Here is a 57,671-nt window from a genome sequence, read left to right as displayed (position 1 = left end):
GCGCGAAATCTGGCTCCGAACCTGTTGGCAGAGGATGGCAGCATAGGTATCCGGGTGACCAATGAAGATTTTTCCAGACGACTTTGTCAGCAATTCCGTAAGGCGGTTGTTTCTACTTCCGCCAATATCAGCGGAGAGCCGGGGGCAGCCAACTTTAATGAGATCAGCGACGAAGTCAAGGCGGCGGTTGATTATATTGTCGGTTTCCGGCAGGATGATATGAGCCGTCCCAAGCCCTCGAGTATTATAAAGTTAGACAAAGGCGGAGTGATCAAGATAATTCGTGAATAAATGAAGAGAGAGGAGAAACTGAGCTTGTTACAGCGTTGCATCAGATGGCGGGAAGCCAATATCAAGGAAAAGCAGTTTATCCTTATATTAAGTTTCCTGGTCGGAATCTTCACTGCGATTGCTGCCTTATTTTTGAAGTTCCTTATTCATCAGATACAAAATTTCCTGACTGACAACTTTAATGCGACATCAGCCAACTACTTGTATTTGGTATATCCGGTAATCGGTATTTTTCTGGCCGGATGGTTTGTGCGCAATATTGTGAAGGATGACATCAGCCATGGAGTTACCAAGATTCTATATGCGATATCGCGTCGTCAAGGACGCATCAAACGGCATAATATCTGGTCGTCTACGATTGCCAGTGCTATCACGATCGGCTTCGGTGGATCGGTTGGAGCGGAGGCCCCGATTGTTTTAACAGGATCTGCCATCGGTTCCAATCTGGGAAGTGTTTTCAAGATGGAACACCGTACGCTGATGTTGCTAGTCGGTTGTGGTGCGGCAGGTGCAATTGCAGGTATCTTTAAGGCTCCGATTGCCGGACTTGTATTTACGTTGGAAGTACTGATGATCGACCTCACGATGTCATCTCTGCTTCCTTTGCTGATTTCCGCCGTAACGGCGGCAACCGTTTCTTATATCACGACCGGGACAGAAGCCATGTTCAAATTCAACCTCGACCAGGCTTTCGAACTGGAACGTATCCCTTATGTGATTCTGCTGGGTATTTTCTGCGGATTGATTTCTCTCTATTTCACACGGGCAATGAACTCTATAGAAGGGGTATTTGGGAAACTCAAGAACCCCTACCAGAAACTAGCTTTTGGTGGTGTGATGCTAAGTGTGCTGATCTTCCTTTTCCCTCCGCTCTATGGCGAAGGTTATGATACGATCAATCTTTTGTTGAACGGAACTTCAGCAGCGGAATGGGATACGGTCATGAACAACTCTATGTTCTACGGCTATAGTAATCTGTTGCAGGTTTATCTGATGCTGATTATTTTACTGAAAGTGTTTGCTTCCAGTGCGACGAACGGTGGCGGTGGTTGCGGTGGTATTTTCGCACCTTCGCTTTATCTGGGCTGTATTGCCGGATTCGTATTTTCCCATTTCAGTAATGACTTTGCCTTTTCTGCTTATCTGCCCGAAAAGAATTTCGCATTGATGGGAATGGCGGGTGTTATGAGTGGAGTCATGCATGCTCCGTTGACAGGTGTATTCCTGATTGCCGAACTGACCGGAGGTTATGACCTGTTTCTTCCCTTGATGATTGTATCTGTCAGTTCCTATCTGACGATTATTGCTTTCGAGCCTCATAGTATCTATTCGATGCGTCTGGCCAAGAGAGGGCAGCTCCTCACACATCATAAGGATAAGGCGGTCTTGACCTTGATGAAAATGGAGAATGTGGTGGAAAAAGACTTCGTGGTAGTGCATCCGGAAATGGATTTGGGCGAGTTGGTGAAAGCCATTGCCGCTTCCCATCGTAACGTGTTTCCGGTGACGGATAAAAAGACCGGTGAATTGTTGGGAATTGTCCTGCTCGATGATATCCGCAACATCATGTTCCGGCAAGAACTTTATCATCGCTTTACTGTTAATAAATTAATGACATCTGCTCCTGCCAAGATATTCGATACGGATGGAATGGAGCAAGTGATGCAGACATTTGATGATACCAAAGCATGGAATCTTCCGGTTGTCGATGAGGAAGGGCGCTATCAGGGATTTGTCTCCAAATCGAAGATATTTAACTCGTACCGTCAGGTATTGGTACATTTTTCCGAAGATTAACCGCAGGTGTACATTTTCAAGTATGGATGATACGGATTAAGCTTGTTGCTCTATGTAACTTCTGACTACCGTGAAATCCGCGTCATCCGTGCCTAAATAATATACTAAAGATGATGAAGAAAGAAGATTTAAGAATCGTTTATATGGGTACTCCCGATTTTGCGGTGGAGGCCCTGCGTCAATTGGTAGAGGGCGGCTATAACGTGGTAGGCGTGATAACGATGCCCGATAAGCCAGCCGGACGCGGACATAAAATTCAATATTCTCCTGTCAAGCAGTATGCTCTCGAACAGAACTTACCGTTGCTCCAGCCGGAGAAACTGAAAGATGAGGCTTTTGTGCAGGCCCTTCGTGACTGGAAAGCGGATCTTCAGATTGTGGTTGCTTTTCGTATGTTGCCGGAGGTGGTCTGGAATATGCCGCGGTTGGGTACTTTCAACCTGCACGCTTCGTTGCTTCCTCAGTATCGGGGTGCTGCTCCTATCAATTGGGCGGTTATCAACGGTGATACGGAGACTGGTATCACTACCTTCTTCCTGCAACATGAGATTGATACCGGAAAAGTGATTCAGCAGGTACGTGTACCTATTGCAGATACGGATAATGTGGAAGTGGTGCATGATAAACTGATGGTGCTTGGTGGAAAACTGGTACTTGAAACCGTAGATGCTATATTGAATGATACAGTGAAGCCGATTGCTCAGGAAGATATGGCAGTGGTAGGAGAACTTCGCCCTGCTCCAAAGATTTTTAAAGAGACTTGTCGGATTGACTGGCATTCTCCGGTGAAGAGGGTCTATGATTTCATTCGTGGACTGTCGCCTTATCCTGCTGCATGGAGTGAATTAGTCAGTCCGGAAGGAGAAGCGGTAGTAATGAAGATTTTTGAGAGCGAGAAGATTTATGAGGCACATCAGCTGGCTGTCGGAACAGTTGTGACAGATGGCAAGAAATATATAAAGGTGGCTGTGCCCGATGGATTTGTTTCTGTTCTATCTTTGCAGCTTCCCGGCAAGAAACGTCTGAAGACCGATGAATTGCTTCGTGGATTCCGCTTGTCGGATGGATATAAAATGAATTGATAGAATGAACTGACCACGGTCAAGCTAACTTAGAACTTAAAACAATAGAATGATGAAACCGATTATTTCTCCTTCCATCCTTTCTGCCGACTTTGGGTATTTGGCGAGAGACCTTGAAATGATAAACCGCAGTGAAGCGGAGTGGGTGCATATTGATATAATGGATGGGGTATTTGTTCCTAATATTTCATTTGGCTTTCCGGTGCTGAAGTATGTGGCGAAGCTGACTGACAAACCGTTGGATGTACATCTGATGATTGTCAACCCGGAGAAGTTCATTCCCGAGGTAAAGGCATTGGGGGCACATACGATGAATGTCCATTATGAGGCTTGTACTCATCTGCACCGGGTGATTCAGCTAATTAAAGAAGCCGGAATGCAGCCGGCCGTAACTATAAACCCGGCAACTCCTGTTGCTTTACTTCAGGATATTATTCAGGATGTATATATGGTGCTTGTTATGAGCGTAAATCCAGGATTTGGCGGACAAAAGTTCATTGAACATTCTGTAGAGAAAGTCCGTGAACTGCGTGCCTTGATAGAACGAACAGGTTCGAAAGCATTGATTGAAGTAGATGGTGGAGTGAATCTGGAAACTGGTGCCCGCCTGGTGGAAGCAGGGGCAGATGTACTGGTAGCCGGTAATGCAGTCTTTGGAGCACCGGACCCGGAAGAAATGATTCGTCAGTTACACAGGCTGTAACGAATACATTGAATACTGCCTGTTTACATCAGTATCCTTATATACGCCTGGTTATCCCGTGGATAGCAGGCGTTTTTTGTGGAGATTGGTTCTTTGATCAATCGGCGGAGCTACTTTGGAGCATTCTGGCCTTTTGTCTCTTTACCGGTCTGTCCATTGCTTTTTATTACTTGGAGCGTTATTCTCTCCGGTGGTGTTTCGGAGTTTCTGTCTTTGCTCTTTGTTTCGCAGGAGGATGGGGAAGTATCAGCTGGCAATTAAAACAAACGGTGTATGACTTTCCGGAAAAGGAAACTGTCTATCGGGTACAGTTAACGGATACTCCTGAAGCGAAAGAACGAACTTTGCTTTGTAGGGTATGGCTTGAAGGACAGCATGATTCATCATACGTATGTCCGATAGGACGGAAGGCGATTCTTTACTTACAGAAAGATTCATTGGTCACTCAATTGAAGGTGGGAGATGAGCTGTTTGTATCTGTCCGTATTTCTTCACCTGTCAATGGGGGGAATTTCGATGAATTTGACTATGTCCGGTATTTGATGCGGCATGGTATTAGTGGAACGGGCTATGTACCCTCCGGAAAGTGGGTGCGGGTGTCGTCATCCGCTGCGGCTTCTTCTCATGCTTCCGGTTTTCTTCATTTCATTCAATATACTGCCATTTCTTATCGGGAAAAGGTGATCGACCTTTATCGAAAGCTGGGATTTGAAGGAGATGAGTTGGCTGTACTCTCTGCGCTGACTGTAGGAGAAAAAGCCGATTTGAGCGAATCTATCCGTGAAAGCTATTCTGTATCCGGTGCCAGTCATATTTTAGCTTTATCCGGTTTGCACATCGGACTTTTATATGCTTTGTTCTTTCTTCTTCTGAAACCTCTTGTACGGAGGTGGCGGGGCATCCGATATTTCCGTTCCGTGCTGCTTCTTGTCTTATTGTGGTCTTTTGCCTTTTTTACGGGACTGTCTCCATCTGTAGTCCGTTCAGTAAGTATGTTTTCAATTTTGACAATTGCTGATCTGTTTGGGGGGCGGTCATTGTCTTTGAATACACTGGCTGCTACTGCATGGGTAATGTTGCTTGGTAATCCGGCCTGGTTATTCGATATTGGTTTTCAATTATCTTTTCTCGCGGTGCTTTCTATTTTGTTGCTTCAGAAGCCTGTCGGTCGGCTGTTACCTGTGAAGAACCGAATAGGAAAATATGTATGGGGATTGATGAGCGTATCCATAGCGGCGCAAATAGGGACCGCCCCACTTGTGCTGCTTTATTTTTCCCGCTTTTCCACTCATTTCCTGCTGACTAATTTAGTGGTTATTCCTTTGGTAACCCTGACTTTATATACTGCCGTCTTTATGCTTTGTCTGACTCCGTTGCCTGCCGTTCAGTACCTTGTGGCAGAAGTAGCCAGATTCTTATTGAAAGCGCTGAATGGTTTTGTCCGATGGATTGAACAATTGCCTTATGCCTCTTTGGATGGTATCTGGGTTTATCAGTTGGAAGTACTGGGCATCTATATATTCTTTCTACTCTTCTTTTATTATTCAAAGACCCGGAGATTCCGGAACTTAGTCATTTGTCTTTCTTTCCTGTTGTGTCTGGGTATCTGTCACACAGTAATGTATGGGTATGACCGTCCTCATTCAAGCCTTGTATTTTATAATGTCCGTGGTTGTCCGGTGGTGCATTGCATCGGAGAGGACAGGCGCTCTTGGTTGAGCTATGCTGATACTTTGTCAGATAAGCATCGATTGCAGATGGTAGCTGCTAATTATTGGAGTCGTCATCAACTCCTGCCTCCGGTAGAAATTACGGCTGATTGTCAGGGAGTTGATTTCTCCCGTCATCAGCAGATCGTGTTTTATCACGGTTGTCGCATTTGCATGGTGACTGACAATCGTTGGCGAAACAAATCTGCCGTTTCACCGTTATCTATTAATTACATGTACTTGTGCAAAGGTTATAGTGGTCGTCTGGAAGAACTGACCAGACTTTTTTCTCCATCCTTTATCCTATTGGATGCTTCCCTCTCAGATGATCGCAAACGGCTCTTCCGGGAGGAATGTGAGAGGCTGGGTTTACATTTTCTCTCTTTGTCCGAAGAAGGTTCTGTGCGGTTTTTGCTCTAAGTACAAAGAATTATCGTACATTTGCAACTCGAAAAAGAATATGGTATGTTGACTAAAGTAATCGAACAGGCTAAAATCGACCATTTTACAAAATGGTTTGAACGCGCTGACAAAATAGTAATCGTTTCTCATGTATCGCCCGACGGCGATGCTATCGGCTCTTCACTAGGGCTTTATCACTTTCTCGATTCACAAGAGAAAACAGTAAATGTAATTGTTCCTAACGCTTTCCCCGATTTCCTGCGTTGGATGCCGGGAAGTAAGGATATCCTTTTATATGATCGTTATAAAGACTTTGCGGACAAACTGATTGCCGAAGCTGATGTGATCTGCTGTCTGGATTTTAATGCCTTAAAACGTATTGATGACATGGCAGATGCTGTTGCTGCTTCTCCCGCGCGCAAAGTGATGATCGACCATCATCTTTATCCCGAAGAATTCTGTAAGATCACCATGTCTTATCCTAAGATATCTTCCACTTCAGAATTGATATTTCGTCTGATTTGCCGTATGGGGTACTTTAGTGATATCTCAAAGGAAGGCGCAGAATGTATCTATACTGGTATGATGACGGATACAGGTGGTTTTACCTACAATTCCAACAATCGCGAGATCTATTTTATCATCAGCGAACTCCTTTCAAAAGGGATTGATAAAGACGATATCTATCGCAAAGTGTACAATACTTATTCGGAGAGCAGATTGCGTCTGATGGGGTATGTGTTGTCAAATATGGTGGTTTACTCAGATTACAATGCCGCATTGATATCGCTGACAAAGGAAGAACAAAGTAAGTTTGACTATATAAAAGGTGATAGTGAGGGTTTTGTGAATATTCCCCTCACAATCAAAAACGTTTGTTTCTCCTGTTTCTTGCGGGAAGATACAGAGAAGCCGATGATCAAGATTTCTCTTCGTTCAGTCGGTACTTTCCCATGCAATCAGCTCGCTGCCGAATTCTTTAATGGGGGTGGTCATTTGAACGCTTCGGGCGGTGAATTTTTCGGAACGATAGAGGAGGCGAAAGCCGTTTTCGAACAGGCACTGGAGAAATATAAACCTTTGTTGACAGCCAAAAGCTAAGAATGGAAGGTTAAAAGTAGACAGAGAAAGGTTAAAAGTTACCAACTTTCAACTTTCCCCTTTCATCTTTCAATGAATTTGAGATACATTTGTGCAGAATATAGCTAAATAACAGATAATGAAGAAACTTGTATTTTTATTTCTCTCTTTGTTGGCAGCCGGAGGTATATTCCAGGCGTGCGACGATTCAAAGACTTACGCTGAAATGTTGGAGGACGAAAAGAATGCGGTGAATAAATTCATCAAGGATAAAGGAATCCGGATCATTTCACAGGACGAATTTGAGAAGAATGATACTGTCACCAATTTGGACCGGAATGAATATGTAGCCCTTTCCGATGGTGTATATATGCAGATTGTAGATCGTGGAAGTGCTGAAAACAAAACGGATACTTTTGCAAACAACAATGAGATTTGTGTTCGTTATATCGAGGAAGATATAATGACACGTGACACTACTTGTTTCAATGTTTTTCTGGAAGAGTGGGGAGATGCAAATCAGCTTTATACGAATCCTGCTGTATTCCGTTATGTAGCTGAAGGCAGCTATGTGTATGGTACTTTCATTCAGATGGACTATTACTGGGCAAGCTACTACCAGTCAACAGCCGTACCTGCAGGCTGGTTGCTGGCGTTACCGTTTGTGCGCAACTATGCTCACGTACGTTTGATCGTTCCTTCCAAGGTAGGACATTCGTCAGCGCAACAATACGTCAATCCATACTATTATGATATTTGGACATTCAGCAAAGCACTGAATTAAAACACCAATATAAATCTTAGTTAAAAACCTATGACTCTAATCAAATCTATCTCTGGAATCCGCGGAACTATTGGCGGAATAGCGGGTGAGGGACTAAATCCGCTTGATATTGTAAAATTCACCTCGGCTTATGCTACTTTGATTCGTAAGACCTGCAAAGCGCAAAGCAACAAGATTGTAGTGGGACGCGACGCTCGCATCTCTGGTGAAATGGTAAAAAACGTAGTTGTTGGTACATTGATGGGAATGGGATGGGACGTTGTAGACATTGATCTGGCTTCCACTCCGACTACAGAATTAGCTGTGACGATGGAAGGTGCCTGTGGCGGTATCATCTTGACAGCCTCTCATAATCCCAAACAGTGGAATGCACTGAAACTACTCAACGAACACGGCGAATTTCTGAATGCGGAAGAAGGTAACGAAGTGCTTCGCATTGCTGAGGCTGAAGAATTCGATTATGCCGATGTAGACCACCTGGGCTCTTATCGCAAAGATCTGACTTACAATCAAAAACATATTGACAGTGTGCTGGCTCTCGATTTGGTGGATGTAGAAGCGATCAAGAAAGCTGATTTTCGTGTAGCTATCGACTGTGTGAACTCTGTAGGAGGTATTATCCTTCCGGAACTTTTAGAACGTCTGGGCGTGAAGCATGTAGAGAAACTCTATTGCGAACCCACTGGAAATTTCCAGCACAATCCTGAACCGCTTGAAAAGAACTTGGGTGATATCATGAACCTGATGAAAGGTGGAAAAGCCGATGTTGCTTTTGTGGTAGATCCGGATGTTGACCGTCTGGCTATGATTTGCGAGAACGGTGTCATGTATGGTGAAGAATATACATTGGTGACTGTAGCCGATTATGTATTGAAGCATACTCCGGGTAATACGGTCTCTAATTTGAGTTCTACCCGTGCGTTGCGCGATGTAACTCGCAAATATGGAATGGAATATAGCGCTTCAGCTGTAGGAGAAGTAAATGTAGTAACCAAGATGAAAGCTACAAATGCCGTAATCGGTGGTGAAGGAAACGGTGGAGTAATCTATCCGGCCAGCCATTACGGACGTGATGCTTTGGTAGGTATCGCTTTATTCCTCAGCCATCTGGCTCATGAAGGAAAGAAAGTGAGCGAACTTCGCGCTACTTATCCTCCTTACTTCATCGCCAAGAACCGTGTAGATCTGACTCCGGAGATTGATGTAGATGCTATTCTGGCTAAAGTAAAGGAAATCTATAAGAACGAAGAAATCAATGATATCGACGGTGTAAAGATTGACTTTGCGGATAAATGGGTACATTTGCGTAAGAGTAATACGGAACCGATTATTCGTGTGTATAGCGAGGCTTCCACAATGGAGGCTGCTGAGGAGATCGGACAGAAGATTATGGATGTAATCAATGAACTAGCCAAGTAGACAACGATTTATTTGTTGTGAAGATATAGAGAAGGGAGAACTTATTTATAAGTTCTCCTTTTTTTATGGTCTCCTGTTCCGTTTTAACTGTTAATATAGGAGTTGTCTTGGCGAAGACAGAAGAAAGTTTTGGAAATCTGCGACTGAAAATATACCTTTGTCACATTATACATCTGTTTAGTTATCAATATGCTATGAAAAAATACTTACTCCTGATCTTTGTTATATTGATTCATTCATTTGCTGTCTTGGCTGATAATGTAAAGGATACTTATCTTTTCCGTAAGGTGGATTATCAGTTAGGGTTATCTAATAGTGCTGTATTGTCCCTTTTTCAAGATAATGAGGGGTTGATGTGGTTTGGTACTTACGATGGTGTAAACTGTTACGACGGGAAAAGTATGGAAGTCTTTCGTTCGGACTTTTCGGAACAAAAGACTTTGAGCAATAATGTCATTCATTCTATCCAGCAGGCTGACAGTAGTTGCTTGTGGATTACCACTCATTTAGGTGCCAACCGTTTCTCCAAAGATTCGCGTCAAGTGATTTGTAACTATGAGTTCGGCGGTGATTTTGTAATTCACTCCAATCCGAAGGGGAATACCTGGGCTTTGGGGTATGGATGGATTTCCTATTATAATACCCATCATCGTCGTTTTGTCAATGTGCCGATGCCGGACATTCATATGCTGAAGGTAGATACCCGTGCTTTTGTGACGGATGAGGGCGAGTTATATCTTTTCCCTTATCAGAGCGGCGATCTTTACCGTTTTTCTTTGAGTTCTTTTGATCAGGATACGTTGAGTACCCGGCTTGATGTCACTCCTTCCCGTTTCCACTCGAAAACGATAGAATACGTCTGTTACCAGAACGGCGTATTCTGCTTCTATGATTCCGATAAGGATTTATTTGTATATGATATCTCCAGAAAGTCGAAGATATATATACGTAACATTGGCGATATGGTGCGGAAGTATGGGACAATTTCCGGTATTGTACCTTTCCATGAAGATATTATGGTTGCTTTCCAGACAAATGGGCTGATACGTCTGCGCATGTCACAGAAATATGCCGAAGAAGTAGTTAATCGTAATATACGGATTTTTGCCATCTATAATGATCCCCGACAGGGAGTATTGTGGATAGGGTCTGACGGACAAGGAGCAATTATGTATTCAAGGAAATACTCCATTGCTACCAATGTGATGCTGAATAGTCTGTCACCGAATCTGAGTCGGCAGGTAAGATCTGTTTTGACCGATAAGTATGGAGGGCTTTGGTTTGGCACCAAAGGGGACGGGCTGTTGCACATCCGGAATTATCGCGATGGTGTACAGGTTGCCAATGCAGAAATTTATTCACCTGATGGCAAGCAGAATGTGTCTTCTTATGTCAAACTGGACCGGGAATTTCAAGTGTATGCCATGACGGAAAGCCGTTATATGAATGGATTTTGGATAGGTACTGGTTCATCATCGGGGCTATGTTATTATTCTTTTGACGATGGACGATTGCATGAACTTACGTTGGAAAAGACACAGGAGATAGATGAGGTACATTCTATATTTGAAGCGAATGATACTACATTATATGTAGCTTCATCAGGAAGTGGCTTTTGTAAAGTGATACTTGATAAAGGTAAACCGGGAGATATTCGGATAAAGTCGAGCAAGCATTATCGTTTCTTCTATGAGCAGCAGGAACTCAATCTTTTTTATAGTATGGTATCCGAAGGTGACTCCTTATTGTGGCTAGGCAGTCGGCAGCGGGGATTGATACGCTTCAACAGAGAGACGGATGAGTATCAGATTTACTCATTGAATGAAATGTTGCATAAGTCGGTTGATGATATTCTCTGTCTGCATTGGTATAAAAAAGATCAATTATATGTAGGTACTACCTCCGGTTTGGTGCGTGTCACCTTTAGAGGACGCAAGCTTGAAGCGGACTATATCGGACGCGAACATGGATTGCTTAATGACATGATTCATAGTATTCTCGAAGATGATAACGGATTACTCTGGCTGGGGACTAACCGGGGGCTTATCAAGTTCAATCCGGATAATTCATTCTCGCATGCTTATTATTATAGTGGCGGCATACAGATCGGAGAGTTCAGTGATGATGCCTATTATCATTGTCCCTATACCGGTAACCTTTTCTTCGGAGGAATCGATGGATTGCTTTATTTGGATAAGAAAGTTTCTGCGGTCCCCGAATATTATCCGGAAATATTGTTGCGTAAGTTAGTGATTGAGAAGACATCTGTCAATCTGCAGGACCACTATTTGCCCGACAGGAAAGGTCTGGAAATGAAAGGTGCGAAGGTGTCTTTCTCCCTTTTCTTTGTGGTGCCCGATTATGCCAGTGGCGGTGACGTGGAATACTCATACATACTTGAGGGATATGACAAGGATTGGGGAGCTTTCAGCAGTGTCAACGAAGCATCCTATTTTAATGTTCCCTCCGGGCACTATCTCTTTAAGGTACGATACAAGAAAGATGTATTTGCTACGGAATACAAAACCTTTTCCATTCCGGTTTACATTCTGCCGCCCTGGTATCTGACGGTGTATGCATATATTATTTATTTGCTGCTGGGGCTTGTATTGACGATCTATGTGATTCACTTGTTCCGCAAGTATTTCCGTCACGAACGGGTGTTGCAGGAATTACTGGAAACGGAGCACCGTAACACTTCTCTGGTGGCAGACAGTTATAAAGAACGTGAAGTACTCGACAATTGTACTCTTATTTATCAGGCATGCGACCGGTTGAATGACAAGAGTCTTTCACCGGTTGAGCATACTGCGAAAGTAAATCAGATTCGTGAATCCGTCATGGCATTGCTTTTTGGCGTTGGTGTCGGAGATGAGTGCTTCCGCCTGTTGTCCTCGTTGCAATTTTCTGTTACGGGCCGGCTGTATATGTTGAAATTGGCGGAAGAAGTACATCGTGTACTGGAAAAGGAAGGTTACCATATGTCTCTCATTCGTCTGGATATCCCGGACAGTTTTACTTTTCCTGCCTATAAAAACGCATTACGCTGTATTCTTTATTTTAGTTACCTCTATATAGCCAGCCGGAACGGGGCGGAAGTGTCTCTGACCGCAAAAGAGGAAGATAACAGAATGCTGCTGTCGTTTTTTTCCTCCGACCATACGGTAAAGGGATTGTATGATGTACTATCCGATCAGGAACCTTTGCCCGTAAAAGGAAAAGATTCGGATGACCAGTTCCGTATCAGGACGATGCAGCGTTTCGTCTTTTCGGCATTGAAACAGCAAAACTGCACTCTCTTTTATGCCACTGATGCAGAGCAGGTGAACAGGCTGACCATTACTTTTGATCCGGCTGCTATCGCAGAGCAGAACGAAACTCGTCAAACGGTTTTATTACTGGAAGACAGAGAGGAGATGATTTGGCTGATAAGCGGACTACTATCCGATGAGTATGAAGTACGTCCGGTGAGAAGTATACAAGCGGCATTTGATGAGATGCATACTTCAGCTCCGGCATTGTTTCTGGTAGATATGCTGATGTATACCGATGCGGAGAGCACTTTCATGAAATACATCAATAAGAATCGTTCAATGCTTTCAAAGACTGCATTTATTCCGATGCTGACCTGGAAAGTCAGTACGTCTATGCAACGCGAACTGATTTTGTGGGCAGATTCCTATCTTGTCCTTCCTTATGACATACCCTTCCTGAAAGAAACTATTCATAAAACATTCTATGGGAAGCGGGAAGCCAGACAGGTATATCTGGAAGAGCTGGAGGGCTGGAGCAATTCCATTGTCTGTACTACTGCTGAGCAAGCAGATTTTGTTCGGAAATTCCTGCAGGTGGTAGAGCAGAATCTGGATCGCGAAGATTTGGGATCTACTTTTGTAGCGGAGCAGATGTTGATGAGTCCCCGTCAGTTTTACCGTAAACTGAAGGAGATATCGGGAATGTCTCCAAGTGATCTGATTAAAGACTATCGGATGGAAAAGGCTGCCAGGTTATTGCGTGATGAAGCGTTGTCGATACAGGAAGTCATTGCTGATGTCGGTATTTCCAGCCGTGCTTATTTCTATAAGGAATTTACCCGTAAGTTTGGCATGACTCCGAAAGTGTACAGAGAAAAAACTCTGGAGAATGACGGACGTAAGGGCCGGGAATGAGGAATAAGACCGGACCGGCAGTCGGGTACAGGCTGTCGGTAAAGACTCAATTCTATGCTGGACTATGCTGTTTGTCATGGAAAACGCCCTTGTACTCTCTTTTTCAAAAGGACTATCTATATTGTTGATATATAGAGTGCTATGCTGTACTCTGTTTTACCATTTGTACTTTAAACAGACATTCTTTTTCCTCCCTGCTTTTTGGCGTACAGGAGTATTCGGTTTCCTCGTCTATTCCTTTAATTTGCATCAACGTGATAAACGTATTTGATAACCTTATTAATTAATTAAAAACAAGTAGTATGAATTTGTTTGAAATGAAAAAACATCGCATCAGGTCATTATGGCTACTGCTATTGTTACTTACGTGTAGCGTAACAGTATGGGCGCAAGGAAGTTCCGTCACAGGCCGTGTCTCTGATGAAAAAGGAGAACTGCTCATAGGGGTGAGTGTTCAGGAAAAAGGTACAACGAATGGTACCATTACCGATATGAACGGTCAGTATACCTTGAAGCTTTCAACAGGGAATCCTATTCTGCTCATATCTTATATAGGATATAAGCCGCAAGAGGTAAAGGTAGCAAAGCAAAAAATCGTAGATGTCGTTTTGGTGGAAGATGTGTCGTCACTGGATGAAGTGGTAGTAGTGGGTTACGGCAATCAGCGTAAAGTATCCGTGGTAGGCGCTCAGTCTACGATGGATGTGAAAGACATTAAGATGCCTGCTGCAAGTCTGTCTTCTGCTATTTCCGGACGCATTGCCGGGGTGGTTGCCGTTCAGCGTAGCGGCGAACCCGGTCACGATGAATCGGATATCTGGATTCGTGGTTTATCTTCCTTGCTCGGACAGAGTTCCAGTCCCCTTGTGCTCGTTGATGGGGTAGAACGTAGTTTCAACAATATCGACCCTGAAGATATCGAATCGTTTACAGTGCTGAAAGACGCTTCCGCAACTGCAGTATATGGTGTACGTGGTGCCAACGGAGTCGTGATTGTGAAAACCAAACCCGGTAAAGTAGGCAAACCGCAGTTTAGTGTGGACTATTACGAAAGTTTTACCCGTCTGACCAAGAAGGTAGATATGGCAGATGCCTACACTTACATGGATGCACGTAACGAGGCGCAGATGAATACAAGCGGTACACTTAAATACTCGGCTGCTTATATCGAAGCGACAAAGAAGTCCAACGGTTTATTGCCGAATGACAATCCCCGTTTGTATAATCCTTACCTGTATCCGGCCATCGACTGGGCAGATAACCTGTTCAACGACTGGGGACACAACCGTCGCGGGAATATTAATATCCGTGGGGGGGTGCCTAATGCAAACTACTATGCTTCATTGAGTTACTATGGAGAAACCGGTATGACCCGCAACTTCAAGCTGGAGAACTACAATACTCAGATGAAGTACGACCGTTATAACTTCACCTCCAACCTGAATCTGAAGCCGACTTCCAAAACGATGGTTGATCTGGGTTTTTCCGGATATCTGGGACAGGGACATTATCCGCAGAGCAGTACCAGCTCACTGTACGCAGCCTGTATGGATGTGAATCCGGTTATTTATCCTTTGTTGCTGCCCAACGGTACCGTGTCCGGTATCAACTCACAGCAAAAGTTCAACCCTTACGGTCTGCTGGCTCGCGGAGGTTATTATGATGAATTTTCCAGCCAGTTAAATTCTAATATCCGCGTGAAGCAGGACTTGGATTTCTGGAAGTGGAGCAAAGGACTTTCCGCTTCTGCCATGGTAGCTTTCGATACTTACAATTCACGTAAGAGAAAGTATAACCGGAATGAACCGATGTACACCTTTGCCGGTAAAACGGACGAAAACGGAATCTGGATAGAAGACACCTTGTTTGATGAAGAAACAGGCGATTACCTCTACTCGGTGCTGAAAGAAGCGGATGGTAGCCTGTCACTTCAGACACCGGAGCAATGGAGCAGCCGCACGGTGTATACAGAAGCATCCTTGAACTATGACCGTAGTTTCGGTGCTCATCGGGTAGGAGGTCTGTTGCTTTACAATCAGAAAGTGTATTGGGATTTGAATGCGACGGATGTCATTGGCGGTATGCCTTACAAGCAACGCGGTTTTGCCGGACGTGCCACTTATTCATGGAACGACCGTTACTTCGCAGAATTCAATCTCGGTATCAATGGTTCGGAGAACTTCAGTCCGGGCAAGCGTTATGGTGTCTTCCCTGCTTTTGGTCTGGGATGGGCAGTCTCCAATGAATCTTTCTGGAATCCGGTCCGCAAATACATTTCCTTCCTCAAATTCCGCTATACGGACGGATGGGTCGGCAGTGATACCGCAACAGGCAGACGCTTCATGTATCAGGGGGTGTTCACCGGTCTGACAGGAACCATGTTCGGAACCAATTATACAAGTGCCAACGGTTATGGAGAAGAAAAGTATGGTGTAAATGTCACTTGGTCTAAATCCAGAAAGCAAGACTTGGGTATCGATATCAAGTTCCTGAATGATAATCTGTCCTTTGTAGTCGACTTTTTCAAGGAACGTCGCGACAACATCTTCCTGCAACGCAGTACAATCCCCAGCTACGCCGGATGGATCGAAAACCCTTATGCTAATCTGGGTGTCGTAGAAAATAAAGGTATAGAGCTGGCGATGGACTATACACAACGGCTGGGTAAGAAGACATTCCTTACGGTACGTGGCAATCTGACTTTCAATAAAGACAAGATTATAGAGAACGACGAACCGCCGGTAGACTATCCTTGGATGGAGACACGCGGTACGAATGTAAATGCGACTTGGGGATTCATAGCCGACGGACTCTTTACCAGTCAGGCGGAGATTGAAGACCATGCCACCCAGTTCGGAACCGTACATGTAGGCGATATCAAATACCGGGACTTGAACGGAGACGGTGTGATTGACAACTATGACAAGACGGTCATCGGACGCGGTGATGTCCCCAGAATCTATTACGGATTCGGTGCCGACCTACAGATCGGAGACTTTTCTATCAGCGCCCTGTTTCAGGGAACCGGACAGGCCGACCGCTATCTGGACGGCATTTGTATCAAGCCTTTCTGGGATGACGAAGGCCGTGACAATGTCTTTGCCAACATCCACGACCGCTGGAGTCCCGACGATCCGACCAATCAGGATGTGTTCTATCCGCGCATGTATGTCGGCAGTGACGCCAACACGAACAATGTTCAGAAAAGTTCGTGGTGGGTGAAAGACGTCAGCTTCCTGCGTCTGAAGCAACTGAACATATCCTACAATATACCGAAAAAGCTGCTGGACAGATGTTTCCTCAAAAGTGCAAGCGTCTACCTCATGGGTACGAATCTGCTTACCTTCTCTAACTTCAAGCTGTGGGACCCGGAACTGAATACGAGCAACGGAACAGCTTATCCGAATGTATCCAGCTATTCGGTCGGAGTCAAGTTTAGTTTTTAACCCTAAAGTCAAATAATCGTTATGAAGAATAGAATAAAACAATACCTGTTGGCTGCATCGATGTGTGTCGGACTGACTGCTTGCAGTGATTTCTTTGAACCGATTCCCGGTGTACAGTTTGGACTGGACGAAACGTTTGCCTCCAAGCAAAGGACGGAAGAATATCTGAACAATGTATACAGCTACGTGCGTGAAGTGACAGATGCCATTCATCCGAACACCTACGGAGGTATCTTTACGGAAGCATCGTTGGACGGAGCAAACCGCTGGAACAAAACGTATGCGGAATGGACCAACGGCTCCTTTAACTCCGCTTCAGCTCAGGCAAGTGAATACTTCTCAAAGTACTATCAGGCAATAGCCAAAGCAAGTACGTTCATCCAGAACGTAGATAAATGTACAGAAGCCGCCGCCTCTACACGTGGAAAGTGGAAATCGGAAGCACGTGCATTGCGGGCATACTATTATTTTGAATTGCTGCGCCTTTACGGTCCCATTCCGTTGATTGGCGAAGATCCCATTCCTTTGGACGCTTCCTTGGAAGAACTGATTAAAGAACGTAATTCGGTAGATGAATGCGTAAACTTCATTGCTACGGAATTGCAGAGCGCCATTGATTCCGGCGATTTGCTCCAGAGAGCCGGAAAGGCAAACCTGGGACGTATGGATGTCGCCACTTGTATGGCACTCAAGGCAAAGCTGTACCTCTATTGGGCAAGTCCGCTTTTCAACGGAAATACGGATCAGGCGTCAGTCAAGAATAAAGACGGCAAACAACTTTTCCCTCAGACCGAAGATAACTCCAAATGGGCTCAGGCACGCGATGCATATGAACGGTTTATGACCTTCGCAACCGGACAGGGATACAAGCTGACCGAGGTCTATACGAATGGAAAACTGGACCCTTATGCTTCGTGCAGGGCTGCGGGCGAGTTTTTCACCACAACCTGGGAAGCTGTTGATGAACTGATTTTTGTGAAGCTGAGAGATTTGTACGACTATACCTACTGGGTATGTCCTAAGTTTACCGACTTCCAGGATACTGACGTGACTGGCGGCGGTGGCTATTATACAACACAGGAAACGGTAGACCTGTTCTTTACGAAAGACGGACTGACCATCGAAGAAGATCCCAGCTATGACAAATTCGAGGGCATACCGGGCGCCAACAACTTCACATCCGGAAGATATTATGACCCCAATAACCCTTCCCGTCTTTACTTTGACGCCGATAAGTCCAAAGTGCTGAAACAGTGGAAAGACCGTGAACCGCGCTTTTATGTGAATATTACCTATAGCGGCTCTATCTGGCTGAACGAAGGTAAGTACAATGAGGAAATGCGCACAGACTTCACCAACGGTGCAAACGGAACCTGCGGCAAGTCCAAAGCCTCCGGCGACTGTCCGGATTCGGGATACTTGATCCGTCGGGGTGCGAAAGCCTCCAACAACAACGGTTCGAAACACTTCTCTCCGGTACTTCGTCTGGCAGATATGTATTTGGGATATGCCGAAGCACTTTGTATGTGCAGCGATCTCGACAATGCCCTGACTTATCTGAATAAAATCCGGGTCCGTGCAGGCATTCCCGAATATACGTTTACCGCAACAGCCGGTAAGATAACCTGTCCGAAGACACAGACCGACCTGCTGAACCGTATCCGCCGCGAACGTCTGGTTGAACTAGTCTTCGAATGGAACCGCTATTTCGATGTGCGTCGCTGGAAAGTGGCGGAAGGACAGAATGATCCCGAACATTGGATCTATCCGGCATATCACACCGGAGGCGAAGGAGGCAAAGTATACGGTATGAATATGGACAAGGATTATCCGGCATTCTTCGAAAGGACCTCTTTTGAGACTCGTGTAGCATTTACGAAAAAGCAATATTTCATGCCGATACCTTATGATGACCTCCGTCGTATCCCGTTGCTGGTACAAAACCTGGGATGGTAATACGATATTTGAACAATAACGCTTAAACAAGAAGATTATGAAACATTGGAAAGATATAGCTTTCGGGTTGTTTGTCTCACTGACACTGGCTGCCTGCTACGGTGAGGAAGACAGCTTCGCAACTCCTGACATCTATAAAGATTATCAGCCTGTACTGAAAGACGGGAATACCGTAGCCGGATATGCGGCTGCTCCTCTCAAAGAGGCGAAATATGATGAGGTGCTGAATGAACTTTACCTCACGTGGGACGGCAGTAACTCCGGTTGGGAAAAGAGAGATGAATATGTGGGAGTGGAAGTAGAATTCAACTCCCTGCTCTCCGGCAAAAAGATAAAGCGCGTCATGATACCGAATGTCGGTGATTTTGGCAACTTGACTGTGAAAAGGCGGGACTATGGCAACGAGCCGACCACTCTGCGTCTGAGTAAATATCGTACAGTAGTGGTTACAGACCGTTACGGTGTAGAGGAACTTCGTTTCCGCTCTATCTACAAAGATGCCGACGGGGCCCGGCAGACAAGTGACTGGACGAATCTGAGCGATCAGGCGGATAAGTATGAACTTCAAGTGGATATGAACTATGTTGCCTGGCAGTATTTTAAAACCAGCCAGGCGGCACAAGTTCAGATTTCCTTTGAGAGTGATTCGGAGATACGTCCCGTTTCTGCATTGTATAATCTGATAGGTAACGGAGACGAGGCTGCTACTCAGGAAGAGTTCCGGAAATGGTATTATATGGATTGTGCGGCTATGTCATTCGACCCCTATAATCTGGCTTTCGACCCTTACAGCAAACTGCGTGTTTTTATCAAGAAAGACCAGACCGGAGGAGCGTATGCGATAGATTACCCCACCCATAACGAAGGAAGAGGTATTGTTTATCCGGCTTCGGAAAGCAATCCGAACGATGCGTGGTGGAAATTGCCGGACATGCAGCATGTGTTTATGCACGAGATGGGGCACTGCGTGCAGTGGATGCCCAAACAAGGGAAATACATCATGGAAGGTGTGCAGGATTGTGACCGGCAGGGGTATCAGGAAGGATGGCCGGACGCTGTGAAAGTAGCGAGCAAAGGATATATTCTGGCTACGCAAAAAGAAGAGTATCAGGCCGCTATCGCCAAGTCTTACCGGAATCCGCAGAGTGATAAATACTTTGTCTGGCAGGTTGACTACAATACTTCCGGTGCTTTTATGAGCTGGCTGCGTCTTTATAATGGCGACTTCGTGCGTATGTTGCCGTGGACGGTGCTGATGGACGAACTGACCAACCAGTGGAGCCTGGAGGATGCGGTGAAGTATATCCTGAAGGAGAGCTACCCGGACCTTACGATGGAAGAACTCTGGAACGAATACAAGACAGAGGTGGAAGTGTTCCTGCAAAATAACTAATAGAGCAACCTTTAAAAAACAACTATGATGAAGAAAGTATTATTTGCATTAGCTGTGCTGTGCACGGGCTTTTGGAGTTGCAATACCTTGGATTTGAATGACGTGGGCTACGGAGATGGTGACCGTCTGAAGGCTTCCTCCGTTAAAGAAATATTGTATGGCACAGCCGATGGCTGTTGGAAAGCTGACTATCAGGGGCACGAGTTTTACTTCCAGTTTCATGAAGACGGAACAGTAACACTGGATTCGGACTTTCTGGAGATGGCGGTAGAAGGAAAAACATCATTCTCTGCCAAAGGTAAGGAAGTGGCACTGGATATTGAGAATTGCGATGTCCATCTGCAAAACCTGGGAAGTGAATTTGTAGATACCAAGTTTGTCGTATCAGAGATTCCGGCAGAAGGAGAGGCACCGCAGCTGAACTTATACGGTGAATCTACCGGCAATACCATTGAACTGCAGCCGACTACACAGGCATACATCGATGGCAAAGTCGCTTCAAAAGCGGACTTTACCGAACTCTTCGAGAAAAACTTATTGGATAATCAGTCCATCTGTGACGCTTCCGGCAATTTTATCGGTTATTATGGCCTGGTACTGAATGGTGTCAACGATCTTTCTGTCAAAGTAATAACGATTGAAAACAAAGATGGAAACGATGCGAACGGCCATACGCAATACTATGAATCGAAATTGACGAAAGAAGGGCAAATCTTCAAACTGGATACGCCGGTGGAACAGATTAAATCGGTGAACGGAGCCACTTATGCCTTCAAAGCCATTGACTGCACCGGTGATGCGGTGGCGGTAGACGGTATGTCAAATGTAACCCTGACCTCCAACAAGGGAGCGGTCAATGACTTCGACTATGTGACTTCCGGAGGAAAATTTACACTCGGAAAAGCGCAGGATCACGGTGCCGCTTGCGATGAAATATGGGCGGGAACAGGCGGACAGGCTACAAGCTCCGGCGGAACAATCGCCGATATAAATGCCATGAGTTATGACTACGGATGGAATGGAAGTCCGAAACAAAGACCGCTCGTTATCTGGACATGGTGGTTTGCAAACCTCGCTTTCCCGAGCAGTGAAGAAGGAGCAAGCATCCTGATGAATAATTCCGATAAAGACCGTGTCCTATTTAAGAACATATCCGGCAGCGGACAGACCTGTGGCGGCGGTACTCTTAATGCGACGGAAGTGGCCGAGATAAATGCCTACTGTAAAGACCTTATAGATACTTGGTTCAATGAGAAAGGACTTTTTGTCGTTCGTCACGACCGTCAGAGTGCAGGAGATAAATTCTACATCTATCTTTTGTGTCCCGATACGGAAGCCACTTCGAAAGGTGGAATGTGGATGAAGTATCAGAGAGACTGAGAATGAATGTGGATAAGATAGTATAAGCTGATGATGCTGATGTACTTAACTAATTAATAATTAATAAATGAATAGATGATGAAAAGACTGTTTTTACTGATGATCCTAAGTGTAACTTCGGTGTTATGCTTGAATGCTCAAACCAAGTCGTTGCACCAGCTGCAACAGGAATTCGTTGATTTACGCTGTGGTATGTTCATTCATTTCAACATGCCGACCTTCTTTAATGAGGACTGGCCGGACCCGGATGCTGCTCCCGAGCTTTTCAACCCTGTCAGGATGGACTGCAAACAATGGGCAAAAGCGGCAAAATCAGCTAACATGACCTACGGATGTCTGACAACGAAACATCATAGCGGTTTCTGTATATGGGATACTAAAACGACAGATTATAGCGTAATGAGCAGCCCCTTCAAGCGTGACGTGGTAAAAGAATACGCCGACGCATTCCGTGCCGAAGGGATGAAAGTGATGCTCTATTATTCGATCCTCGATACGCATGCCCGGCTGCGTCCCAAGTGTATAACTCCGCAGCATATCGAAATGATCAAGGAGCAACTTCGCGAACTGTTGACCAACTATGGTGAAATAACAGCTTTGATTATTGACGGTTGGGATGCCCCGTGGTCACGTATCTCTTACGATGACGTACCTTTTGAAGATATTTATCGTCTGGTCAAATCAATCCAGCCTAACTGTCTGGTGATGGATCTGAATGCAGCGAAATATCCTGCCGAGGCTTTGTTTTACACGGACATCAAGTCTTACGAACAAGGAGCCGGACAGCATATCTCGAAAGATACCAACCGTCTGCCTGCCTTGTCTTGCCTGCCGTTACAGCAGAACTGGTTCTGGAAAGAAAGTTTCCCGACTACCCCTGTGAAGTCTCCGGCACAAATGGTCAATGACAACATCATCCCGATGGGCAAATCCTACTGTAACTTTATCCTGAACGTGGCTCCCAACAGAGACGGCTTGATGGATGCCAACGCATTGAGAGCTCTGAAGGAAATAGGTAAACTGTGGAAGAACGATGGTCGTGTGGCAACGGTTCCTGAAGCGGATGCTCCTATTATCTCTTCCAATATTGCCAAATATCAGCCTGCCGAAGGTACATGGAGCAGTGACTATGCTATCATGGACTTTGCCAATGACGATGATTTCGGGACTTGCTGGAATTCTAATTCTGAAGTGAAGGTGCCCTGGTATTCAGTGACTTTCGAGCGCGAGAAACCTTTCAATATGGTGGTTATTACGGATCGTAACAATGACCGTTTGCAGGAATACCGTCTGGAATACCGTACGGGTGGTACATGGAACCTTCTTTACGAGGGTAAGGCTCCTACCGGTCTGCGTGTGAAAATCCACCGTTTCGATACGGTTTGGGGGGATGCGGTACGAATGACTGTCTTAAATTCTAATGGTACTACTTCCATTGCAGAGTTCGGAGTATATTGTGAGAGAAGATGATGAATTTATCTTAGAGTTAAATCATTGAATTTATATAAAATCACCATCAGGTAAAGTCGTGCTTTTTGATGGTGATTTTATTTCATCCAACTCTTTATCGTACGTCTATATTTCCCTTTTTGTGGGACTTGCGTGTAGAATAATATTTGGATTTAGGCCAAACATTTGTATCAGCTTTCTAATGGTCGATCCGATGGCTTTTGTTACTTTTCTTGCTTATTAATGTTTCATTTATATTATATTTAGTATATTTGTTCCCGTTTCATTTAATAAGACATGAACAATAATACTTGCTATTAATATAATGAGAAGATGTCTGATATTATGCCTTTTTACATTTATTAGTTCGTTGGTCTGTTGGGCTGATGCGGGTAAAGATGCTTATCTTTTTCGGAAAGTCGATTATCAACAAGGGCTTTCTAATAGTGCTGTGCTTTGCCTCTACCAGGATAAAGCAGGGTTGATGTGGTTTGGCACTTATGATGGCGTGAATTGTTATGATGGGAAAGGTATCGAGGTCTTTCGTTCTGATTTCTCAATGAAAAAGACGTTGAGTAACAATGTCATTCATTCTATTCAGCAGGCAGATAGCAGTTGTTTGTGGATTACTACACATTTGGGAGTTAATCGTTTCTCGCAAGATTCGCGTCAGGTAGTGGGATATTATGATTTTACAGATGATTATTATCTGCATTCCAATCCGAAAGGAGATACTTGGGTAGTAAGCAATGAAGGAATCTTTTATTATAATACTTATCATAAAAAGTTTGTCCATTTCAAAAATATAGAGACTCCTGTCGAGAATATGGATCACCGTGCTTTTGTCACGGATGATGGTGTCTTATGGACTTTTCCACGGAATACAGGTAGTCTGATTCAATGTTCATTAGATGGCTTCGACCTGGATACATTGTCTGTCCATCCTACTGTTTCATCTTCTGATTTTCATGCAAAACCTATCGATAATGTATTTTATCAGAATGGCATTCTCTGTTTTGTGGATGCAGAGCGGGATCTTTATGTATATGATATTTCCAGAAGATCTAAAATCTATATTCGTAACCTTTCTTCGTTGGTGCAACGATATGGGAAAGTTGTGGGAATTGTTCCTTTTTATGAAGACATTATAATTGCTTTTCAAACCAATGGTTTAGTACGTTTACGCACCTCGAAAAAATATGAAGAAGAAGTGGTGGACCGTAATGTACGTATATATGATATTTTCCGCGATCCTCATCAGAATATTCTTTGGGTAGCTTCTGATGGGCAGGGAGCTGTCATGTATGCTAAGAAGTACTCGATAGCCACTAATCTGATGCTTAGCAAACTATCATCCAATCTAAGTCGACAGGTACGTTCTGTCATGACAGATAAATATGGCGGATTATGGTTTGGCACGAAAGGAGATGGACTTTTACATGTACATGACTATGAAGGTGGTATGGATGCTTCTGCTACTACAGTTTACTCTCCAGTAGGCAGGCAGGATGCTTCATCTTATACCCGTTGGAATAGAGAGTTTCAAGCATACTCATTAAAACAAAGCCGTTATATGGATGGCTTTTGGGTAGGATCGGGTAATCCTGGACTGTTTTACTATTCTTTTGCAGATAAAGCCTTGCATTGTGTTGAGGATAAGTCTGCAGATCCTATTATCGAAATACATGATATCTATGAAGAGAATGACAGCGTACTCTATGCGGTTACAGCTGGGGTCGGATTTCGTAAATTGATATTGGAGAGGAAACAAGGGGAGATTCACCTCAAATCGCAAAAGCGTTATCATTTCTTTTATGAACAAAAAGAGATAACCATGTTTTATCCTATGTTAGCTGAAGGAGATTCCATTCTTTGGTTGGGAAGCCGGGAAAAAGGGTTAATTCGATTTGATAAACAGACAGAAGAATATAAAGTCATTTCTTTGAAAGAAATATTGCATAAATCTGTTGATGATGTACTTAGCCTGCATCGTGCTAAAGATGGTAGGATGTATGTAGGAACAACATCGGGACTAGTGTGTTTGACCTTTAATAAGAAACAAATCAGTGCCTCCTATATCGGTAGAGAACAAGGGTTGCTTAATGATATGATTCATGGCATATTGGAGGATGCAAATGGTTTTTTATGGCTTGGCACTAATCGTGGACTTATTAAATATAATCCCAAAAACACTTCTTCGCATGCTTATTATTATGCCGCCGGTGTGCAGGTGGGCGAGTTTAGTGATGATGCCTATTATCAATGTCCTTATACCGGACGTCTTTTCTTTGGAGGCATTGACGGTTTGCTTTATTTGGATAAGGAAGTGGCGACAGCTCCGGAATTCTATCCGAACATATTATTACGTAAGCTAATGATTGGACGTAAGGAGGTTAATCTGGGGGATTATTATACCGATGGTGGCAAAGCGTTAAGTTTTAAAGGAGCGAAGGCTTCTTTTTCCCTTTCTTTTGTTGTTCCAGACTTTCTTACTGGAGGGGATGTGGAGTACTCCTATATGCTGGACGGATTTGATAAAGACTGGACCTCGTTTAGTAGTATAAATGAAGCATCGTATCTAGAAATACCTTCGGGTAGCTATGTTTTAAAGGTCCGTTATAAGAAAGATGTATTTAATACGGAATATAAGGTGTTTTCTATCCCTTTGTACATTCTTCCACCTTGGTATCTTTCTACGGTAGCCTATGTCATTTACTTGCTGTTTTTCATATTAATAGCCGGTTATCTGATTCATTTATTAAGAAAATATTTTCTCCAGAAGCGTATGATGCAGCGGCTGTTGACAGCAGAAAGCAATGAAGCTCTACCGGAGTCCGCCAGTCTTAATCGTGAGTTACTGAATCGCTTTACGTCCATTTATCGCTCTTGTGATCAGCTGCGTGCGGAAAATCTCCCTTATGAACAGCGTCTCAGAATTATGGAGCAGGTACACGAGACGGTTATTGCAACTCTTTTCCGTCCAGGAACTTTGGCTGTAGAAGAACTTAAGTCATTTTTCCCTACGGAATATGCGATTACTGGTTGTATGTGCATGAAAGAGCTCTCTATAGAAGTCTTGCATGTGTTGGAAGGACAGGGCGTTGATATATCTTCTGTAAAACTTGCTATACCAGAACACTTTGTTTATCCTGTTTATAAGAATGCTTTACGCTGTATGCTCTATTGGTGTTACCTTTATATTGGCGGAGTAAAACATAAGTCGGATATTGTAGTGGATGTAAAGGAAGAGGAAGGACAGATGTTGCTGCAGTTCTCTACTGTAGATGATACTCTGAAGGAATTATATAAGCAACTTTCCGGTTCGGAAGAAGAGGGAAGAAGAGATACTAAGGAAACAGAAGAGGCGATAACTACCCGCCAATTACTGTTTTCTGTGCAAGCGGCTTTGAGACAGCTGCATGTCACGCTCCACTATGCCGACAGAGAAAAGGATCATTTATTGACGTTAGCCTTTGAACCGGCTATCATCAAGGAGACTGAAGAGCATGGGAAGAAAACGGTTCTTCTGCTGGAGGATAGGGATGAAATGGTATGGCTGATAAGTGATCTCCTAGCAGATGAATTTGTTGTTTGTCCGGTGAAAAGTGTACAACTTGCATTTGAAGAAATACGTAGATCAGCTCCTGCTTTGTTACTAGTTGATATGTTGATGTATGCAAAAGCAGAGAGTGACTTCCTGGAATATGTGAATAAGAATCGTACTCAACTTTCGAAAACGGCATTTATTCCAATGTTAAGTTGGAAAGTAAGTTCGTCCATTCAGCGTGAATTGATTATGTGGGCTGATTCATATATTGTACTTCCTTATGATATTATATTTTTGAAAGAAGCCGTCAATAAAGCTATTTACGGTACTCGGGAGGCAAAGCAGATTTATATGGAAGAGCTTGGTGACTGGGCCGGACGCATTGTTTGTACTACAGAAGAACAGGCAGACTTTATCCGGAAACTGTTACAAGTGATAGAACAAAATCTTGACCAGGAAGAATTGGGATCAACCTTAATTGCCGACCGCATGGCGATGAGTCCGCGTCAATTCTATCGCAAGTTTAAAGAAATATCCAATGCGGCTCCCAGTGACTTGATAAAGAGTTATCGGATGGAGAAGGCTGCACGATTGTTGCAGAATGAAGAACTTTCTATTCAGGATGTTATCGCTGAAGTTGGTATTTCCAGCCGTTCCTATTTTTATAAAGAGTTTACCCGCCGATTCGGAATGACGCCGAAAGATTATCGGGAGCAACTCCGATAATGCTATCCCCACTATCTTATTCTTTACTAATTGAGTTTTATGGATGTATTACCCGAATCCTTAGATCAGTAATTCCGGATAATTAAGTCTTTCGAGGTCCTTATTTATTCGTTCCACTATAGTTGGGTGTAAGAGGAACTATAGTGCTTCTTGCGTCCAACTATAGTGGAACGAAAGGAAAACTACAGTAGAACGAATGAATTTGGACTGATAAGAAATTAGTTTTTCAAAGTCTTTCGGTTAATGATTCGGGATTCCTTCATTCCTTCTGTTCTTTGGTCGTTTGGGTGACAGATATATTTGAATTCATGTCTGTATAGATTTTATTTACTACTGCTTACGAATAAACTTTTTAATAAAAGTGGCGAAAAGGCGGCTATTATAACTTGATACAATGTGCGCAAACTTGTGCTCTGTTTGTGCGCAAATGAATGCTATGTGTTGATATATAGATGTTTATAATGTGCTTTATTTCTCCTTTCTGTTCTATGAATGAGCATTTTTATTTTGACATAATTTTGTCACTTCTGCGGAATATTCTTAATATTAAAAGTTTTTAATTTGCCTCCGCTTATAAGAATATATAGGCGATTGATAACCTTAGTATTAATTAAAAAAAACAAAGTAACATGAATTTGTTTGAAATGGAAAAACATCACACAAAGACATTGTGGCTATTGGCATTACTGCTAACATTTAGTACAGTAGTGTGGGCACAAGGTACTCCTGTAACAGGGCGTGTGTCTGATGAAAAAGGCGAATTGCTCATTGGAGTGAGCGTTCAGGAAAAAGGTACTACGAATGGTACCATAACAGACACCAATGGTCAGTATAATCTGAAACTGACGAGTAACAATCCCATTCTTATCGTATCCTATATAGGATATAAATCACAAGAGGTAAAAGTAGGCAAACAGAAAGTGCTGGACGTAATTCTTGCAGAAGATGTATCGTCACTGGACGAAGTGGTAGTTGTGGCTTACGGACATCAACGTAAAGTGTCGGTAGTAGGTGCGCAGTCATCTATGAAAATAGAAGATATAAAGATGCCGACAGCTAATTTATCTTCTGCTATTGCTGGACGTTTGCCGGGTGTAGTAGCTGTGCAACGTTCAGGAGAACCGGGGCATGATGATTCTGATCTTTGGATCCGTGGTATTTCTACACTGGCGGGTCAGAACTCTAAACCACTGGTATTGGTGGATGGTGTGGAACGTAGTTTCAATAATATCGACCCTGAAGACATTGAGTCGTTTACGGTGCTGAAAGATGCTTCTGCCACAGCTGTATATGGAGTACGCGGTGCTAATGGTGTAATTCTGATTAAAACCAAACCGGGTAAGGTGGGCAAGCCGCAATTCTCAGTAGACTACTATGAAGGTTTTGTGACATTGACAAAGAAACCTGAAATGGCGGATGCCTTTACGTATATGGATGCTGCCAATGAAGCGTATATGGATACTAGAGGCAGTATGTTATATTCTCCTCAATATATTGAGGCTACGAAGAAAGCCCATGGATTACTACCGAATGATAATCCACTGATGTTCAATCCTTATTTGTATCCGAACGTTGATTGGATGAACGAATTATTCAATGACTGGGGACATAATCGTCGTGTAAATGTAAGTGTGCGTGGTGGTGTACCTAATGCCACTTACTACGTTTCATTGAGTTATTATAATGAAAAAGGTCTGACACGTACCGCTGAAATGGAGAACTATGATGCTAACATCCGTTACGACCGCTACAATTATACCGCCAATTTGAACTTGAAGCCAACAGAAACGACTACTATTGATTTGGGCTTCAATGGTTTCCTTTCTATGGGTAACTATCCGCAGCAATCTACCAGTGACTTGTTTGCGTCAGCCATGGAGATTAATCCAGTCTATTTGCCGTTAATGATGCCTGATGGTTCTGTACCAGGTATCTCTACCAATGGTGACCTCCGTAACCCGTATGCCGATTTGACTCGTCGTGGTTACAAAAATGAAGCAAGAAATCAGTTGAACTCCAACATTCGTTTGACGCAAGACCTTGGTTTCTGGAAGTGGAGTAAAGGGCTTACCGCCTCTGCCATGTTGGCTTTCGACGTGCATAACAGTCGTGACCTGAAGTATAACAAACGTGAAGATACTTACAATTTTGCCGGAACTAAAGACGAAAACGGATTGTGGAATGATGATGTATTTGATGCAGATGGCAATTATCGGTATGCACTGACCTATACAGGACATAAAGATCTTGCATTTGACCAAGGCGCTTCCGACTCTAGAAGTACTTACTTTGAAGCTTCTTTAAATTACGACCGTTCGTTCGGTTTGCATCGGATAGGTGGTCTTTTGCTTTATAACCAGAAGATTTACCGTTTGAGTTCTGACAATCTGATCGGTTCTTTGCCCTATAAGCAACAAGGCTTGGCTGCCCGTGCTACTTATTCCTGGAACGACCGTTATTTTTTCGAGGCAAACCTTGGGTATAATGGTTCCGAGAACTTCAGTCCAGAAAAACGTTTCGGTTTCTTCCCTGCATTTGGTCTTGGCTGGGCTATCTCTAATGAGGCTTGGTGGGAATCTTTACAAGAAACTGTTTCTTACTTTAAAGTGCGTTATACAGATGGCTTAGTTGGTACGGATGCTGTAACAGGACGGCGTTTTATGTACCTAGACCAGATGGCGAGTGTAGATGGTTATCGTTTTGGCGACCAGAATAACGGTGTTGGTGGTTGGGGGTTCAGCAAGTACGGAGCCAATGTCGGTTGGTCTACTTCCCGCAAGCAAGACTTAGGTGTTGACTTAAAATTTTTCAAAGACAATCTTTCGCTGACATTAGATATCTTTAAAGAACATCGTAAAGACATCTTTATTACCCGACGCGTTATTCCTGATTATTCTGGATTCGTAGAAATGCCTTATGCTAATTTGGGAGTGGTAGACAATAAGGGTTTTGAAGCTACATTGGAATATACACAGCAACTCGGTAAGAAATGTTTCCTGACTGTCCGTGGTAACTTCTCATGGAATGAAGATAAAATTATAGAGAACGATGATCCCCGGGTACAGTATCCGTGGATGGAAAAAAGAGGAACGAACGTGAACGGACGTTGGGGATGGATCGCCGAAGGGTTATTCACTAGTGAAGAAGAGATCATGGACCATGCCAAGCAGTTTGGTGAAGGGCATCCGGGACAGATTTCGAAAGTGGGTGATATCAAATATAAGGATTTAAATGGTGACGGAGTAATTGACGATTATGATAAATGTCTGATAGGTCAGGGTGACGTACCTAAGATTTATTATGGTTTCGGTGCAGATTTACAATTAGGTGATTTCTCTGTCGGTGCGCTCTTTGCCGGAAATGCCAAGGCAGACCGTTGTTTGGGAGGCAATGCCATGTATCCTTTTAATGATGGTTCAGGTATTACGAACTTGTTTGCAAACATTACTGACAGATGGTCTGCTGACAATCCGACTAATCAGGATGTATTCTATCCTCGTTTGCATCATGGAAACAATGCGAATCAAAATAATATGAAAACCAGCACATGGTGGCAGAAAGATGTCAGTTTCCTGCGTCTGAAACAGTTGACTATTGCTTACCAACTCCCGAAGAAGTTGATTAATCAAACATTCCTGAAGAGTGCGCGTATTTATGTGATGGGCACCAACCTATTGACATTCTCTAAGTTCAAATTATGGGATCCGGAGTTGAATACCAATAATGGTACTGCTTATCCTAATGTACGTACTTATTCAGTAGGTGTGAATGTAAGTTTTTAATAATAATCAGTTAGCAAGAAGGATATGAAAAATATATTTAAAATAGGAACTTTGGCGCTGTGTTTGGCGGTCGGACTTAGTTCGTGCAATGATTTCTTCGATGCAATCCCCGGTGAACAATATGACTTGGAGGATACGTTTACTAATCGCTCGAAGACAGAACAGTTTTTGAATAACGTGTATAATTATGTGCCCGATGAAACATTAGAACGTTCTGCAAGGAATACGATGTCGGGGATCTGGACAACCGGTTCGTTGGAATGCAAGCTTTCATGGGACGGAAATAATGGTAGCGAATGGGCTTCCGGAGCCACCTATGCAGGTTCCTCATGGATAAACTTCTGGTACATCGAGTATTATAAAGGAATTTCTCGTGCCAGTACATTTATCATGAATGTAGACCGTTGTTTGGAAGCTTCGGCCGCACAACGCAAACAGTGGAAAGCGCAAGCCAGAGCTTTGCGTGCTTTCTATTACTTCATGATTTTCCGTTCCTACGGTCCATTTGTGATTTTGGGGGAAGAACCGATTCCATTGGATATTTCTACTGCTGAACTGCTGAAAGAACGTAATACGGTAGATGAATGTGTGGATTTTATGGCGAAGGAATTTGATGATGCGGCAAATGAGCTTCCTGATAGATATGACGGATCCAATTTGGGACGTATAGACAGAGCTGCATGTAAAGCTTTCAAAGCGAAAATGTTGTTGTATGCGGCAAGTCCGCTATTCAATTGTAATCCCGATTATGCCGCCATCGTTAATCCGGAAAGTGGCAAGCAACTCTTCCCGCAAGATAAATCGCAGGAAAAAGCGAAATGGGAGGCTGCTCGTGATGCTTACAAAGAATTCTTTGATGAATACGGTAACACTTTCTCTTTATATACGGAGAAAACAGCCGATGGAAAGATTGATTTCTATGAATCTTATAGAAAAGTGACATCGGGAGTTTTGTACGGCACAGAGAATAAAGAACAGATTTTCATTCGCTTGGCAGACCATGATTACCGGGCTTACGAGACCACGCCTTATCACAAGGGGTACGATGATAATAATGGTGCTTTGAGAGGTGGTCTGGGATTTGGTGTACCTCAGGAAATGGTGGACTTGTACTTTATGAAAGACGGTCGCCGGATTGTTGACGATACGAACTATAAAGAATATGAGGGGGTACCTTCTAATGAATATTTGGGATGGTCGAGTGACTATACTGACGAAGTAGTTCCTTCCAGAACCTATTTCAAGAGCAATTTGAATCAAACATTGAAACAATGGGCTAATCGCGAACCGCGTTTTTATACGAACATTACATTCCATGGTTCTACTTGGTTGAAGACAGATACTCCGCGTGGAGAAATAACCACAGAATTGACTTATAACGGTAATTCCGGTTATGCTAATGCCAATTGGGATGCCCCTTACACAGGTTATGGTATGCGTAAAATGGCTTCAAAAGAAGGACGTAGCGGGGCTAACAGGCATTGTGCAACTTTGCTTCGTTTGGCTGACATGTACTTGGGATATGCTGAAACGTTGAGCGCTTGTGACCAACGTAATGAAGCGATTAAGTATGTAAATAAGATACGCGCCCGTGCTGGTATTCCTGGATATGGTGCGGTAGGTACTACGGACGATAATGGATTTGCATGCATTCCTTATGAAGATACACGTGACGGAGTGGACAAACGTATTCATCGTGAACGTTTGGTTGAGCTGATGTTCGAATGGAATCACTTCTTTGATGTACGTCGTTGGAAAGTAGCCGATATGGCTGTAGGCGATGATTGGATTTATCCTAAATATCATAGAGGTGGAGAAGGCGGACCTATTCATGGTATGGCTTTCCGTTCGGATGCTCCTGCATTTTTTGAGAAGGTAGTAGTAGAAACACGTACATTTTTGCCTAAACATTACCTCTTCCCGATTCCTGACGAAGATGTACGTCGTAATCCGAAGATGGTACAAAATCTGGGATGGACAACGGAGTAATATACTTCGGATGTCCGATCTGCGAATGAATGAAAGAAATTAATGAAAAGAAAAACAATGAAGATACCTCAAATAAGATGTAGCGATGTGAATGCAGTGAAGAGAATCATTTTTCTTTGGGTGCTGCTAATTCCCTTTTGTCTGGCAGGATGTTCGTCCGACGATGATGAAGGAGATAATGGAGGAGAAGGTCCGAACGAAGATGCTCCGGTTTCTTATGTACTTGGTTCGGGTAACACGAATATGCCCTCCAGTGGTACAATTATAGCGCAATATGCTGATGCTCCTGTCGGTTCGGAAATCAGACGTTTGGTAGACGATAATGCTGATACGAAGTATGTTACTTATCATAGTAGTTTCAACATCACTTGGAATGGAAATAGTAGTAAGGCTGTCACTGCCTATTCGTTGACCTCGGCTGCCGATACCCCCGAAATGGACCCGAAAGATTGGACACTCTATGGTTCTAATGATAATACTACGTGGACAGAACTGGATGCGCAGACAAACCAACTTTTTGCAGCGAGAAAAGAAGAGAAAAGCTATGAAGTGGATAATGCAACTTCCTATCGTTACTATAGACTTTCTGTTGAAGCGAACAATGGTGGTGCTGCCACGCAGATAGCTGAATGGAAACTGGTTGCCATGCGTTCATATACGGAGAATATCAACGACTTGATTGCTAGTAAAGGTTCCAGTACGTTTAGTGCGATAACTCCGATGGGCAGACAGCATGAGAATGACAGAGAAGCTACGGCAGCGGACCTGAAATGGCTTGCCGACCCTGCTGAAGAACCTGAACCATTTGGAGATGGCGGGACGAAGATGGCATGGAATACATTCAATGTTGTATCCATTTATCCAAATGGAAATCCTGTGATGTCTGATGTAAATCAGCGTTGGGTAGGTGACTGCTGTGCTTGTGCGGTGATTGCTTCGATGGCATACCTCTATCCCCGTTTCGTAAAACACATTATCAAGGATAATATGGACAAAACATACACAGTTACTATGTATGATCCGAAAGGAAAACAAATATCAGTGGGTGTAGGCGGCGACTATTTTATCGGTAATAGTGGCGATTTAGGTGCCTTAGGCGGCAGAAATAAAGAAGTCACTTGGGCTACGATTCTCGAAAAGGCTATGATTAAGTGGAATCAGATCTATCAAGGTAGTTCTAATGTAGGTGGTATCGGTACTGAATATGTTTCTGCTATCTTTACCGGCGACGGGGAAAGTGTAGGTTTCGGTGCAAATGCATTGATTGCCGAAGACTTGCAACGCGCGGTGGAAGTGTCGCTCAAACAAGGTAGACTGGTGATCGGTGGTTTTACAAGAAGCGGTGAACAGGTAGATCAAAACTGGCAGACGACCAGTGGGCATGCGTTTACGTTTATCTTGCCGGATGATAATACTCATCTTTTCAAGATGCGGAATCCTTGGGGAGGTACTACCGACGGTGTGATGAAAGTGAAGGATGACGGACGGATTCCGCCGATGATCGACTTACGTATTTGTGCGCCGGGAGCAGCCAAGAATTATGGAGTGGGACCGGACTTGGGAGGATATATACCTAATTTCTAATTTCAAATCTTAAAAGAAAAACATCATGAAGAAACTTATTTATATAATGTTGTCGTTGTGTTGCCTGGTTTTTTATAGCTGTGGCATGACGGAACCTTGGAAAGACTGGGAACATGAAGGTGACATGAGTGCAGACCGCTTGCGTCCTTCAGAAGTAAAAGAACTGCTGTGTGCGGCAGACGGATGGAAAATGATTTATCAAGGAATAACGTTCTACTTTCAGTTTGATGAAGAAGGAAATGTAGCATCGGATTCAGACGAAACGTTGTTGAAGAATGAGGTTGGAACAGATTATTCTCTGGATTTCCAAGGGGAAAAAGCGGTGTTGCTTACCTTGCTGAATGGAGGAATGCTACAATATTTGAACGAAAACTCGGAGACGACATTTGTCATTACGGGGTATTCTGATTCACAAATTACAGCTGTAGGACAGACGCATGGCAAAGAAATGATCTTGACTCCGGTCTCAACTGCAGCTTTGCAACAAGCTAAGGAGAGAAAACGATTGGCTATTATTGCTTACAATAAAGCACAGGCCATGGATTTGCTTAAAGGAGAGTTGAATAACGGTGTATTTCGTAGGTCATCCTCTTCTTTCCTTGCACACTATTTGATTATTTGCGACGAGAGCAATAATTGGAAAGTGAAGATTTCTGCAATAGATAACGGTGTGGTAAAACACACAGAGTATCCGATGATAATTGATACAACGAATGATGAAAATGCAGTGTTGACTTTGGGTAGCAATGTGACGGTAGATGGGATAAGTTTGAATAAACTCTATTATAACTATTTGAATGGTGAAATTGAAACTGACAATGCTAATGTTGTATGTGATACTCGGAAAGCCTCTGATATTGCAGCATGGTATGCAGATGGTTGGAAAACCCATATAGTAGATCAGGATGAGATTCATGCGGACTTTAAGGGAATCTTCCACTCTGGTGTGGAGTTTGATGATCGTAATCCGAGAAATTTGATTGCTTGTCCGTGGAGTGGTATGGGATCTTATATTGGCTTTGCGGTTACTATGACAGCAGATAATGCTACTGGTCGTATATTCATCAGCTTGGGCGAACCATATGATTTATTCGGATGGAATAATAATCCGGCTGATTATAACCGTGTACAGCAGGATTACAGTAAATTCCTCTCTTTCTGTGTTTCGGAAGACGGCTTCTATTGGAGTTATGATGACAACGACAATATGGTGTATGTGCTAAGTGCTACAGGTGAGCGTTGGTTTAGAATGAAGAAGTAACCAGTCTTTGAAAAAAGCAAGAAAGTAAACAGAACATAATCTCGATTACTTTCTTGCTTTTGTTTTTGTTTGTACTCTATTTGTATTTTTTTTATGGGCAATTATTTGATTATTAGTAATTTAATTTGTGCTCTGTTTGACTCCTAGTTCTCTACTCTGACATTCTCGTCCGGACGTGCTTTTTGTCACGTTAGAGTATAGTTATTAATTTTCTATTGCGTTAATTTGTAACGTGAATAATAACACTCGCTAATCTAATATTAATAGTTTAACTCTTAGTATCATGAATAAACAGAAACTACTGTCTATCACAATGACCCTGCTATTGGGAGTCTCTTCTGTTTTTGCACAAAAGCAGCCGGTGGATTACGTGAATCCCCTGATGGGAACCGACTCCAAAATTTCGCTCTCCAACGGAAATACTTATCCTGCCATCGCACTTCCCTGGGGGATGAACTTCTGGATGCCGCAGACCGGAAAAATGGGCGACGGCTGGGCTTACACGTATGCTTCTGACAAAATCAGAGGTTTCAAGCAGACCCATCAGCCCAGTCCCTGGATCAATGACTACGGACAGTTCTCCATCATGCCGATGACCAAACAGCTGAAGATAGATCAGGACAGCCGTGCTTCCTGGTTTTCGCACAAAGCAGAGAAAGCAACTCCCTATTATTATAGCGTTTATCTGTCAGAGTATAACATGACAACGGAGATTGCCCCGACAGAGCGTTGTGCATACTTCCGTTTCACGTTCCCCGAAGCATCCGATGCTTATGTGGTAATAGATGCCTTCGACCGGGGTTCGTATGTGAAAGTGATTCCTGAGGAAAATAAGATTATAGGTTATACGACACGCAACAGTGGCGGTGTTCCACAAAACTTCAAGAACTACTTTGTGATAGAGTTCGACAAGCCTTTTACATTTAATAAAGTATGGGCGGACTACCATCTGGTAGAGACGCATCTTGAACTGCAATCCAATCATGTAGGTGCTGCCATCGGTTTTTCGACAAAGAAAGGCGAGCAGGTGCATGCCAAAGTGGCTTCCTCATTCATCAGCCCCGAACAGGCGGAACTGAATCTGAAAGAAATCGGAAACAAGACATTCGAACAGACCAAGGAAGCCGGACGTAAAGTTTGGAATGACGTACTGGGACGTATCAAAGTCGAAGACGATGATGAGAACCGGATGCGTACCTTCTATTCTTGTCTGTATCGTTCGGTATTATTCCCCCGTATGTTCCATGAAGTGAATGCGAAGGGTGAAACCGTACATTACAGTCCTTATAACGGTGAAATCCGTCCGGGCTATATGTTTACCGATACCGGATTCTGGGATACATTCCGTTGCCTGTTCCCCTTCGTCAATCTGGTATATCCTTCGATGGGCGAGAAGATGCAGGAAGGACTGTTGAATACATACCTTGAAAGCGGATTCTTCCCCGAATGGGCAAGTCCGGGACATCGTGGTTGTATGGTCGGAAACAATTCGGCTTCTGTAGTGGCAGATGCTTTCATGAAGAACGTGACCAAGGCAGATGCAGAGAAAATGTATGAAGGTTTGCTCAAGGGAGCCAACAGTGTACACCCGAGAGTTTCTACAACAGGACGTCGTGGATACGAATATTATAATAAACTGGGCTATGTACCTTACGATGTGAAGATTAACGAGAATGCTGCCCGTACGCTGGAGTATGCATACGATGACTGGTGCATCTACCGTATGGGTGAAAAGTTAGGCCGTCCGGCGGAAGAACTGGAAGTTTATAAGAAAAGAAGCCAGAACTATCGCAACCTGTTCGATCCGGAGACTAAACTGATGCGCGGAAAGAATGCTGATGGAACTTTCCAGACTCCTTTCAACCCGTTCAAATGGGGAGATGCCTTTACCGAAGGAAACAGCTGGCACTATACGTGGTCTGTATTCCATGATGTACAGGGACTGGCCGATCTGATGGGTGGAAGAAAGATGTTTGTCAGCATGCTCGATTCAGTATTCAACCTTCCACCGATATTTGATGATAGCTATTATGGAGGCGTGATTCATGAAATCCGTGAAATGGAGATTGCTAACATGGGGAACTATGCGCACGGCAACCAGCCTATCCAGCACATGATTTACTTGTATAACTATGCAGGCGAACCCTGGAAAGCCCAGTACTGGCTGCGTGAAGTGATGAACCGCCTTTACTTTGCCACTCCCGACGGCTATTGCGGCGATGAAGACAACGGACAGACTTCTGCTTGGTACGTGTTTACCGCTTTGGGTTTCTATCCGGTATGTCCGGGCAGCAATGAGTACGTGATGGGTGCTCCTTATTTCAAGAAAGCGACGATCACACTGGAGAACGGCAAGAAACTGGAAATCTCCGCTCCCAAGAACAGTGATGACAATCGTTACATCCGTTCGCTGAACTATAACGGCAAGAACTATACAAAGAATTACCTGAATCACTTCGACTTGCTGAAAGGCGGACGTCTGGTATTTGATATGGATAATAAACCGAATAAAGGAAGAGGTATTAACGAATCCGATTTCCCCTATTCCTTCTCTCGTGATAAAAAATAAGCAGGTATGAATAAGATGAAAAAGAAAGTATTGATGATGACTATGGCGGCGGCAACCTTGTCTGCCGTAGCTCAGCAACCGGTAGATTACGTTAATCCGATTATCGGAACCAATGGTATGGGGCATACTTTTCCCGGTGCCTGTACACCTTTCGGATGGGTACAATTGAGTCCGGACACAGATACAATACCACATAATATAAACGGTGCATATCAGAAAAACGCTTATGAGTATTGTGCCGGTTACCAGTATCGGGACAAGACCATTGTCGGTTTCAGTCACACCCACCTCAGCGGTACGGGACATTCGGACTTGGGAGATATCCTGCTGATGCCTGCTGTCGGTGATCTGAAGCTGAACCCCGGACGGGCGGATCATCCGGAAGAAGGATACCGTTCGCGTTTCAGTCATGCCACCGAAAAAGCAACTCCCGGATATTATGAGGTAATGCTGGACGACTATGGCATTAAAGCTCAGATGACTGCCACGCAGCGGGTCGGTGTACATAAATATACGTTCCCGAAAGGAAAAGACGGTCATCTGATTCTGGACTTGGTGCATGGTATCTATAATTATGACGGCAAAGTATTGTGGGCAAACCTGCGGGTGGAAAATGATACATTACTGACAGGATATCGTATCACTAACGGATGGGCACGCACGAATTATACCTATTTTGCTATTTCCTTGTCACAACCGATCAAGGACTACGGTTATAAGGATAAGCAAAAGGTACTGTACAACGGATTCTGGCGTCGCTTCAACATGGAAAAGAATTTTCCCGAAATCACCGGACGTAAGATTGTTGCCTATTTCAACTTCGATACGGCTGAGGACCCGGAACTGGTTGTGAAAGTAGCGCTTTCGGCAGTCAGTACGGAGGGGGCTGTTAAAAATCTCCGTGCCGAAGTTTCCGGAAAAAGCTTTGAACAGCTGGCTGAAGCTGCCCGGACAGACTGGAACAATGAGCTAGATCATTTCGAAGTAGAAGGTACCCCCGACCAGAAGGCAATGTTCTATACTTCGCTTTATCATACCATGATTAATCCGTCCGTATATATGGATGTGGACGGTTCTTATCGTGGTTTGGATCACAATATCCATCAGGCCAAAGGATTTACTAACTATACGATTTTCTCGCTTTGGGATACATACCGTGCGGAACATCCGTTCCTCAATCTGGTGAAACCGGAACGCAATGCGGATATGGTAGAATCTATGATCAAGCATGAGCAGCAGAGTGTACACGGCATGTTGCCGGTCTGGAGTCTGATGGGAAATGAGAACTGGTGTATGAGCGGTTACCATGCCGTATCGGTGTTGGCCGATGCGATAACCAAAGGAGTCTTTTCGAATGCTGACGAGGCGTTGGCGGCGATGGTCAGTACTTCTACCGTACCTTATTACGAAGGAGTAGCCGATTATATGAAGCTGGGCTATATCCCCTTGGACAAGAGCGGTACGGCAGCTTCTTCCACGCTGGAATATGCCTATGACGACTGGACTATTTATCAGACGGCATTGAATGCGGGTAATAAAGAACTGGCCGAAACGTATCGGAAGCGTGCTCTGAACTACCGTAATATCTATGATACAAGTATCGGCTTTGCCCGTCCCCGCTATAGTGATGGTACATTCAAAAAAGAGTTCGATGTGTTGCAAACTTATGGTGAAGGCTTTATCGAAGGTAATTCATGGAACTTCTCCTTCCACGTACCGCATGATGTGTTTGGTATGATGGATCTGATGGGAGGAGAAAAGACATTCGTGCAGAAGCTGGACGAACTCTTCTCCATGCATCTGCCGGAGAAGTATTATGAACATAATGAGGATATTACGGAAGAATGCCTGGTGGGCGGATATGTGCATGGCAATGAGCCGAGCCATCATGTTCCTTATCTGTACGCATGGACTTCGCAACCGTGGAAGACGCAGTATTGGCTGCGTGAGATTCTGAACAAGATGTACAAGAATGACATCAATGGACTGGGAGGAAATGATGATTGCGGACAGATGTCGGCATGGTATCTATTCTCTGTCATGGGTTTTTATCCGGTTTGTCCGGGCACAGATCAGTACGTGCTGGGTGCACCTTATCTGCCCTATGTCAAATTGAAGCTTCCCAATGGGAAAACATTAGAGATCAAGGCACCCGGTGTCAGCGACAAGAAACGTTATGTGCAGTCGCTGAAACTGAATGGAGTATCTTATGATAAAATGTACATCACACACGCGGATATCCTGAAAGGAGGCGTACTGGAATTTAAAATGGCGTCATCGCCGAATAAACGTCGGGGATTATCAGCTGAGGACAAACCTTACTCATTAACGAACGGAATCAATTAACAGCATCAATAAATAATCAAGAAAAGAATATGAAAAAGAGACATTTGGTATATGCAATTGGCCTGATAGTGGGCATGGGAGCTTGTGCGGCAAGTGCAAAGAAGCAGGCAGAATCCAAACCGGACGTATGGAAAAGCTACAATGTAGGAACGATCTTGTTTGAAGATAAAGCTCCGGAAACGAAAGGTTCGGACATTTATCACCGGATTATTCCGGATGCGGAGTCTTATATCAAGGAGCAGGCCCGTACTGTATTGGCCACTCTTTACAATTCGCCGGAAGACAGCATCACTCCGGTGAGCAAGATACATTATACACTCGAAGACATCGAAGGTATTTCTGCCAAAGGTGGTGGTAATGGAGATGTTACGATCTTCTACAGTACTCGTCACATTGAAAAGTCATTTGCTGAAAACGATACAGCCAAGTTGTTCTTTGAAACACGTGGTGTACTGCTGCATGAACTGACTCACGCGTACCAGCTGGAACCACAGGGAATCGGCTCTTACGGAACCAACCGCGTATTCTGGGCATTTATTGAAGGAATGGCAGATGCCGTACGTGTGGCTAACGGTGGATTCGACGGACCGAATGCACGTCCGAAAGGAGGAAACTATATGGATGGCTATCGCACGGCAGGCTATTTCTTTGTTTGGCTGCGCGACAACAAAGACCCCGAATTTTTACGTAAATTCAACCGGAGCACACTGGAAGTGATTCCCTGGTCGTTTGACGGAGCCATCAAGCATATCTTAGGAAAAGAATATAGTATAGACGAATTATGGCATGAATATCAGGTTGCCGTAGGTGATATACAGGTATAATGTGAATAGATATGGTTAATAAAGTAGGAAGAAAAAGATTGTTTTTGGTTTGGTCGTGTCTGGTGAGTATCTTGCCGGGCATGGCTCAAACTGAAAAGCTGACGGACTATGTGAATCCGTTTGTCGGTACGGATGGTTACGGAAATGTCTATCCCGGTGCACAGATTCCTTTCGGAGGAATCCAGATGAGTCCCGATACGGACAGCCGTTTCTACGATGCAGCTTCCGGATACAAATACAACCATCTGACGCTGATGGGATTTAGTCTGACGCATTTGAGCGGAACGGGGATTCCGGACTTAGGCGATTTTCTGTTTATACCGGGAACGGGGGAAATGAAACTGGAACCTGGTACGCATGAAGACCCCGATAAAGGCTACCGTTCGCGTTACTCGCATGATAAAGAGTGGGCTTCCCCCAATTATTATGCTGTGGAACTGGCAGACTATGGAGTGAAGGCCGAAATGACTTCCGGTGTGCGCAGCGGTATGTTTCGCTTTACTTATCCTGAGTCGGACAGTGCATTCATCATGATTGACATGAATCATACGTTGTGGCAATCCTGCGAATGGTCCAATCTGCGTATGATAAACGATTCGACTATCACCGGCTACAAACTGGTGAAAGGGTGGGGACCGGAACGCCATGTATACCTGACAGCTACTTTCTCAAAGAAACTGACCGGACTGCGCTTTATGCAGGACAAGAAGCCGGTGATTTATAATACTTCCCGGTTCCGCAGCTCTTACGAAGCCTGGGGAAAGAATCTGATGGCTTGTCTCTCTTTTGATACGAAGGCAGGAGAAGAGGTGATTGTGAAAACTGCAGTTTCGGCAGTCAGCACAGATGGCGCCCGGAATAATATGAAGGAACTCGACGGATTGACTTTCAACGAGTTGAAGGCGAAAGGGGAAGCACTCTGGGAAAAGGAACTCGGAAAATATACGTTGACTGCTGACCGAAAGACAAAGGAAACGTTTTATACTTCCGCCTATCATGCAGCCCTGCATCCTTTTATCTTTCAGGATTCGGACGGACAATTCCGTGGCTTGGACAAGAACATAGAAAAGGCGGAAGGCTTCACGAACTATACGGTGTTTTCCCTTTGGGATACGTATCGGGCTCTGCACCCTTGGTTTAACCTGGTTCAGCAAGAGGTGAATGCGGACATTGCGAATTCTATGTTGGCTCATTATGACAAGAGTGTGGAGAAGATGCTTCCTGTCTGGTCTTTCTACGGCAATGAAACTTGGTGTATGATTGGCTATCATGCCGTTTCGGTGTTGGCAGACATGATTGTGAAAGAGGTGAAAGGCTTCGATTATGAGCGTGCCTACGAAGCGATGAAGACCACAGCGATGAATCCGAACTACGACTGTCTGCCGGAGTATCGTGCTATGGGATATGTACCTTTCGACAAGGAGGCCGAGTCCGTTTCTAAAACGCTGGAGTATGCTTATGATGATTATTGCATCGCACAGGCAGCCAGGAAATTAGGCAAAGAAGACGATTACCATTATTTCCTCAACCGTGCCTTGTCTTATCAGACATTGATTGATCCCGAAACGAAATATATGCGCGGACGCGACAGTAAAGGAGACTGGCGCACCCCGTTTACTCCGGTTGCCTATCAGGGTCCGGGATCGGTACATGGCTGGGGAGACATTACAGAAGGGTTCACCATGCAATATACCTGGTATGTGCCGCAAGACGTGCAAGGATATATCAATGAAGCCGGTAAGGAACTGTTCCGCAAGCGGCTGGATGAGCTTTTCACGGTAGAACTGCCGGATGATATTCCCGGCGCGCATGATATTCAGGGACGTATCGGTGCCTATTGGCATGGAAATGAGCCTTGCCATCATGTCGCTTACCTTTACAATTACCTGAAAGAACCTTGGAAATGCCAGAAATGGATACGCACCATCGTGGACCGTTTCTATGGAAACACACCGGATGCTTTGAGTGGCAATGACGATTGCGGACAAATGTCGGCATGGTATATGTTCAACTGTATCGGTTTCTATCCGATTGCTCCGTCCAGTAATATTTATAATATCGGTTCGCCTTGTGCAGAGGCTATCACCGTCCGGATGAGCAATGGAAAAAATATTGAGATGACAGCGGATCATTGGTCGCCGGAGAACCTGTATGTGAAAGAACTGTATGTCAATGGCAAGAAGTACGATAAGTCTTATCTGACGTATGATGATATTCGTGATGGAGTAAAACTCCGTTTTGTCATGAGCAGCAAGCCTAATTACAAACGGGCGGTGTCGGATGAGGCGGTAGCTCCTTCTATTTCTTCACCGGGAAAGACTGTGAAATATTCTCATGTAATTGGTCAATAAATGACTGGTGTGTGTAAAAGGGGTGATAGAATAATAACAAATCTTTTGCACACACCGTTATTTATCAAGGATTGCCAAAGAACGGGAGTTACTGCTTATTGCACTTCTTCCTCGCGAACCATTCTTTAAACTCTGTCACCCGTGCCTTGCTCACCAATATCTTTTCAGAAATACTGGGATAGCGTAAATTGATGGACAACCGGCTGTTGAACCATAGATCAATATCTTTGATAGCTTCCCTTGAAATCAGATATTGGCGGTTGGCACGAAAGAAAAGAGCCGGGTTGAGGCATTCAGCCAGTTCGTCTAAAGTTTGTGGAAAGTAGTGTTCCGTCCCATCGGTCAGGACAGCCTTTACCTGGCAATCTTTGATGTAGAATAATTGAATCATATCTACTGAGACCGGTAACAGTTTATCCCCTTTGAGCGGAATAAGAAAATGGGTTTTGTAGTTTTCTTGTTTTTTCAGTGAATGGATCAGTTGCAGCCATTCCATGTCTTGTGAAGACTGCTTTCCGACAGAGGAACTACCGGAGGCGTTCAGGCTATTCAGCTTTTCGAAGGAGTGCTCAATATCTTCCTTTCCGATAGGTTTTAAAAGATAGTCGATGCTGTTCACCTTAAAGGCACGTAAAGCATATTCGTCATAAGCAGTAGTGAAAATGATAGGGCATGTGATACTTATATGCTCAAAGATTTCGAAGGCAGACCCGTCTGCCAGATGAATGTCCATAAACACCAGATCGGGCATCGGATGGGAACCGAACCATTCGATTGTGGAACCGATGCTGTCGAGCACAGCATCAATCTCTGCCTCCGGTTTGACTTCGTAAAGTAACGAAGTCAGGTTGCGTACAGCAGCCTTTTCATCTTCTATAATGACTGTTTTCATTGCTTTTCATCAATAAGGGGGATACATACGGTAAATTCCTCATCCTCCGTGATTTGTATATCTTGTTTAAATAGAAGTCGATAGCGCTTAGCAAGATTGACCAAGCCGATGCCTGTGCCCGGAGTCGCAGTCCATTTCGGTTGGATGGCATTGCTGACGGAAAGCTTTTCTTCTTTCTTGTTTGTCGTAATATGGATTGTAAGCGGTTTGCGATTACTGATTTCGTTATGTTTGACAGCATTCTCTATCAGCATTTGTATCGACATTGGCGGCACCCGGTATTCTTCGAGAGCCTTGTCTGTCTGTATGTCGAATTGTAGATTGTTTTCATAACGCATTTTCAATAAGAATATGTAAGCGGATGCAAACTCCAGTTCTTCCCGGAGGGTGACACTCTGCGATTCGTTATCCTGCAGGGTATAGCGTAGTACGCGGGAAAGTTCCTGAATATAATCCTGTGCTTTATCTTGGTTCTCTCGTACCAGCGAACGCAATGTATTCAGAGAATTGAATAACATATGTGGGTTGAGCTGGTTTTTCAGCACCTCGTATTGATTGCGGATATTCTCGGCTTGCAGTTGCTCATTTTCGACAAGCACGGATTGCTGGCGGCGGACGAGATAGATGATATAGCAGCTACTGGTGACGAGGCAAGCTATGATGAAGTCGCGCAAAGGATGCAGGTAGTGATGTACCATTGCATCGATAGCCGGTATGTCGAAAGACTTGTGAAGGAATACGAAAACTTGTCCCAGCAGGTTGCTGAGAATCCAGGTCAGGACAAAGGAAAGGACTATTTTAGTTCCCGTAATTTTGATGGTAGCCTGGTTGAAGTGGAACAGACGTGTGTTGACGGCGAAAAGGATCAGCAGCGAAAGGAAGGTGAAAAAGATTTCATTGGCTACGTCCATAAACTGCATTCCGGGAAAAAGCGTATGGCTCTCAAAACGGTCGAAGAGCGATACTGACTCCGGGAAATGGATGAGCACAGCCACCATTAAAGAAATGATGACTGTGAAAAGGAAGTACTTATCTTTTTTTATTGCTTTCAGTATCATGCTGCAAAGATAATTAATTTAATGCTTCTGGATGTGTGCGGTGACATACATTCCCGGTCGGAATTGCGGATTCGTCTCTTTGATGGAAGCATAGACTTCGAGTGAACGATTGGTTTCGTCCACTTTTTGTCCGATGGAGACTACTGTGCCATGGAATGTCTGTTTGCCCATTCCGTTGACTCGGAACTGTACCGGACTGCCTGTCTGCATATCTGCAAGATCTTTTTCATACGTAGTCAGGCAGAGTATCGGGGTACTTTTATCGATGATTTCGCAGAGCGCTTCTCCGGGATTGATATATTTCCCGACATTCATGGCCACGTTGGCAGCATAGCCGCTGATAGGAGTCCTTACTTCCAGCAGAGGCTGTATTCCGTCTTTAAGCAATGTCTCCGGGCTGATGCCTAAGAGTGAAAGCTGGGCGGCAGCAGCGTCCTGACGGCTTTTCATGGAGAGATAATCCGCTTTGCTTTGCTGGTATTTCTTTTGTGAGGCTGCTTGTTCGGCAGAAAGGTTCTTCTGACGTTCGAATTCGGCCTGAAGGTATTCGGTTTGTGCGTGGCTGTCCAGATACGTTTGCTGCAAGGTGATAAATTCCGGATTCTCTAATGTGGCGATAACTGCGTTTTTGGATACATATTGTCCCGGAAGTAGTGAGGTATTCTTCACTACTCCTCCCATAGTCAGAGCGATGGTTGCCTGACGTTGAGGCGGGAGGACAATCCGCCCGTTGAATGAAACTTGGTTGGGCTTTGAAGTTGCGGAAGTAATGGCGTCTACTTCCGGTTGTGCGGTCGTGTCGGCTGCAACTTCGGAGACGGGGACTGTGACGCTTTCAGTATCCGTCGTTTGCTGATTTCCTTTGCATGCTGTCAGAGCGAGCAGAAGGACAGGATAAAATATCTTTTTCATATGCTGTTTTTTTATAATTGGGATATACATTCGTTTATTTGAAGAGTTCATATTCCAGTGCGGCAATGTTGTATTGATAGACTGTTTCGATGTAACCGCGGCGGATATCCCTTGCGGTTGCAATCGACTGAATATATTCGGCAATACCCGTCTCGCTTTGCTGCAACTGCAAGTTGGCGGCTTTGGTCAGTTCGTCCGCTTCTTTCAGTGCAGAAGAGGTGTAATAGCGTAAACTCTCATTATATCTGCGGAGAGAAGCTTCCAGTTCGAGCACCTTGTTTCGTAGTTCCCGAATGTTGGAGTCGGCTTGGATCTGTGCTGAAGTAGCGGCCAGGCGCGCTTGCTTCACTTTGCTCCTTTGCGGCAAGAAGTAGATCGGGAAGGATACTCCTACCATCCAGGCATTCAGGTTCTTTAACGGGAGAATGTCTTGGCGGGTATATCCTATACTGAGTTCCGGAAAGAAGTGACTTTGTTCTACATGGAGCGTTGCTTTGGCTTCATCTGCCTGACTCTGAAAATAGCGGGTATGTGCTTCGGACAAGCTTCCGTCTGTTGTTCCGGTGTAGAAGAGAGACAAAGTCGAATCCTCGGGCATGACTGGGAGGTCCGAATAGCAACTCCACTGAAAGCGTGCCAAGGCCATTTTTTCTTCTTCCTGTGCCTGAAACCAGCGATTGTGAAGGTCGGCGGCCATGGTTGTCATCATATTTTTTTCGAGTAGGGTGATCTCTCCCTGCTGGTAACGCAATTCCCCGATGCGCTGTAATTCTTTAGCCATTTTGTCTTGGTCGCGATACATGGAGCAGAGGTTGGCGGCGTATTGATAGTAGGCCCATGCCCGTTTTACTTCCGCCGTCACTTCTTTTTCTACCATTTGGCGGTAGTAGGTATTTGTTTTTATCTGCCGGTTGACTAACGCATTTTTGTAGAAAGGTGTAAGGAGTGAACCCAGGCTCTGCTCGAAAGAGAGTTCTTTGTCTTTTTTGTTTTCTCCGTTGAGTTGTCCCCACGAATAGTTGAAAGAGGTGGGAGCAGCTTCTACAATCTCTCCGCGTGTCGCTTTGGCCTGTCGGATGGCGTTAGCGGCTATTTGCAGGCGGGGATGGTTTTGTTTGGCTATTCCGATAGCCTGTTCCAGACTGATGGCTTTTGCCGGTTGTGAGGAGGCATCAAAGGGAATCAGCAGGCACATAGGCAGCAGGATGAAAAACGGCAGATGAAACTTGCTTCCCGGACGTCTCAGTGTAGCAAATGAATGGACAATCCTGTAGAATACCGGAATGATGAGCAAAGTCAGTATGGTAGAAATGATTAGTCCGCCGATGACGACTGTTGCTAACGGTCGTTGTACTTCGGCACCGGCTGATGTTGCGATAGCCATTGGGACAAAGCCCAACGATGCCACTAGTCCGGTGAGGAATACCGGACGAAGCAGATGCGGGGTTCCCCGGGTTATGATTCGGTTCGTAGTCATAGAATAGGTGTTTTGCTTACGAAGTTCATTAAAATGATTTACCATGAGAATACCATTCAGCACTGCGACGCCAAACAAGGCAATGAAGCCTACGCCTGCCGATATGCTGAAGGGGAGTCCTCGTAGCCATAGTGCGATGATGCCACCGATAAGTGATAGCGGAACAGTGGAGAACACCATCAGCGTATAGGTGATGTTCTTGAAGGCGAAGAACAATATCAGCAGAATGAGCATCAATGCTACCGGAATGACAATCATCAAGGTATTGATTGCATTCTGCAGGTTTTCGAACTGACCGCCGTATTCGAAGTAGTATCCCGGTTTTAGCTTGATGTTCTTATCCAGTGTCTTTTGAATATTGGCAACGACTTGCTGAATATCCGCATCACGTACATTGACACCGATGACAATGCGTCGTTTGGTCGCATCCCTGTTGATCTGGAGCGGGCCGCTGACGAGATCGATGCTGGCTACTTCGCCAACGGGGATTTGGATTCCTTCCGAAGTGCGTACAAACAGTTTGTCGAGATTCAAATCTGCCACTTTCTCTTGGTCGAGGCGGACTACCAGGTCAAATCTCCGTTCGTTTTCAAAGACAACACCGCTCGACTCTCCGGCATACGCTGTCCGGATGATCGTGTTGAGTTCTTCGATATTGATTCCGTAACGTGCTATCTTGCTGCGATTGTATTTGACAACCAGTTGCGGAAGTCCCATCGTTTGTTCTACAATTACGTCTGCTGCTCCCGGAACTTTTTCTACATAGGCGGCAGCTTCTTTTGCCCTTTCATAGAGTTCGTGGGTGTCTTCACCGTACAGCTTGACGGCAATATCTGCTTTCGCTCCTGTCATCAGCTCGTTGAAGCGGAGTTGTATAGGTTGTGAGAAGTTAAATTCGGCGCGTTCGGCAAGCGGTTCCAGTGCTTCCTTCATCTTTTCTACCATTTCTGCACGGCTTTCTGCGCTCGTCCATTCCTTAAAAGGCTTCATGATAATCATCACATCGGCATCTTCTACCGCCATCGGGTCGGTAGGAACTTCGGCTGTCCCGATTTTGGCAACGACGTGTTTTATTTCGGGAAACTCGTCCATGAGTGTCTTTTCTGCCAACCGGGAAACTTCTATGCTTTCAGTCAGCGAACTGCCGGCAGGCAATGTCATCTGCATGGCAAAATCTCCTTCATCCAATGTCGGGATGAACTCCGCACCCAGCCGGGTGAAAAGAAACAGGGAGCCTATCAGTGCGGTAAAGGCTACGATGACGGTACGCCATTTGTAATGCAGGCAGAAGCGCAGGCCGTGTTGGTATACTTTGTTCAGCTTTTCGAAGAAGCGGTCGGCCAGTGTCGGTTTCACTACAATATGGTGTTTCAGGAAGAGCGATGCCATCATAGGCACATAGGTCAGCGACAGGATTAATGCTCCGATGATACAAAAGACCAGAGTTTTGGCCATCGGAGTGAAGTATTTTCCTTCGATTCCGTTCAACGTGAGAATAGGGAAGAAGACGATCAGGATAATCAGTACGGCAAAAGTAGCTGAGCGGACTACTCCGGAAGCTCCTTTTTCCACTTCCCGGTCCATTTCCTCGCGGCTCAGCGTCCGTCCACGGAATTGTTTTCCGTAAATGTGGGCGAGGATGCCTTCCAGTATGACAATAGAGCCGTCTACCACAATACCGAAGTCGATGGCGCCGAGGCTCATCAGATTGGCAGTGACATTGAAGATGCGCATCATGATAAAGGCGAACAGCATGGCGAGTGGGATGACGGATGCGACGATCAGTCCGGCACGTATATTTCCGAGGAAGAGGATAAGAACCAGAAAGACGATGATTGCTCCTTCAATCAGATTGTTGACAACGGTTGAAATATTCCGGTTCACCAGTTCCGAACGGTTCAGATAGGGCTCGATGCTGACTCCTTCGGGCAACAGATGCTGTATTTTCTCTACCCGCTTTTCAAGCTCTTGTGTCACTACATTGGCGTTAGCGCCTTTCAGCATCATGGCGATTCCTCCTACACATTCGCCTTCACCGTCCATTGTCATAGCTCCGAAGCGTTTGGGAGCGCCAAACCGGACGACTCCTACGTCACTGATATGTACAGGAATCCCGTTTCTGTTGGCTACCACAATTTGTTCGATGTCTTTGATATCGGTAATCATACCTTCCGAACGGATATAATAGGCGTTCTTCATTTTTTCAATGTAACTTCCGCCTGTATTCTGGTTGTTGCTGCTGAGGGCTTCGAATACTTCACCAATGGTGATATTCAATGAAAAGAGAGCATCCGGATCGACAGCTACTTCATATTGTTTCAGATAGCCGCCGAAACTGTTGATTTCTACAATGCCCGGAATGCCGGACAGCTGGCGCTTTACCATCCAGTCTTGAATGGTGCGGAGCTCCATTGCGTCATACTTCTTTTCGTAACCGGGAGCTACCTTCAATATATACTGGTAAATCTCTCCCAGTCCGGTGGTGATGGGCATCATTTCCGGTGTTCCCAGTTCGGGCGGGATTTCTCCGGATACGGTTTGTATCTGTTCGTTGATGAGTTGCCGGGCATCGAGCGTAGGAACACTCTCTTTGAAAACAACCGTTACTACGGATAAACCGAAGCGGCTGACAGAACGGATATTCTCAACATTCATTATATTGCTCATCGCTATCTCGATAGGCATGGTGATGAGCTGCTCTACCTCTTGTGGCGCAAGGGTGGGAGATACGGTTACAATCTGCACCTGATTGTTGGTTATATCGGGCACGGCGTCGATGGGCAATGTCAGCATTGCGTAGATACCTCCGATAAACAAGAAGAGGGTAGTGAGTCCTACAAACAGTTTCTTCTTGATTGAAAAACGTACAATAGCTGTAAACATGATTATCTGGGTGTTATTATTTCATGCTACAAAACTAAGGACTATCTTCATTCGTGGTTATCGGGAATGAATGAAGCGGAAAGATTGCGAGGTGAAGTGACTAAATTGCGGTTTGAATGGTTTGGGATTCTTGATTCATTTTAAAATCTGTATCCGAGACTCACAAAGAACGAATGCATAAAGCGGAACGCAGGCATGGTCAGTTTCTTCCCTTCCACTACCATGTTGCGTCCACCGCTATACATGTCGAAGTCGGAAAAAGTGTATCCTGCCGAAAGCGTGTATTGTTCGCCCAAGTCGAGGGTAAACATGCCTTTGATGTGATAGAATATCGCTCTTCCTCCCCGGTTCTTGACCTGGTCGAATCTTTGCGAACTCCATATGCCGGAGACGTTGGGATAGTAGCTGATGTTCAACCGCTGGTTGACGGATAGCGGGATAGTCAGCCCCGGAGAGAGGATGAAGGAAAGTCCCATATCCTTATCTTTTCCCAGTTTGAGGGCGGGGGTAGCCAACTGGATGGCGGGACGCAATGCAAAGTGATGGCAGAGCGGGCTGTCGTCATCTGAACTCCATCTCCATCTCTGGTCTTTGGATACGCCCGAATAGCTTTCGTCTTCTATGGTGTTGCAGAAAAGGAACCCCATAGTGATGCCTGCATAGGGGATAGGCAGATAAGTGATGGTCGGCTCCACTTCCCACGCCGAGTAATTGTTCAGTGCACCGGCAAGTTCCACTTTCCATACAGGTCTTTTTTCCGCTTCCTGTGCTTGTCCGCCGACTGTAAGCAACAAGCAAATAAATAAGAGTGTTGTTGTTTTCATCGTTTATAAAATATGAGTTGCTTATTCGCAGATAAAGACACGGGACATTTAGAATCTCCCTACTGATAAAATGTTAATAAGATGAAAAGGGAGAGGAAGTACATCCGGTATCAGGAAGAAGTAGTTCCGCCATCAGTTTCAACCGTTGAAACAGAGTGTTTCATGCCTTGAAACAAAGTGTTCCAAGTAATGAAACAAAGTGTTTCTCGGCGTGAAACAAAGTGTTTCAAGCATTTGAAACTGTTTGAAACAATATATGTCAATAAATAATAAAAGAGGATGCCATGGGGTAATATGGCATCCTCTTGGGAGACAGACCGGAAGAACTACTTTCACAAGCGGTTCTTCAGTCTGCTACCTCCATATTTAATCTGGTTAGGATTACTCTTTGAAATAATGAAATACGTAAACTATATTCGCAGAATGACAAACGTTGCTATTTCCGATGTTAATTCAATGCTCTTGTCTTCGTGCAGAATGATAAAGTTGGCATTGTGCAGAGAGTTGATATACTCCAAAGTTATTCAGCTTCGGAGAGGTGATTCAACAATGCCGCGCTTTGCCGATAGTTGTTTGATCGTTAGCCAATTAGTCATAGTGATGGTGTGATTTTAAGATAAGTAGTAATAGTATGATTGTATGACAACGCGAAGTTAATCAGTGAAATCTTCGCTTTGTTGTTTGCCTGTTCTCTTTATGCGGAGAAGGTTCCACCATGAGTAGCAGGTCCAGTAGAAAAGTTCCGGCAAGTTCAGTTGCTCTTCGATGGGAATCAGTATATGTCCACGTTCGTGAATCCCCAGTATATGTAGATTTCCGCTATAACATAATATGTAAAGATATTCTTCTTCCCGGATGACGCAGTGAATGCACTTTATAGAAAGGGGAAAAGAGTGGTAAGGATCGTCAGAAGAAAATTCTACGGAGTGGGGATTGAGCTTTCCTCGCATACCTGTAAATACGGATGCTAATTCGGTAAACTTTTCGCAATCATTCTGCTTGTGCATTTTGTGGATGACGCGGCGCAATGTTTCTTTGTCTGGTCTGTTCATGTCTCTTTAAATATTTATGATCGCTCGCATCTTGATGTATACTATGCCACGTATATAAAAGAAGTCGGGCGCTGAGTTCATATTTATCCGCTAAGAGGTAGTACCAGTACCCACAGTGTTTAATAAATACGTTCACACGCCCGACCCTACGTCGTACGCATTGAACACATTTATTGAAACACTGTTTATTTGCATTAATTAAACTTGGTACTTTTCTTAGCGCAAAAACGTTTCAATATGCCGCATTTCTCTTCGGCTTTCAAAGAACAAAGGTAAGTGAATTGTTGAGGATTGCAAAGAAAAAGGAATGAATTTTCTTGCTAAGTGTAATAAGTCTGGTAGGATATCTTTGTATGGGAGTTAGGGCTGAATAAAATACAGGGAGATTATCAACTTCTTGGACAATGCTATCTGACCTCTTGAATGATACCATCTGATCTGCTGAACGGTACTGTCTGACAAATAGGCAAAAGAGTACATCTGTTTTTAGTAAAAAAGGTATGTATCAAAAGTAAATAGATACTTTTAGGTCATCAGATATAAACTTGCTGGTTTGTGCGGGAAGTGTTGATATCCAGTTTGTTATCGTGATTTGTATAAGAAAATGCGGTGATGGTAAAAACTCAAATTCATTTGTCATCACTTTATCGTCACTGCTTGTCGTCACCTAGTTAATGTAATGAATAGCAATAATTTAAATGCTGAAAAACAGCCAAAGTGACGGGTGACGGCAAAAAAAACGTTTTTATCTTCTAAGAATGTATCTTTTCGAACCATTCGGCTCGGATACGAAAAGAATTGGAATTGTTATGATACGGCAAAACATTTTTTTGTTTGGGCTCGTTTATTATATAGCAAACTAAATATATATTCAGTATGAAGTCATTTATTTTAATGGTAATAACTATGGTATGTGCAATCTCGCTGGAAGCGCAGAATAAATCTTTCTACGATTTCAATGTGACGACAATTGATGGTAAGGAATTTCCGCTTTCATCTTTGAAAGGGAAAAAGGTGTTGGTAGTAAATGTAGCTTCTAAGTGTGGATTGACGCCACAGTATGCCAGACTGCAAGAGCTGTATGATAAATATAAGGATAAGAATTTTGTAATCATCGGCTTTCCGGCCAACAACTTCATGGGGCAGGAACCGGGCAGCAACGAAGAGATTGCTCAGTTCTGTTCATTGAATTATGATGTTACTTTCCCGATGATGTCTAAGATTTCCGTCAAAGGCAAAGACATGGCGCCACTCTACCAATGGCTGACGCAAAAGAAGCAGAACGGAAAAGAGGATGCACCTGTCCAGTGGAACTTCCAGAAGTTTATGATAGACGAGAACGGAAACTGGGTTGGCTTTGTTGCACCCAAAGAGAGTCCGTTCTCTGAGAAAATTGTTACTTGGATAGAGGAGTAGGAACGGAAGAAGGATAAAGGGACGGAAGAAGGGATACTTTCTTCAATTCTCCCTCAAAGTTGGGAGTGAAGATGCCTTTACCGAGATTTTCCTTTATTTCTTCGACGGTCCAGAAACGACCGCCGTCCAACTCGTCACTGGGATGTAGCTCACCGTCGTAAACCGTTTTGTGAACGAAGACGAGTTCCTTCTCACGATCCGATTCGAATACATAGCTGGTTAGCAGTTCGGGAGTAAAGTCCGTGATACCTAGTTCTTCGCGGACCTCCCGTTTGAGTGCGATCTCTACGCTCTCTCCCAAATCGACATGTCCGCCAACGGCTGTATCCCACTTCCCCGGCTGGATATCTTTCCATTCCGGACGCTTTTGCAGGTACAAATCTCCTTCCGAATTGAAAACGTGAAGATGAATAACCGGATGCAGAAGCTTGCTTCCGCTATGACATTCTCCGCGTGTAGCGGCTCCGGTGATATTTCCCTGTTCGTCTACGATAGGAAACATTTCTTGATTGTTATCGCCTGGCATTGTAGTCTTTACTTTTTTTTGTTTATGGTATCAGCAAAGAAGAGTCTCCATAGCTCAGGAAACGGAAATCGTGACTCAGTGCATAATCATAAATCGTGCGCCAGTTTCCTTTCACGAAGGCGGAAACCAAAAGTAACAGTGTACTTTGCGGCTGGTGGAAATTAGTAACCATCGCTTTCACTATTTTATACTGATATCCCGGAGCTATAATAATCTGAGTGCTGCTGTGAAGTGCTTCCAACCCGTTTCTGTCCAGATAACCTAATATTTTCTGTAATGCGACAACGGGAGGAATCTGATCATACTTCTCGTAAGGCTGCCATTGTCTGACGTGTAGTTCCTCTTCCGTAGCGTCCGGATTTTCGGCCAATGTCACTCCGATATGATACAGGCTTTCGAGAGTACGTACCGAAGTTGTTCCTACAGCAACAGCGCATCCGTCGTGGTCGATCAGTTTTTTGATAGTTGCCCGATTGACGGAAATGTACTCTGTGTGCATCTCATGTCCTTCTATCTCTTCGCTTTTTACCGGTTTGAATGTTCCGGCACCTACGTGTAGTGTCAGTTCTTCGAGATCGATTCCTTTCTCCTGCAATGCTTCCAGTACACGGGGCGTAAAGTGCAGTCCGGCTGTTGGCGCGGCAACCGAGCCTTTTATTTTGGAATAAACAGTCTGATAGGTTTCTTTGTCGCTCTCTTCCGTGTCCCGATTCAGGTATGGAGGAATCGGCAGTTCTCCGAAGACTTCGAGGATATCGGCGAAGGTTACTTCCGGATTGTTCCAGGAGAAATCGATCCAGTGGCTGGTGCCTCTGCATTCTCCCCGTGTAGCAGTCAGGGTGATTGTGAATCCTTTCACTGTCATCTCCCGCTTCAAGGCTCCGTCTTTCCATTTCTTCAGATTGCCGATCATGCAAAGCCATGCAGCGTGTTCCGTCTGCTGGAAATTTAATACATAATCATTGGGTTGGATCGGTTCCAGGCAAAAGACCTCGATCAATGCTCCCGTTTCCTTCCGGAAGTGCAGGCGTGCCTGAATGACTTTGGTATTGTTGAATACCATCAGACTTCCTTTCGGAAGATAATCAGGCAAAGATGTGAAAACATCTTCGGTAACTTCACCATGGCGATATACCAACAATTTTGATTGGTCGCGGACTGTTAAAGGAAATTTGGCGATTCGTTCATCCGGTAGCGGATAGTTGTATTCGCTGATGTGAATATGTCTCGGGTCTTCTTTCATTCTCGTTTCAATAAAAAAAGCATCAATAACCCATCGATTATTAATGCTTTGTCGGTAGTCGGGATGACAAGATTCGAACTTGCGACCACACGCCCCCCAGACGCGTACTCTACCGGGCTGAGCTACATCCCGAATTGCGGATGCAAAAGTACTGCTTTATTTTTAAAAAGCAAATAAAATAGCCCGTTTTTTTCCATTAGCTGATTTTAGGATATCTTTTTGTTTTCGGGATATAAAGGTCCTGCAGTCTATAATAAATCTAAATAATATAGGTGTTCATAAACTAACATAACAGGGCTTTGTTTATAAAATTAAGTGAATAAATGGTTCGTAATTTCTTTAAAATGAAACCATATTGGCATAGGACAAGTGAGAGTAGTTTTGGATAGTATATTTTTGTATTTAGTTTTATTTAATGAGGGGGTAAATGTGTATAATAAAAATAGAGAAACGTTAGAGGCTTATGTCTTAGGTGATGATTTTAAGTATTTTCAGAATTTGAAGTATCTTCCCCTAAGCACTTATCCTTCTAATATTCAGTCAGCTTTGGTCATATATTGCTTCAGTGGAAAGGCCAGGCTTAATGTATATGATGATTCGCATTGGATACAGCCACAAGAATTAATTATTCTGTTGCCGGGACAGTTCGTTTCATTCACCGAGGCTAGTGATGACTTTCTGACTACCACGCTGGTAGTATCGCCTACAATGTTTAGCGATACATTGAGTGGTGTGCCGCGATTTTCGCCTCATTTCTTTTTCTACATGAGGAGCCATTACTGGTATCCTCAGACGGAAAATGATACCCGGCGATTGATTAACTATTTGGGAATGGTTAAGGATAAAGTGACGTCTGATGATATATACAGGCGTGAACTGATTATCCATTTATTGAGATATCTGTATCTGGAATTGTTTAATGCTTATGAAAAGGAGGCAGCTTTGGTGAACACTCGGAAAGATACTCGCAAAGAGGAATTAGCCAATAAATTCTTTGGACTGATAATGAAGCATTTCAAAGAAAATAAAGACGTAGCTTTCTACGCTGATAAACTGTGTATCACTTCCAAATACCTGACAATGGTGATCAAAGAAGTGAGCGGCAAGTCAGCCAAAGACTGGATTGTTGAATACATCGTGCTGGAAATAAAGGCTTTGCTGAAGAATACGAACATGAATATTCAGGAAATTGCCGTTAAAACAAACTTTGCCAATCAATCGTCATTGGGGCGTTTCTTCAGGAAACATACCGGAATGTCGTTGTCCCAATACCGGATGAGTAACTTAGGATAATATTGAAGATGCTTGTGGGGAATAAAGGCATATGTGGGGAGAGGAGAATGGGAAAG

Annotated in this window: 33 protein-coding genes and 1 tRNA gene (1 of these 34 only partly in view); 25 read left to right on the top strand and 9 right to left on the bottom strand. The window is 44.2% G+C overall.

Annotated elements, in window-relative coordinates; all coding sequences use genetic code 11:
- The 23 genes from BLW31_RS01200 to BLW31_RS01090 all read left to right on the top strand — a co-directional run.
- Positions 1-291, top strand: the 3' portion of a protein-coding gene (locus tag BLW31_RS01200) for an L-threonylcarbamoyladenylate synthase (protein WP_010536561.1). 273 nt of this gene lie to the left of the window's left edge; only the last 291 of its 564 coding nucleotides appear in the window; the start codon falls outside the window, past its left edge; the stop codon is at positions 289-291.
- A complete protein-coding gene (locus BLW31_RS01195) occupies positions 292-2,088 on the top strand; it encodes a chloride channel protein (protein WP_010536562.1) in 1,797 nt (598 codons plus the stop codon). It begins immediately after the preceding gene.
- Between the two features lie 113 nt (positions 2,089-2,201).
- Complete coding sequence (gene fmt, locus BLW31_RS01190) at positions 2,202-3,170, top strand: methionyl-tRNA formyltransferase (RefSeq protein ID WP_010536563.1); 969 nt, start codon at positions 2,202-2,204, stop codon at positions 3,168-3,170.
- Between the two features lie 52 nt (positions 3,171-3,222).
- Complete coding sequence (rpe, locus tag BLW31_RS01185) at positions 3,223-3,873, top strand: ribulose-phosphate 3-epimerase (RefSeq protein ID WP_010536564.1); 651 nt, start codon at positions 3,223-3,225, stop codon at positions 3,871-3,873.
- A gap of 8 nt (positions 3,874-3,881) precedes the next feature.
- Positions 3,882-6,002 (top strand): ComEC/Rec2 family competence protein, encoded by a 2,121-nt coding sequence (locus tag BLW31_RS01180; RefSeq protein ID WP_010536565.1) that lies wholly within the window; start codon positions 3,882-3,884, stop codon positions 6,000-6,002.
- A gap of 45 nt (positions 6,003-6,047) precedes the next feature.
- Positions 6,048-7,085: a DHH family phosphoesterase gene (locus tag BLW31_RS01175; RefSeq protein WP_010536566.1), complete on the top strand. Its 1,038-nt coding sequence runs from the start codon at positions 6,048-6,050 to the stop codon at positions 7,083-7,085.
- A 118-nt stretch (positions 7,086-7,203) separates the two neighbouring features.
- Positions 7,204-7,848: a BamK family beta-barrel-assembly machinery protein gene (gene bamK / locus BLW31_RS01170; protein ID WP_010536567.1), complete on the top strand. Its 645-nt coding sequence runs from the start codon at positions 7,204-7,206 to the stop codon at positions 7,846-7,848.
- A 30-nt stretch (positions 7,849-7,878) separates the two neighbouring features.
- Entirely contained in the window at positions 7,879-9,267 is a 1,389-nt protein-coding gene (glmM, locus tag BLW31_RS01165; RefSeq protein WP_010536568.1) for a phosphoglucosamine mutase, read from the top strand.
- 194 nt (positions 9,268-9,461) lie between these two features.
- Entirely contained in the window at positions 9,462-13,436 is a 3,975-nt protein-coding gene (locus BLW31_RS01160) for a helix-turn-helix domain-containing protein (protein WP_029425279.1), read from the top strand.
- A 302-nt stretch (positions 13,437-13,738) separates the two neighbouring features.
- A complete protein-coding gene (locus BLW31_RS01155) occupies positions 13,739-16,882 on the top strand; it encodes a SusC/RagA family TonB-linked outer membrane protein (RefSeq protein WP_010536570.1) in 3,144 nt (1,047 codons plus the stop codon).
- Positions 16,883-16,903: 21 nt separating this feature from the next.
- Positions 16,904-18,838, top strand: coding sequence for a RagB/SusD family nutrient uptake outer membrane protein (locus BLW31_RS01150; protein ID WP_022301960.1), 1,935 nt, complete (start codon positions 16,904-16,906; stop codon positions 18,836-18,838).
- Between the two features lie 37 nt (positions 18,839-18,875).
- Entirely contained in the window at positions 18,876-20,231 is a 1,356-nt protein-coding gene (locus tag BLW31_RS01145; protein ID WP_010536572.1) for a basic secretory protein-like protein, read from the top strand.
- A gap of 24 nt (positions 20,232-20,255) precedes the next feature.
- Positions 20,256-21,611, top strand: a complete 1,356-nt coding sequence (locus BLW31_RS01140; protein WP_010536573.1) for a hypothetical protein — start codon at positions 20,256-20,258, stop codon at positions 21,609-21,611.
- A 78-nt stretch (positions 21,612-21,689) separates the two neighbouring features.
- Complete coding sequence (locus tag BLW31_RS01135; RefSeq protein WP_022301961.1) at positions 21,690-23,081, top strand: alpha-L-fucosidase; 1,392 nt, start codon at positions 21,690-21,692, stop codon at positions 23,079-23,081.
- 304 nt (positions 23,082-23,385) lie between these two features.
- Positions 23,386-27,333 carry a helix-turn-helix domain-containing protein gene (locus BLW31_RS01130; RefSeq protein ID WP_022301962.1) on the top strand — a complete coding sequence of 1,316 codons (3,948 nt, stop codon included), beginning with the start codon at positions 23,386-23,388 and terminating at the stop codon, positions 27,331-27,333.
- A gap of 629 nt (positions 27,334-27,962) precedes the next feature.
- The gene (locus BLW31_RS01125) at positions 27,963-31,115 is read left to right on the top strand and encodes a SusC/RagA family TonB-linked outer membrane protein (protein ID WP_010536576.1); all 3,153 of its coding nucleotides are present in this window, start codon (positions 27,963-27,965) and stop codon (positions 31,113-31,115) included.
- Positions 31,116-31,139: 24 nt separating this feature from the next.
- A complete protein-coding gene (locus tag BLW31_RS01120; protein WP_010536577.1) occupies positions 31,140-33,104 on the top strand; it encodes a RagB/SusD family nutrient uptake outer membrane protein in 1,965 nt (654 codons plus the stop codon).
- Between the two features lie 57 nt (positions 33,105-33,161).
- Positions 33,162-34,688 (top strand): C2 family cysteine protease, encoded by a 1,527-nt coding sequence (locus BLW31_RS01115; protein ID WP_029425281.1) that lies wholly within the window; start codon positions 33,162-33,164, stop codon positions 34,686-34,688.
- Between the two features lie 25 nt (positions 34,689-34,713).
- Positions 34,714-35,949 carry a DUF4302 domain-containing protein gene (locus tag BLW31_RS01110; RefSeq protein ID WP_010536579.1) on the top strand — a complete coding sequence of 412 codons (1,236 nt, stop codon included), beginning with the start codon at positions 34,714-34,716 and terminating at the stop codon, positions 35,947-35,949.
- Between the two features lie 283 nt (positions 35,950-36,232).
- Positions 36,233-38,518: a GH92 family glycosyl hydrolase gene (locus BLW31_RS01105; RefSeq protein ID WP_029425282.1), complete on the top strand. Its 2,286-nt coding sequence runs from the start codon at positions 36,233-36,235 to the stop codon at positions 38,516-38,518.
- Positions 38,519-38,524: 6 nt separating this feature from the next.
- Positions 38,525-40,864: a GH92 family glycosyl hydrolase gene (locus tag BLW31_RS01100; RefSeq protein WP_010536581.1), complete on the top strand. Its 2,340-nt coding sequence runs from the start codon at positions 38,525-38,527 to the stop codon at positions 40,862-40,864.
- 29 nt (positions 40,865-40,893) lie between these two features.
- Complete coding sequence (locus tag BLW31_RS01095) at positions 40,894-41,688, top strand: basic secretory family protein (RefSeq protein ID WP_010536582.1); 795 nt, start codon at positions 40,894-40,896, stop codon at positions 41,686-41,688.
- Between the two features lie 11 nt (positions 41,689-41,699).
- Entirely contained in the window at positions 41,700-44,039 is a 2,340-nt protein-coding gene (locus BLW31_RS01090) for a GH92 family glycosyl hydrolase (RefSeq protein WP_010536583.1), read from the top strand.
- Positions 44,040-44,127: 88 nt separating this feature from the next.
- Here BLW31_RS01090 and BLW31_RS01085 read toward each other — a convergent pair whose 3' ends face one another.
- The 6 genes from BLW31_RS01085 to BLW31_RS24645 form a co-directional block, all read right to left on the bottom strand.
- Positions 44,128-44,931: a LytR/AlgR family response regulator transcription factor gene (locus tag BLW31_RS01085; RefSeq protein WP_010536584.1), complete on the bottom strand. Its 804-nt coding sequence runs from the start codon at positions 44,929-44,931 to the stop codon at positions 44,128-44,130.
- Complete coding sequence (locus tag BLW31_RS01080) at positions 44,928-45,989, bottom strand: sensor histidine kinase (RefSeq protein ID WP_029425284.1); 1,062 nt, start codon at positions 45,987-45,989, stop codon at positions 44,928-44,930. The genes BLW31_RS01085 and BLW31_RS01080 overlap by 4 nt, the downstream gene beginning before the upstream one ends.
- 18 nt (positions 45,990-46,007) lie before the next feature.
- Positions 46,008-46,901 carry an efflux RND transporter periplasmic adaptor subunit gene (locus BLW31_RS01075; protein WP_010536587.1) on the bottom strand — a complete coding sequence of 298 codons (894 nt, stop codon included), beginning with the start codon at positions 46,899-46,901 and terminating at the stop codon, positions 46,008-46,010.
- Positions 46,902-46,935: 34 nt separating this feature from the next.
- Positions 46,936-51,261, bottom strand: coding sequence for a CusA/CzcA family heavy metal efflux RND transporter (locus BLW31_RS01070; protein WP_010536588.1), 4,326 nt, complete (start codon positions 51,259-51,261; stop codon positions 46,936-46,938).
- A gap of 140 nt (positions 51,262-51,401) precedes the next feature.
- Positions 51,402-52,085: a hypothetical protein gene (locus BLW31_RS01065; protein WP_032836733.1), complete on the bottom strand. Its 684-nt coding sequence runs from the start codon at positions 52,083-52,085 to the stop codon at positions 51,402-51,404.
- 653 nt (positions 52,086-52,738) lie between these two features.
- Entirely contained in the window at positions 52,739-53,137 is a 399-nt protein-coding gene (locus tag BLW31_RS24645; RefSeq protein WP_010536590.1) for a hypothetical protein, read from the bottom strand.
- Positions 53,138-54,013: 876 nt separating this feature from the next.
- Between BLW31_RS24645 and BLW31_RS01055 the strand changes: the two genes are divergently transcribed.
- Positions 54,014-54,553 (top strand): glutathione peroxidase, encoded by a 540-nt coding sequence (locus tag BLW31_RS01055; RefSeq protein WP_029425286.1) that lies wholly within the window; start codon positions 54,014-54,016, stop codon positions 54,551-54,553.
- Here the strand turns inward: BLW31_RS01055 and BLW31_RS01050 are convergent.
- From BLW31_RS01050 to BLW31_RS01040, 3 genes are all read right to left on the bottom strand, one after another.
- Positions 54,534-55,079 carry an NUDIX hydrolase gene (locus tag BLW31_RS01050; protein WP_010536592.1) on the bottom strand — a complete coding sequence of 182 codons (546 nt, stop codon included), beginning with the start codon at positions 55,077-55,079 and terminating at the stop codon, positions 54,534-54,536. The two genes, BLW31_RS01055 and BLW31_RS01050, sit on opposite strands and share 20 nt — an antisense overlap.
- Before the next feature lie 22 nt (positions 55,080-55,101).
- Positions 55,102-56,322 carry an S-adenosylmethionine:tRNA ribosyltransferase-isomerase gene (locus BLW31_RS01045; protein WP_010536593.1) on the bottom strand — a complete coding sequence of 407 codons (1,221 nt, stop codon included), beginning with the start codon at positions 56,320-56,322 and terminating at the stop codon, positions 55,102-55,104.
- 58 nt (positions 56,323-56,380) lie between these two features.
- Positions 56,381-56,454, bottom strand: a tRNA-Pro gene (locus BLW31_RS01040).
- A gap of 297 nt (positions 56,455-56,751) precedes the next feature.
- Here BLW31_RS01040 and BLW31_RS01035 point away from each other — a divergent pair.
- A complete protein-coding gene (locus BLW31_RS01035; protein ID WP_010536594.1) occupies positions 56,752-57,615 on the top strand; it encodes a helix-turn-helix domain-containing protein in 864 nt (287 codons plus the stop codon).
- The last annotated feature ends 56 nt before the right edge of the window (positions 57,616-57,671 follow it).

The sequence above is a fragment of the Bacteroides faecis MAJ27 genome, assembly GCF_900106755.1.
Lineage (GTDB): Bacteria > Bacteroidota > Bacteroidia > Bacteroidales > Bacteroidaceae > Bacteroides > Bacteroides faecis.
The sequence above is the reverse complement of the archived record's forward strand: the minus strand, read 5'-3'. Positions and strand labels throughout refer to the sequence as shown.

What these genes read in the sequence shown, in the direction of transcription:
- BLW31_RS01135 (WP_022301961.1), top strand. Translation starts at nt 21,690, where the DNA reads ATGAAAAGACTGTTTTTACTGATGATCCTAAGTGTAACTTCGGTGTTA.
- BLW31_RS01055 (WP_029425286.1), top strand. Translation starts at nt 54,014, where the DNA reads ATGAAGTCATTTATTTTAATGGTAATAACTATGGTATGTGCAATCTCG.
- fmt (WP_010536563.1), top strand. Translation starts at nt 2,202, where the DNA reads ATGAAGAAAGAAGATTTAAGAATCGTTTATATGGGTACTCCCGATTTT.
- BLW31_RS01160 (WP_029425279.1), top strand. Translation starts at nt 9,462, where the DNA reads ATGAAAAAATACTTACTCCTGATCTTTGTTATATTGATTCATTCATTT.
- BLW31_RS01120 (WP_010536577.1), top strand. Translation starts at nt 31,140, where the DNA reads ATGAAAAATATATTTAAAATAGGAACTTTGGCGCTGTGTTTGGCGGTC.
- BLW31_RS01100 (WP_010536581.1), top strand. Translation starts at nt 38,525, where the DNA reads ATGAATAAGATGAAAAAGAAAGTATTGATGATGACTATGGCGGCGGCA.
- BLW31_RS01090 (WP_010536583.1), top strand. Translation starts at nt 41,700, where the DNA reads ATGGTTAATAAAGTAGGAAGAAAAAGATTGTTTTTGGTTTGGTCGTGT.
- BLW31_RS01065 (WP_032836733.1), bottom strand. Translation starts at nt 52,085, where the DNA reads ATGAAAACAACAACACTCTTATTTATTTGCTTGTTGCTTACAGTCGGC.
- BLW31_RS01070 (WP_010536588.1), bottom strand. Translation starts at nt 51,261, where the DNA reads ATGTTTACAGCTATTGTACGTTTTTCAATCAAGAAGAAACTGTTTGTA.
- rpe (WP_010536564.1), top strand. Translation starts at nt 3,223, where the DNA reads ATGAAACCGATTATTTCTCCTTCCATCCTTTCTGCCGACTTTGGGTAT.
- BLW31_RS01110 (WP_010536579.1), top strand. Translation starts at nt 34,714, where the DNA reads ATGAAGAAACTTATTTATATAATGTTGTCGTTGTGTTGCCTGGTTTTT.
- BLW31_RS01125 (WP_010536576.1), top strand. Translation starts at nt 27,963, where the DNA reads ATGAATTTGTTTGAAATGGAAAAACATCACACAAAGACATTGTGGCTA.
- BLW31_RS01045 (WP_010536593.1), bottom strand. Translation starts at nt 56,322, where the DNA reads ATGAAAGAAGACCCGAGACATATTCACATCAGCGAATACAACTATCCG.
- BLW31_RS24645 (WP_010536590.1), bottom strand. Translation starts at nt 53,137, where the DNA reads ATGAACAGACCAGACAAAGAAACATTGCGCCGCGTCATCCACAAAATG.
- BLW31_RS01195 (WP_010536562.1), top strand. Translation starts at nt 292, where the DNA reads ATGAAGAGAGAGGAGAAACTGAGCTTGTTACAGCGTTGCATCAGATGG.
- BLW31_RS01085 (WP_010536584.1), bottom strand. Translation starts at nt 44,931, where the DNA reads ATGAAAACAGTCATTATAGAAGATGAAAAGGCTGCTGTACGCAACCTG.
- BLW31_RS01095 (WP_010536582.1), top strand. Translation starts at nt 40,894, where the DNA reads ATGAAAAAGAGACATTTGGTATATGCAATTGGCCTGATAGTGGGCATG.
- BLW31_RS01150 (WP_022301960.1), top strand. Translation starts at nt 16,904, where the DNA reads ATGAAGAATAGAATAAAACAATACCTGTTGGCTGCATCGATGTGTGTC.
- BLW31_RS01115 (WP_029425281.1), top strand. Translation starts at nt 33,162, where the DNA reads ATGAAGATACCTCAAATAAGATGTAGCGATGTGAATGCAGTGAAGAGA.
- bamK (WP_010536567.1), top strand. Translation starts at nt 7,204, where the DNA reads ATGAAGAAACTTGTATTTTTATTTCTCTCTTTGTTGGCAGCCGGAGGT.
- BLW31_RS01140 (WP_010536573.1), top strand. Translation starts at nt 20,256, where the DNA reads ATGATGAAGAAAGTATTATTTGCATTAGCTGTGCTGTGCACGGGCTTT.
- BLW31_RS01105 (WP_029425282.1), top strand. Translation starts at nt 36,233, where the DNA reads ATGAATAAACAGAAACTACTGTCTATCACAATGACCCTGCTATTGGGA.
- BLW31_RS01080 (WP_029425284.1), bottom strand. Translation starts at nt 45,989, where the DNA reads ATGATACTGAAAGCAATAAAAAAAGATAAGTACTTCCTTTTCACAGTC.
- BLW31_RS01130 (WP_022301962.1), top strand. Translation starts at nt 23,386, where the DNA reads ATGAGAAGATGTCTGATATTATGCCTTTTTACATTTATTAGTTCGTTG.
- glmM (WP_010536568.1), top strand. Translation starts at nt 7,879, where the DNA reads ATGACTCTAATCAAATCTATCTCTGGAATCCGCGGAACTATTGGCGGA.
- BLW31_RS01075 (WP_010536587.1), bottom strand. Translation starts at nt 46,901, where the DNA reads ATGAAAAAGATATTTTATCCTGTCCTTCTGCTCGCTCTGACAGCATGC.
- BLW31_RS01175 (WP_010536566.1), top strand. Translation starts at nt 6,048, where the DNA reads ATGTTGACTAAAGTAATCGAACAGGCTAAAATCGACCATTTTACAAAA.
- BLW31_RS01050 (WP_010536592.1), bottom strand. Translation starts at nt 55,079, where the DNA reads ATGCCAGGCGATAACAATCAAGAAATGTTTCCTATCGTAGACGAACAG.
- BLW31_RS01155 (WP_010536570.1), top strand. Translation starts at nt 13,739, where the DNA reads ATGAATTTGTTTGAAATGAAAAAACATCGCATCAGGTCATTATGGCTA.
- BLW31_RS01145 (WP_010536572.1), top strand. Translation starts at nt 18,876, where the DNA reads ATGAAACATTGGAAAGATATAGCTTTCGGGTTGTTTGTCTCACTGACA.